General features: G+C 71.5%; 49 protein-coding genes, 1 tRNA gene and 1 pseudogene. 24 read left to right on the plus strand and 27 right to left on the minus strand.

What is annotated here, in order from left to right; all coding sequences use genetic code 11:
• Nucleotides 1-231 precede the first annotated feature (231 nt).
• Nucleotides 232-1,215 (plus strand): aldo/keto reductase, encoded by a 984-nt coding sequence (locus AB0H86_RS39620; RefSeq protein ID WP_362450228.1) that lies wholly within the window; start codon nt 232-234, stop codon nt 1,213-1,215.
• A complete protein-coding gene (locus AB0H86_RS39625) occupies nt 1,212-3,425 on the plus strand; it encodes an ATP-dependent RecD-like DNA helicase (protein WP_362450230.1) in 2,214 nt (737 codons plus the stop codon). The genes AB0H86_RS39620 and AB0H86_RS39625 overlap by 4 nt, the downstream gene beginning before the upstream one ends.
• A 62-nt stretch (nt 3,426-3,487) precedes the next feature.
• On the opposite strand, the gene AB0H86_RS39630 is transcribed toward AB0H86_RS39625, so the two are convergent.
• On the minus strand, nt 3,488-4,162 hold the full coding sequence (locus tag AB0H86_RS39630; RefSeq protein WP_362450232.1) for a hypothetical protein: 675 nt from the start codon (nt 4,160-4,162) through the stop codon (nt 3,488-3,490).
• 47 nt (nt 4,163-4,209) lie between these two features.
• Here AB0H86_RS39630 and AB0H86_RS39635 point away from each other — a divergent pair, with 47 nt between their 5' ends.
• Nucleotides 4,210-4,398, plus strand: coding sequence for a DUF5703 family protein (locus AB0H86_RS39635; RefSeq protein WP_007380901.1), 189 nt, complete (start codon nt 4,210-4,212; stop codon nt 4,396-4,398).
• Between the two features lie 110 nt (nt 4,399-4,508).
• Here AB0H86_RS39635 and AB0H86_RS39640 read toward each other — a convergent pair whose 3' ends face one another.
• The 3 genes from AB0H86_RS39640 to AB0H86_RS39650 all read right to left on the minus strand — a co-directional run bounded on the left by AB0H86_RS39640 (nt 4,509) and on the right by AB0H86_RS39650 (nt 7,357).
• Nucleotides 4,509-5,483 (minus strand): chaplin, encoded by a 975-nt coding sequence (locus AB0H86_RS39640; protein ID WP_362450235.1) that lies wholly within the window; start codon nt 5,481-5,483, stop codon nt 4,509-4,511.
• Nucleotides 5,484-5,641: 158 nt separating this feature from the next.
• Nucleotides 5,642-5,875, minus strand: coding sequence for a chaplin ChpH (gene chpH / locus AB0H86_RS39645; RefSeq protein WP_362450435.1), 234 nt, complete (start codon nt 5,873-5,875; stop codon nt 5,642-5,644).
• Nucleotides 5,876-6,031: 156 nt separating this feature from the next.
• The gene (locus AB0H86_RS39650; protein ID WP_362450238.1) at nt 6,032-7,357 is read right to left on the minus strand and encodes a M20/M25/M40 family metallo-hydrolase; all 1,326 of its coding nucleotides are present in this window, start codon (nt 7,355-7,357) and stop codon (nt 6,032-6,034) included.
• A gap of 210 nt (nt 7,358-7,567) precedes the next feature.
• Between AB0H86_RS39650 and AB0H86_RS39655 the strand changes: the two genes are divergently transcribed.
• The 4 genes from AB0H86_RS39655 (at nt 7,568) to AB0H86_RS39670 (ending at nt 14,034) form a co-directional block, all read left to right on the plus strand.
• A tRNA-Leu gene (locus tag AB0H86_RS39655) sits at nt 7,568-7,652 on the plus strand.
• 364 nt (nt 7,653-8,016) lie between these two features.
• Nucleotides 8,017-11,889 (plus strand): Pls/PosA family non-ribosomal peptide synthetase, encoded by a 3,873-nt coding sequence (locus AB0H86_RS39660; RefSeq protein WP_362450240.1) that lies wholly within the window; start codon nt 8,017-8,019, stop codon nt 11,887-11,889.
• Between the two features lie 217 nt (nt 11,890-12,106).
• Nucleotides 12,107-13,486, plus strand: a complete 1,380-nt coding sequence (locus AB0H86_RS39665) for a M1 family metallopeptidase (RefSeq protein WP_362450242.1) — start codon at nt 12,107-12,109, stop codon at nt 13,484-13,486.
• 146 nt (nt 13,487-13,632) lie between these two features.
• Nucleotides 13,633-14,034: a YchJ family metal-binding protein gene (locus tag AB0H86_RS39670; RefSeq protein WP_362450245.1), complete on the plus strand. Its 402-nt coding sequence runs from the start codon at nt 13,633-13,635 to the stop codon at nt 14,032-14,034.
• Nucleotides 14,035-14,068: 34 nt separating this feature from the next.
• Here the strand turns inward: AB0H86_RS39670 and AB0H86_RS39675 are convergent, their stop codons facing one another.
• Entirely contained in the window at nt 14,069-14,770 is a 702-nt protein-coding gene (locus tag AB0H86_RS39675) for a FadR/GntR family transcriptional regulator (RefSeq protein ID WP_362450247.1), read from the minus strand.
• 150 nt (nt 14,771-14,920) lie between these two features.
• Between AB0H86_RS39675 and AB0H86_RS39680 the strand changes: the two genes are divergently transcribed.
• The 3 genes and pseudogenes from AB0H86_RS39680 to AB0H86_RS39690 form a co-directional block, all read left to right on the plus strand.
• Nucleotides 14,921-15,502 carry a gluconokinase gene (locus AB0H86_RS39680; protein WP_362450249.1) on the plus strand — a complete coding sequence of 194 codons (582 nt, stop codon included), beginning with the start codon at nt 14,921-14,923 and terminating at the stop codon, nt 15,500-15,502.
• Nucleotides 15,503-15,555: 53 nt separating this feature from the next.
• The gene (locus tag AB0H86_RS39685) at nt 15,556-16,953 is read left to right on the plus strand and encodes a gluconate:H+ symporter (protein ID WP_362450251.1); all 1,398 of its coding nucleotides are present in this window, start codon (nt 15,556-15,558) and stop codon (nt 16,951-16,953) included.
• 37 nt (nt 16,954-16,990) lie between these two features.
• Nucleotides 16,991-17,161: pseudogene (locus AB0H86_RS39690) on the plus strand (gluconate 5-dehydrogenase); the annotation flags it as partial.
• 35 nt (nt 17,162-17,196) lie between these two features.
• Here the strand turns inward: AB0H86_RS39690 and AB0H86_RS39695 are convergent.
• From AB0H86_RS39695 to AB0H86_RS39720, 6 genes are all read right to left on the minus strand, one after another.
• Nucleotides 17,197-19,236: a nitrate- and nitrite sensing domain-containing protein gene (locus tag AB0H86_RS39695; protein ID WP_362450253.1), complete on the minus strand. Its 2,040-nt coding sequence runs from the start codon at nt 19,234-19,236 to the stop codon at nt 17,197-17,199.
• Nucleotides 19,237-19,283: 47 nt separating this feature from the next.
• Complete coding sequence (locus tag AB0H86_RS39700) at nt 19,284-20,093, minus strand: MHYT domain-containing protein (RefSeq protein WP_362450255.1); 810 nt, start codon at nt 20,091-20,093, stop codon at nt 19,284-19,286.
• Between the two features lie 411 nt (nt 20,094-20,504).
• Nucleotides 20,505-21,131: a cytochrome b/b6 domain-containing protein gene (locus AB0H86_RS39705; RefSeq protein ID WP_362450257.1), complete on the minus strand. Its 627-nt coding sequence runs from the start codon at nt 21,129-21,131 to the stop codon at nt 20,505-20,507.
• A 2-nt stretch (nt 21,132-21,133) separates the two neighbouring features.
• The gene (locus AB0H86_RS39710) at nt 21,134-21,877 is read right to left on the minus strand and encodes a molybdopterin-dependent oxidoreductase (RefSeq protein ID WP_362450437.1); all 744 of its coding nucleotides are present in this window, start codon (nt 21,875-21,877) and stop codon (nt 21,134-21,136) included.
• A 229-nt stretch (nt 21,878-22,106) separates the two neighbouring features.
• Nucleotides 22,107-23,648 carry an APC family permease gene (locus AB0H86_RS39715; RefSeq protein WP_362450259.1) on the minus strand — a complete coding sequence of 514 codons (1,542 nt, stop codon included), beginning with the start codon at nt 23,646-23,648 and terminating at the stop codon, nt 22,107-22,109.
• Between the two features lie 31 nt (nt 23,649-23,679).
• On the minus strand, nt 23,680-24,624 hold the full coding sequence (locus AB0H86_RS39720) for a hypothetical protein (RefSeq protein ID WP_362450262.1): 945 nt from the start codon (nt 24,622-24,624) through the stop codon (nt 23,680-23,682).
• Between the two features lie 649 nt (nt 24,625-25,273).
• Here AB0H86_RS39720 and AB0H86_RS39725 point away from each other — a divergent pair.
• The 7 genes from AB0H86_RS39725 (at nt 25,274) to AB0H86_RS39755 (ending at nt 30,540) form a co-directional block, all read left to right on the plus strand.
• On the plus strand, nt 25,274-26,167 hold the full coding sequence (locus tag AB0H86_RS39725; RefSeq protein WP_362450263.1) for a DMT family transporter: 894 nt from the start codon (nt 25,274-25,276) through the stop codon (nt 26,165-26,167).
• Nucleotides 26,168-26,181: 14 nt separating this feature from the next.
• On the plus strand, nt 26,182-26,697 hold the full coding sequence (locus AB0H86_RS39730) for an NUDIX domain-containing protein (RefSeq protein WP_362450265.1): 516 nt from the start codon (nt 26,182-26,184) through the stop codon (nt 26,695-26,697).
• 193 nt (nt 26,698-26,890) lie between these two features.
• Nucleotides 26,891-27,283 (plus strand): DUF202 domain-containing protein, encoded by a 393-nt coding sequence (locus AB0H86_RS39735; protein WP_362450267.1) that lies wholly within the window; start codon nt 26,891-26,893, stop codon nt 27,281-27,283.
• Nucleotides 27,280-27,612 carry a DUF202 domain-containing protein gene (locus AB0H86_RS39740; protein ID WP_362450270.1) on the plus strand — a complete coding sequence of 111 codons (333 nt, stop codon included), beginning with the start codon at nt 27,280-27,282 and terminating at the stop codon, nt 27,610-27,612. Before AB0H86_RS39735 ends, AB0H86_RS39740 begins: the two co-directional genes overlap by 4 nt.
• Nucleotides 27,613-27,776: 164 nt before the next feature.
• Nucleotides 27,777-28,073, plus strand: a complete 297-nt coding sequence (locus tag AB0H86_RS39745) for a hypothetical protein (protein WP_362450273.1) — start codon at nt 27,777-27,779, stop codon at nt 28,071-28,073.
• Nucleotides 28,074-28,260: 187 nt separating this feature from the next.
• Entirely contained in the window at nt 28,261-29,283 is a 1,023-nt protein-coding gene (locus AB0H86_RS39750) for a phosphotransferase family protein (protein ID WP_362450275.1), read from the plus strand.
• Between the two features lie 6 nt (nt 29,284-29,289).
• Entirely contained in the window at nt 29,290-30,540 is a 1,251-nt protein-coding gene (locus AB0H86_RS39755; RefSeq protein WP_362450277.1) for an acyl-CoA dehydrogenase family protein, read from the plus strand.
• A gap of 59 nt (nt 30,541-30,599) precedes the next feature.
• Here the strand turns inward: AB0H86_RS39755 and AB0H86_RS39760 are convergent, their stop codons facing one another.
• The 3 genes from AB0H86_RS39760 to AB0H86_RS39770 are packed head-to-tail and all read right to left on the minus strand — an operon-like array spanning nt 30,600 to nt 33,664.
• Nucleotides 30,600-31,193, minus strand: coding sequence for a TetR/AcrR family transcriptional regulator (locus tag AB0H86_RS39760; RefSeq protein WP_362450279.1), 594 nt, complete (start codon nt 31,191-31,193; stop codon nt 30,600-30,602).
• Nucleotides 31,194-31,238: 45 nt separating this feature from the next.
• A complete protein-coding gene (locus tag AB0H86_RS39765; protein ID WP_362450281.1) occupies nt 31,239-32,894 on the minus strand; it encodes an AMP-binding protein in 1,656 nt (551 codons plus the stop codon).
• The gene (locus AB0H86_RS39770) at nt 32,891-33,664 is read right to left on the minus strand and encodes an SDR family oxidoreductase (RefSeq protein WP_362450284.1); all 774 of its coding nucleotides are present in this window, start codon (nt 33,662-33,664) and stop codon (nt 32,891-32,893) included. Before AB0H86_RS39770 ends, AB0H86_RS39765 begins: the two co-directional genes overlap by 4 nt.
• 176 nt (nt 33,665-33,840) lie before the next feature.
• On the opposite strand from AB0H86_RS39770, the gene AB0H86_RS39775 reads away from it, so the two are divergent.
• Together AB0H86_RS39775 and AB0H86_RS39780 are read left to right on the plus strand one after the other, a co-directional pair.
• Entirely contained in the window at nt 33,841-35,070 is a 1,230-nt protein-coding gene (locus AB0H86_RS39775) for a DUF1343 domain-containing protein (RefSeq protein WP_362450287.1), read from the plus strand.
• Nucleotides 35,071-35,172: 102 nt separating this feature from the next.
• The gene (locus AB0H86_RS39780; RefSeq protein ID WP_362450290.1) at nt 35,173-36,513 is read left to right on the plus strand and encodes a serine-threonine protein kinase; all 1,341 of its coding nucleotides are present in this window, start codon (nt 35,173-35,175) and stop codon (nt 36,511-36,513) included.
• Nucleotides 36,514-36,550: 37 nt separating this feature from the next.
• Here the strand turns inward: AB0H86_RS39780 and AB0H86_RS39785 are convergent, their stop codons facing one another.
• A complete protein-coding gene (locus tag AB0H86_RS39785; protein ID WP_362450293.1) occupies nt 36,551-39,346 on the minus strand; it encodes a penicillin acylase family protein in 2,796 nt (931 codons plus the stop codon).
• Nucleotides 39,347-39,567: 221 nt separating this feature from the next.
• Between AB0H86_RS39785 and AB0H86_RS39790 the strand changes: the two genes are divergently transcribed.
• A complete protein-coding gene (locus tag AB0H86_RS39790) occupies nt 39,568-40,170 on the plus strand; it encodes a hypothetical protein (protein WP_362450295.1) in 603 nt (200 codons plus the stop codon).
• Between the two features lie 202 nt (nt 40,171-40,372).
• Here AB0H86_RS39790 and soxR read toward each other — a convergent pair whose 3' ends face one another.
• On the minus strand, nt 40,373-40,888 hold the full coding sequence (gene soxR, locus AB0H86_RS39795; protein WP_362450297.1) for a redox-sensitive transcriptional activator SoxR: 516 nt from the start codon (nt 40,886-40,888) through the stop codon (nt 40,373-40,375).
• A gap of 100 nt (nt 40,889-40,988) precedes the next feature.
• On the opposite strand from soxR, the gene AB0H86_RS39800 reads away from it, so the two are divergent.
• On the plus strand, nt 40,989-41,450 hold the full coding sequence (locus AB0H86_RS39800; protein ID WP_362450299.1) for a MaoC family dehydratase: 462 nt from the start codon (nt 40,989-40,991) through the stop codon (nt 41,448-41,450).
• 13 nt (nt 41,451-41,463) lie between these two features.
• Here the strand turns inward: AB0H86_RS39800 and AB0H86_RS39805 are convergent, their stop codons facing one another.
• From AB0H86_RS39805 to AB0H86_RS39815, 3 genes are all read right to left on the minus strand, one after another.
• Entirely contained in the window at nt 41,464-42,087 is a 624-nt protein-coding gene (locus AB0H86_RS39805) for a TetR/AcrR family transcriptional regulator (protein ID WP_362450301.1), read from the minus strand.
• Between the two features lie 71 nt (nt 42,088-42,158).
• Nucleotides 42,159-42,404 (minus strand): YiaA/YiaB family inner membrane protein, encoded by a 246-nt coding sequence (locus AB0H86_RS39810; protein ID WP_362450302.1) that lies wholly within the window; start codon nt 42,402-42,404, stop codon nt 42,159-42,161.
• Between the two features lie 130 nt (nt 42,405-42,534).
• Nucleotides 42,535-43,686, minus strand: a complete 1,152-nt coding sequence (locus AB0H86_RS39815; RefSeq protein ID WP_362450304.1) for an acyl-CoA dehydrogenase family protein — start codon at nt 43,684-43,686, stop codon at nt 42,535-42,537.
• 77 nt (nt 43,687-43,763) lie between these two features.
• Between AB0H86_RS39815 and AB0H86_RS39820 the strand changes: the two genes are divergently transcribed.
• From AB0H86_RS39820 to AB0H86_RS39830, 3 genes are all read left to right on the plus strand, one after another.
• Complete coding sequence (locus AB0H86_RS39820) at nt 43,764-44,405, plus strand: TetR/AcrR family transcriptional regulator (RefSeq protein WP_362450306.1); 642 nt, start codon at nt 43,764-43,766, stop codon at nt 44,403-44,405.
• A 46-nt stretch (nt 44,406-44,451) separates the two neighbouring features.
• Nucleotides 44,452-45,180 carry a winged helix-turn-helix domain-containing protein gene (locus tag AB0H86_RS39825; protein ID WP_362450309.1) on the plus strand — a complete coding sequence of 243 codons (729 nt, stop codon included), beginning with the start codon at nt 44,452-44,454 and terminating at the stop codon, nt 45,178-45,180.
• An 89-nt stretch (nt 45,181-45,269) separates the two neighbouring features.
• The gene (locus AB0H86_RS39830) at nt 45,270-46,226 is read left to right on the plus strand and encodes a DMT family transporter (RefSeq protein ID WP_362450312.1); all 957 of its coding nucleotides are present in this window, start codon (nt 45,270-45,272) and stop codon (nt 46,224-46,226) included.
• Here AB0H86_RS39830 and AB0H86_RS39835 read toward each other — a convergent pair.
• From AB0H86_RS39835 to AB0H86_RS39870, 8 genes are all read right to left on the minus strand, one after another.
• Nucleotides 46,218-47,540 carry an MFS transporter gene (locus tag AB0H86_RS39835; RefSeq protein ID WP_362450314.1) on the minus strand — a complete coding sequence of 441 codons (1,323 nt, stop codon included), beginning with the start codon at nt 47,538-47,540 and terminating at the stop codon, nt 46,218-46,220. The genes AB0H86_RS39830 and AB0H86_RS39835 overlap by 9 nt on opposite strands.
• Nucleotides 47,541-47,664: 124 nt before the next feature.
• Nucleotides 47,665-48,747, minus strand: coding sequence for a Zn-dependent alcohol dehydrogenase (locus AB0H86_RS39840; RefSeq protein WP_362450316.1), 1,083 nt, complete (start codon nt 48,745-48,747; stop codon nt 47,665-47,667).
• Nucleotides 48,748-48,758: 11 nt separating this feature from the next.
• Nucleotides 48,759-50,147, minus strand: coding sequence for an aldehyde dehydrogenase family protein (locus AB0H86_RS39845; protein WP_362450318.1), 1,389 nt, complete (start codon nt 50,145-50,147; stop codon nt 48,759-48,761).
• 444 nt (nt 50,148-50,591) lie between these two features.
• Nucleotides 50,592-51,932, minus strand: a complete 1,341-nt coding sequence (locus tag AB0H86_RS39850; protein WP_362450320.1) for an ABC transporter ATP-binding protein — start codon at nt 51,930-51,932, stop codon at nt 50,592-50,594.
• Nucleotides 51,933-52,149: 217 nt separating this feature from the next.
• A complete protein-coding gene (locus AB0H86_RS39855) occupies nt 52,150-52,770 on the minus strand; it encodes a class F sortase (protein WP_362450322.1) in 621 nt (206 codons plus the stop codon).
• On the minus strand, nt 52,757-53,467 hold the full coding sequence (locus tag AB0H86_RS39860; protein WP_362450324.1) for a hypothetical protein: 711 nt from the start codon (nt 53,465-53,467) through the stop codon (nt 52,757-52,759). Before AB0H86_RS39860 ends, AB0H86_RS39855 begins: the two co-directional genes overlap by 14 nt.
• A 102-nt stretch (nt 53,468-53,569) precedes the next feature.
• Complete coding sequence (locus AB0H86_RS39865) at nt 53,570-54,814, minus strand: MFS transporter (RefSeq protein ID WP_362450326.1); 1,245 nt, start codon at nt 54,812-54,814, stop codon at nt 53,570-53,572.
• A 33-nt stretch (nt 54,815-54,847) separates the two neighbouring features.
• Nucleotides 54,848-56,290, minus strand: coding sequence for a citrate:proton symporter (locus AB0H86_RS39870; protein WP_362450327.1), 1,443 nt, complete (start codon nt 56,288-56,290; stop codon nt 54,848-54,850).
• Nucleotides 56,291-56,355: the final 65 nt, after the last annotated feature.

Consider the following 56,355-nt stretch of genomic DNA (forward strand, 5'->3'; position numbering starts at 1 on the left):
GGGGTGGGGGCCGGGACGGGGGTGTCCGTCCTCGGTCTGGCGCGGAATCGGTTTCTTGGTGAGTGGGCGGTGTTGACGCGCCAGACGCTGCGGGCGAACACCCCCGTCCCGTCCCCTTGGCGCCGTGGACCGGCGCGGGCTGTGGGTCTGTCTCAACGGGGGTGCTGGTGACGGAAACTGGTTATCCACAGGCATCCCGGTGGCAGGTTCTGGCCAGTAATCTCGGCGTTCATGGAGCAGAGGCATCTCGGCCGCACCGGCCTGCGTGTGTCCCGGATCGGGCTCGGCACCCTGACCTGGGGGCGGGGCACCGATGAGCATGACGCCGCGGACCTCTTGAAGACGTTCTGGGAAGCGGGCGGGAGCCTAGTCGACACGGCGGATGTGTACGGCGACGGGGAGGCCGAGTATCTGCTCGGACGTCTCATAGAAGGCCTGGTGCCGCGTCGGGACCTGGTCATCTCCACGAAGGCCGGCAGCGTGCCGGATCCCGACCGTCGGTTCGACGGGTCACGCGGGCATCTGCTCTCCGCGCTGGACGCCTCGCTGGCCCGGCTCGGCACCGACTACGTCGATGTGTGGCACATCCACGCCTTCGATCCTGACACCCCGTTGGAGGAGAGCCTCCAGGCGCTGGACCTGGCGGTCAGCAGTGGGCGGGCCCGGTATGCCGGGGTGTCGAACTTCTGTGGCTGGCAGCTCGCCAAGGCGGCGACGTGGCAGATGTCGGCGCCGGGCACCCGGACCCGGCTGGCGAGCACGCAGCTGGAGTACTCACTGCTCCAGCGCGGTGTCGAGCGTGAGGTGTTGCCGGCCGCGCTGGACCTGGGGATCGGCATGCTTCCCTCGTCGCCGCTCGGGCGCGGGGTGCTCACCGCCAAGTACCGGCACTCGACGCCGGCCGACTCACGGGGCGCCTCGGAGCATCTGGCGCCGTTCGTCGCGCCGTATCTCGACGACACGGCGACACGGATCGTGGACGCCGTGACGACGGCTGCGGACGGGCTCGCTGTGACGCCGCTCCAGGTGGCCCTCGCCTGGGTCCGGGACCGGCCCGGGGTGGCCGCGCCGATCGTGGGCGCGCGCAACGCGCAGCAGCTCACGGCGGCGTTGTCAGTGGAGGCCCTTAGTCTTCCTGACGAGATCTGCCGGGCGCTCGACGATGTGTCGGCGCCGGTGCACCGCTATCCCGATCACGACTGGAGCACGCTGTGAGCACGGAGCCCGAGCCCGAGCCCGAGCCCGCTGAGGACCTGGGGGACCTGGGGGACCTGGAGGAGACCGAGCCTGGTGCCACCGCCACCGCGCAGGAGGGCCAGGAGGGCGTCGAGGGCCAGGAGGGCGTCGAGGGCCAGGAGGGCGTCGAGGCGGAGACGCCCGACGCCGCGGACGGGGGTGCGGACGCCGGGAAGGTGTCCGAGGCCGCTGCCGAGCTTGCCGCGCAGCGGTTGGAGCGGGAGCGGATCGCGAAGCGGAAGGCCGAGAAGGCGCCGATCGCCGCCGGGATCAAGCTCAGCGGCACGGCCGCTGATCTGCTCGCGGCCGTCCGAGCCGTGGAGAGCGGCGAGAAGCCCGCGGCGGCCGTCTTCGAGGAGCCCGCGCCTCGTCGGTCCGCGCCGGAGCCTAAGCCGCAGCCTGTCTCGGTCGAGGTGGCTGCCGTCCCGGCGCCGGACGTCGTCGAGGCCGTACGGGGTGTCCTCGTCGAGGGGGGCGCGCCGGACGGGCTCGCGGGGCAGGTTGCCATGGTGCTCGGCGAGGGTGCCGGTGAGCTGCTGCGGGCGGACCCCTGGCAGTTGTTGCGGGTCGGCGGTGTGCGGCCCGAGCAGGCCGACGGGTTCGCGCGGGCGCTGCTGGGCGCCGAGTGCGGACCGGACGACGAGCGGCGTGGGCGAGCGGTCACGTTGTGGCTGCTGGAGCAGGCCGCCTTGGCGGGGCACACCGCCCTGGAGCTGCCCGCCCTTGTCGCGGCGCTCTCCCAGCGGGGCGTACCGGATCCGGACGCGGCCGTCCAGGAGACCCTCGCCGAGGGGGAGGCCCTGGCCTTCCATGACGCCCTTGAGGAGCCCGGAGCTCCCGCCCGGGGGGACGACGACGAGGACGAGGAAGAGGAGCGGCCGGTCCGTGTCCTCGTGGGGCTGGAGCGGTACGCCCTCGCGGAGGAGAGCCTCGCCGACGGTCTGGCCCGGCTGATCAACTCCGCGCCGAAGGCGGACGGTTCGGATGCGGAGTGGGAGCGGATCGCGGGCTCGGCCGGCGGGTCCGCCGGAGAGCTGATCCGCGCGGTCGCCCGCCATGGTCTCGTACTGCACACCGGCGGCGAGGCCTCGCTGGCCGAGCCCGCGGCCCTGTTGCGCGCTGCCGGGGAGCTCGGGCTGCGGGCCTGGGCCGCCGCCCACGGTCCGCTCGGGCGTGACCGTTTCGCAGCCCTGGCGGAGAGGCGGACGGAGTCGTCCGTCGACGACGGCTCCCCCGGAGTCGTCACCGTCACCGGGCTGCTGTCCGGTGCCGAGGGGCCGGGGCGGGACGCCGAGGGCACGTTCGATCTCGACCTGCTCGTCGTCCTGGACGCGCCTCAGCTGGACGTCGAGACGGCGGCCCTGCTGTCGGAGTCGCTGCCGGACGGTGCCCGGCTGGTGCTGGCCGGGGACCCCGCGGTGCTGTGGTCCGTCGGTCCCGGGCGGGTGTTCGCGGATCTGCTGGCCGCGCGGGTCTGCCCGCAGGTCGCCTCGCGGCGGCCGGATCCCGGGCCGCTGGGCGAGTTGGTGTCCGGTGTCGGGATCGGCGAGCTGAACCAGGTCGAGGCTCCGGGCAAGGAGGTCGTGATCGTGCCGGTGCGGGACGCCGGCGAGGCTGTGCACCGGACCGCGCAGCTCGTCGCCGACTCGGTGCCGCGGGCGATCGGTGTGTCCGCCGAGGACACCCAGGTGATCACGCCGGGCCACGGCGGTGCGGCCGGCACCCGCGCGCTGAACGCGGTTCTCAAGGAGCGGCTCAACCCGGGCCCCGGCCGCTTCGGCGGTTTCGACCCGGGCGACCGGATCGCCTACTCCCCCACGCCGGGGCGTACGTTGCCGGGCCACGTGGTCAAGGCCGACGCCGAAGGCCTGCATCTCTCGTGCGCCGGCGAGACAGTCGTCGTGTCGAAGGAGCGTGTGGAGCGGGATCTGCGGCACGGGTGGGCGCTGACCGCGCACCAGGCCGTGGGCGGCCGGTGGCCCGCGGTGGTCGTGGTGCTGCCCGGTGACGCGGCGCAGGCGCTCAGCCGGCCGTGGGTCTACACGGCGTTCGGGCGGGCGGAGCGGCATCTGTCCGTGGTGCACGGCGTGGAGCAGGCTCTGCCCAGGGCGGTGGCCGAGGTCCTCGCCAAACCTCGTACGACGCGGCTGCCCGTTCTCCTGGCGCCGCAGGTGCCTGTGGCCGGCTGATCGCATCATGAAGGCGGCGGCGGTTCCGGAGGTTCAGTCTCCGGGGCCGCCGCCGCCTTCGTTCAGCGTTCCGCGTCCAGGGGTTCCAGGTCCTCGTCCTCGTCCTCGTCCAGGTCCACGACGCCGTCGGGCTCGTCGTCGAAGACCGCGCTGACGTCGAAGCGGCAGACCACTCGCTGGGCGTCGGCTTGTTCGAACGGCGCCTCCAGCCACTCGCCGGGCTCGGGCGCCTCGTCGGCGGCCGTCACCCAGAGCGTGGAGTCGCCCTCCTCCAGGCCGAACTCCTTGTGCCGGGAGGCGATCTCGTCCGGTTCGAACTCGCCGAACAGCAGCCCCAGAGCGCCGTGGACCGTGCCGGATGCCCCCGCGCCGCCCGCGACCTCCCCGTCCGCCGCCTCGATCCGCTGGGCGTGCGCCAACAGCCGCTGCGGTTCCACCACGGCGTAGTCGCGGCGGATCAGCACGCTGAGGGCGTTCGGTTCCTCGGGGCCCGTGTACGGCGGGAGCGAGTCCTCCGCTCCGGGGATCTCGAAGGGTGTGACCTCGTCGTATCGGTCGTAGAGCAGTTCGTCGTACGTCTCGGCGGCCGCGGCCAGCTCGTTGAACGCTTCGTAGACGGCGGGGTCGTCCTCCCCCGACCTGCGTTCGACCGCGGCCAGGTGGCGGTCGAGCGCGGTCTTGACCGCCTCGGCGGCGGCTCGTACCTCGGCAGCGGTGGGCTGCGCAGCATCAGACATAGTGCAGACGCTATCCGTACCTGGCCCCAGCCCGCACAATAGATGCGATGCCGGAATACGAATTTGTCGACGTCTACGTACCGCGCGGGGTCTCCCGCAAGGACGCCACACGTCTGCTGACGGACCATGCCGAGTACGGCCACTGGGAGTTGGACCGCCTGAGCTTGATGCGCGACGGCAGCCGCAGGGTGCGGCTGCGGCGGAGGATCATCCGTCAGGTTCGCGCCACCTGGTGAGCTGAGGCGACGGAACGAGCGGGCCCCGCCGAGGCAGGGCCCGCTCCGTCGTACGCACCGCCGCGGAGAGATCGCGGTGCTGCCGGCCGCCGTGTGCGGCCTGTGTGCCTCTACGCGGCGGCGCGGGCCTTCCGGTAGAGCATGGCGCCCGCCAGCAGCGCCCCCGCGCCCATCGGCAGGGCAAGGCCCATCGGCAGGTCGCTGCCGGTGTGCGCGAGCTGCGCGGAGCCCGTCGGCTGGACCACGGACTGGGCTCCCGGCTGGTTGGCGTGCGCGGCGCCGACCTGCGTCAGGTCGTCCGGGGTGTTCGGGACACCGGGGCGGCTGGGCTCCACCGGGTCGCCCGGGTGACCGGGGTGTTCCGGGGTGCCGGGGCCGCCCGGGTGACCGGGGTGTTCCGGGGTGCCGGGGTGGCCCGGCTGCTCGGGACCGCCGGGAGGGGTCGTCCTGTCGCCGCCGACACCCGGAGGCGTGCTCGGGTGTCCGCCGCCGACACCCGGAGGCGTGCTCGGGTGTCCGCCGCCGACACCGCGGCCACCGTTCTCACAGTCGTTGGCCGTGGTGGCGTTGCCGATGCCGATGATGTCGACGCTGTTGCCGCAGACGTTGACCGGCGCGTCGATCGGCACCTCGACATGGTTGCCGGATCCGACGCCCGGCGAGCCGCCGGTGTGACCGCCGGCGTGCGAGCCCCCTGAGCCGCCGTGACCGCCATGACCGCCATGGCCGCCATGGCCGCCATGGCCGCCATGGCCATCGTGGCCGGAGTGACCGCCCTGGTTTCCGTACCCGCCCGAGTCGCCGTACCCGCCGGACTCGCCGTATCCGCCGCCGGTCCTGACGTCGTGGTTGACGCACTTGTTGCCCATCGCCGGGTTGAGGAGCCCGATGACGTTGACCGTGTTGCCGCAGACGTTCACCGGTGCGTGCACCGGCGCCTGCACCGAGTTGCCTGAGAGCACGCCGGGCGAGTCGGCGCTCGATCCGCTGGCGCCCGAGCCGGCGTGCGCGGCGCCGCCGGTGGCGGCGAGCACGCCGGTCGCGGCGGCCACGGTCATCAGGCCCTTGCGGGTGACCTGTCGCATTGCTGAAATCCCTGCCTTCGAACTTGTCCCGAATTTCGACGTTCAGAAAGAACCGTAAGAACGTGAAATGCTGTTCCGAAAAGGCCTGTCGACCCCGGAGCGCATGGCGTGCGCTCCGGGGCCGACGGGCTCAGACCCTCACAGGGCGAGGCACAACGTCACTTGTTGACGCAGGTGTTACCGAAGGCAGGGTTCAGCAGCCCGATCACGGAGACCGTGTTGCCGCAGGCGTTCACCGGGACGTGAACCGGAACCTGAACCACGTTGCCCGACAGGACACCCGGGGAGTGCACGGCGGCACCCTGGGCACCAGAATCGGCGACGGCCATGCCCGCACCCGCGAGAACCAGACCGCCAGTGGCAGCCGCAGCAGCGACGACCTTCTTGATCATCATTCCTCCTTGTTGGCAATGCGATCCCAAGTAGTTGATCGCATCACCTGTAACGAGGAGGGAGTAATGGAGCTACGAGCTTATCGTCGCATTCACTCTTCTCAGTCGATTCCGTACGAGCGCGCGAATACTGAAGTTTCGTTTCAGTGGACGAATTCAGGACGCGTCGAGGAACCGGTCGAGCACCCGCACGCCGAACTTGAGCCCCTCCACCGGGACGCGCTCGTCGACTCCGTGGAACATGCCCGCGAAGTCCAGCTCCGGCGGCAGCTTGAGCGGTGCGAAGCCGAAGCCCCGGATGCCCAGGTCGTCGAAGGACTTGGCGTCCGTCCCGCCGGAGAGCATGTAGGGAATGGCCTGCGCGGTCGGGTCCTCGGCGAGCAGTGAGGACTGCATCGCCTCCACCAGCGCCCCGTCGAAGGTGGTCTCCAGGGCCTTGTCGGAGTGCACGTCCTCGCGTCGCACCTTCGGACCGAGGATGCGGTCGAGGTCGGCGAGGAACTCCTCCTCGTGCCCCGGCAGGAAGCGCCCGTCGACGTGCGCGGTGGCTTCGCCCGGGATGACGTTGACCTTGTAGCCGGCGCCCAGCTGGGTGGGGTTGGCCGTGTTCCTGAGGGTCGCGCCGATGAGCTTGGCGATGCCGCCGAGCCGGGCGAGGGTCGACTCCATGTCCTCCGGGTCGAGCGGGGTGCCGAGCGCGTCACCGAGTTCGTCGAGGAAGGCCCGGGTGGTCTTGGTGACCCGCACCGGGAACGTGTGCCGGCCGAGCCGGGCGACCGCCTCCGACAGTTCGGTGATGGCGTTGTCCCGGTGGATCATCGACCCGTGCCCGGCGGTGCCGGCCACGGTCAGCTTCATCCAGTGCATGCCCTTCTCGGCCGTCTGGATCAGATAGAGCCGCCGCTGCTCGCTCACGGTGAACGAGAACCCGCCGACCTCGCTGATCGCCTCGGTGACGCCCTCGAAGAGAGCGGGGTGGTTCTTGACGAGGTGCTTGGCGCCGTACGTGCCGCCCGCCTCCTCGTCGGCGAGGAACGCGAGGACGATGTCGCGCGGGGGCCTGCGCCCGCTGCGCAGCCGGTCGCGGACGACCGCCAGGGTCATCGCGTCCATGTCCTTCATGTCGACCGCGCCGCGCCCCCACACGCACCCGTCCGCGATCTCGCCGGAGAAGGGGTGGTGGGTCCAGTCGGCGGCGTTGGCCGGTACGACGTCGGTGTGGCCGTGGATGAGCAGCGCGGGCCGGGACGGGTCCTCGCCCTCGATCCGGGCCACCGTGGAGGCGCGCCCCGGGTGTGACTCGAAGATCTGCGGTTCGAGCCCCACCTCGGCGAGCTTCTCGGCGACGTACTCGGCCGCCTTGCGCTCGCCCGGTCCCGAGTGGTCGCCGTAGTTGCTGGTGTCGATCTGGATCAGCTCGCGGCAGAGGTCCACGACCTCGTCCTCGCCGGTGACGCTCCTGGCCGTGTCCGTCTCGCTCACGCTGCTTCCTCCCGCACTGTCGCCGCTGGTGGTCCCTGTCATCCTGCCCCTCCCCCGGCCACACCCCAAGACCGGACCCGGTCCGTCACACCCCGTTCACGCACGGAGAGGCGCGGTCCGGAGGGCTGGGGGGTGATCAGGGGCCTGTCGAAAGCCTGGTAATGTTTCCTGTGTCGCCGCGGGGTCGCTCCCGCACGCGACAGGCACCTTGTCCGGGTGGCGGAATGGCAGACGCGCTAGCTTGAGGTGCTAGTGCCCTTTATCGGGCGTGGGGGTTCAAGTCCCCCCTCGGACACTGACGAGTGAAACTGACGAAGACCCCTGTTGACCAGGGGTCTTCTGCTTTTCCGGGGTTCCGGCCCTGGTCCACGGCACGCCTGGAAGTCCGGCTGACCGGCCCGGCGGTGGCGGCCCCGCTGTGCCGACGGGCCGCAGTGGTGTGTGGGATCTCTCGTTCCGTGTACGAACGTGCTGGTCAACGCCCGTTTACCGGGTTGTCGGTCCCCTCGAACGGCCGTCCCGAGTGGCCGTTCGAGGGGGGCGAACCTAGCTTCGTACTAAAATTTCCGGCTTGTTACGTGAGCTGGACCGGACAACCCCAGGCAGACCTGCGGACCCGCCGGCACCCCGGGCTTCCGGGAACGAGACGCGAGGACCCGATGGCAGCCACACACGAGAGCAGCGCTCTCGGTCTGCTCGACGAAGAGATCCGCGAACGGTTCGGCGATACGGCACGTTTCTCCGGGGGTCCGGCAACCTCTCCGCGCACGCTTGTGGACGTCTTCGACGCCTCCGTACGGTCGTATCCGAACGAACTCGCCCTGGACGACGGCACGACGCAGCTCACCTACCGCGCGCTGGCCGTGGAGGTGGAGAGACTGCGGCGGCGGCTCGCGCACGCCGGGGTGGGCCTCGGTGACCGCGTGGGGGTGCGGGTGCCGTCCGGGACCAATGACCTGTACGTGGCGATCCTCGCGGTGCTGGCCGCGGGCGCCGCCTATGTGCCCGTGGATGCCGAGGACCCGGACGAGCGGGCCGAGTTGGTGTTCGGGGAGGCGGCGGTGCGGGCCGTCGTCGGAGGTGGGCACGAGCTGACCGTCCATGGTCGGTCCGAGACGCCCGCCGCGCGTCCCGGCGTCGAGCAGGACGCCTGGATCATCTTCACCTCCGGGTCCACCGGGAAGCCCAAGGGTGTCGCCGTCAGCCACCGCAGCGCCGCCGCCTTTGTGGACGCCGAGGCCGCGCTGTTCCTCACCGAGGACCCGATCGGGCCCGGGGACCGGGTCATGGCGGGGCTGTCGGTCGCGTTCGACGCGTCCTGCGAGGAGATGTGGCTGGCGTGGCGGTACGGGGCCTGTCTGGTGCCGGTGCCGCGTGCCCAGGTCAGGAGCGGTGCCGATCTCGGGCCCTGGCTGGTCGAGCAGGAGATCACCGTCGTGTCGACGGTGCCGACGCTGGCCGCGCTGTGGGAGCCCGAGACCCTCAACGACGTACGGCTGCTGATCTTCGGTGGTGAGGCGTGCCCGCCCGAGCTGACGCAGCGGCTGGTGACGGAGGGGCGCGAGGTGTGGAACACCTACGGGCCCACCGAGGCGACCGTCGTGGCCTGTGCCTCGCTGCTGAGCGGCGAGGAGCCGATCCGGATCGGGCTGCCGCTGGACGGCTGGGAGCTGGCGGTCGTCGACGACGCCGGGGAGCCGGTGCCGATGGGCTCCAGCGGTCAGCTGGTGATCGGCGGGGTCGGTCTCGCCCGATACCTCGACGCCGAGAAGGACGCGGAGAAGTACGCGCCGCTGGAGTCCCTGGGCTGGGAGCGGGCGTACCGCAGCGGTGACCTCGTCAAGGCGGAGCCGGAGGGGCTGGTGTTCCTCGGGCGGGCCGACGAGCAGATCAAGCTCGGCGGGCGGCGCATCGAGCTCGGTGAGGTGGACGCGGCGCTGCAGGCGCTGCCCGGTGTCGCCGGGGCCGCCGCCGCCGTACGGACCGCTCGCAGCGGCAACCAGCTCCTCGTCGGGTATGTCGTCACCCAGGACGGCTGGGACCACACGGCGGCCGTCGAGAAGCTGCGCGCCGAACTGCCCGCGGCCCTCGTGCCGCTGCTCGCGCCGGTCGACGAGCTGCCGACCCGCACCAGCGGCAAGGTCGACCGGGGCGCCCTGCCCTGGCCGCTCGAGGAGTTGGAGGGCAACGGCCCCGTCGAGCAGCTCTACGGCACCGAGGCCTGGCTGGCCGAGCAGTGGAGCGAGGCGCTCGGCGTCACCGTGACAAGCGCGCGGGACGACTTCTTCGCCATCGGCGGCGGCAGTCTCGCCGCCGCCCAGCTGACGACCCGGCTGCGCACCCGCTACCCGAGCGCCGCCGTCCTCGACATCTACCAGCAGCCGGTGCTGCGGAAGCTGGCCCGGCACCTGGAGGAGTCGGCGCAGGACGACGGTGCCGTGCGGGTGGTCGCTCCGGTTCCGGTGCGTGCCCAGGTGGTCCAACTCCTCCTGCTGCTCCCCCTGTTCACCGTGCTCGGGCTGCGCTGGACCGTCGTGCTGACCGCACTGGGGAACCTGCTGCCCGGGTACTCCTGGCTGCCGACCGCCCCTTGGTGGCTCGTCGGCGGCGGGGCGCTGCTCTTCTTCAGCCCGCCGGGGCGGCTCGCGATCGCCGCGGGCGGGGCACGGCTGCTCCTCAAGGGGGTCCGGCCGGGGCGGTACGCGCGCGGTGGCAGCGTGCACCTGCGGTTGTGGGCCGCCGAACGGCTGGCCGAGTTCAGCGGGGCGACCTCGCTGACCGGGTCGTGGCTGGAGCGGTACGCGCGGGCGCTGGGCGCCAAGGTCGGACCGGACGTGGACCTGCACTCGCTGCCGCCGGTCACCGGCATGCTCAAGCTGGGCCGGGGCGCGGCCGTGGAGTCCGAGGTGGACCTGTCCGGCTGGTGGCTGGACGGCGACCGGCTGGAGATCGGCCCGGTCAAGGTGGGCGCGCATGCCGTCGTCGGCACCCGCGGCATCCTCTTCCCGGGGGCCCGGGTCGGCAAGCGGGCCGAGGTGGCGCCGGGTTCCGCGGTCACCGGTCAGGTTCCGACCGGGCAGCGGTGGGCGGGCGCCCCCGCGGTCAAGCTCGGCAAGGCCAAGCGGAACTGGCCCAAGGAGCGGCCGGCGCGGGGCACGTACTGGCGCGTGATGTACGGCCTGTCGGGCCTCGCGCTGAGTGCGCTGCCGGTGCTGGCGGGCGCCGCCGCGCTCCTGGTGGGCCACTGGTTCGTCACGCCGGAGCTGACGGCCTCGGGTGTCGCGCTCGGTCTCGTACCGGCGACCCTCGCCTTCGGGCTGACGTACGCGCTGCTGCTCCTGGTCGGCGTACGGCTGCTCAGCCTGGGCCTGCGCGAGGGCACGCACCCCACGCACAGCAGGATCGGCTGGCAGGCGTGGACGGTCACGCAGCTGATGGACCGCTCCCGCGAGACGCTGTTCCCGCTGTACGCCGGGCTGGCCACGCCGGTGTGGCTGCGGCTGCTGGGGATGCGGATCGGGCGGGGCGCCGAGGTGTCGACCGTGTTGGCGCTGCCCAGCCTGACGACGGTCGGTGAGGGCGCGTTCCTGGCCGACGACACGCTGACCGCGCCGTACGAGCTCGGTGGCGGCTGGATGCGGATCGGGCGGGCGGAGATCGGACGGCGGGCCTTCCTCGGGAACTCGGGGATGACCGCGCCGGGACGGTCCGTGCCGGACGGCGGTCTGGTCGGGGTGCTGTCGGCCACGCCGAAGAAGGCGAAGAAGGGCAGCTCGTATCTGGGGCTGCCGCCGATGAAGCTGCCGCGTGCGGCGACCGGTGGTGACCAGAGCCGGACGTACGACCCGCCGGCCCGGCTGCTGTGGGCGCGTGGGCTGGTGGAGCTGTGCCGGCTCGTGCCGGTGTTCTGCTCGGCGGCGCTGGCCGTGCTGACGGTGGCCGCGCTGTGCGCGCTCGGGTCCGCCGGTGCGCTGGGCGCGTGGGCGCCGCCGCTGTCGGGGCTGGTGCTGCTCGGGGCGGGGTTCGTGGCGGGCCTGGTGTCCGTCATCGCCAAGTGGGTGCTCGTGGGGCGCCACCGCAGCGGGGAGCATCCGCTGTGGAGCGGGTTCGTGTGGCGCAACGAGTTGGCGGACACCTTCGTGGAGGTGCTGGCGGTGCCGTGGCTGGCGGGTTCCGTGACCGGTACGCCGGTGCTGACGGCGTGGCTGCGCGGGCTCGGGGCGCGGATCGGCCGGGGTGTGTGGGTGGAGAGCTACTGGCTGCCCGAGACCGACCTGGTGACGCTGGAGGACGCGGTGACCGTGAACCGGGGCTGTGTGCTGCAGACACACCTCTTCCACGACCGGATCTTGCGGACGGATACTGTGGTCCTCCGTGAGGGCGCGACGTTGGGTCCTGGCGGAATCGTCCTGCCCGGCAGCACGATCGGCGCCCGTACGACACTGGGGCCGGCGTCACTGGTGATGGCGGCGGAGTCCGTGCCCGACGACACCCGCTGGCTGGGCAACCCGATCGAGTCATGGCGCTCCTGAGCGCGGCTCGGCCGGGGCCGGGACCTGTCCGGCGGATCAGGTCACAGGAAGGTCGACGGCGCCCGATGGACGCCGGTGAGCGGGGGCAGACGCACGTGCCGGCCCCCGCGCCTGCGGCATGATCTGCCGGACAGGCCCTCAGTACGGCACACCGGCACGACGTCAGTACGGCACACCGGCACGACGTCCGAGCACAGCGCAGGGAGCAGACGCAGCAGTGACCGTTCAGCAGGCAGTGGGTCCGGACCCGTACTTCCCGGCCAACGGTGATCCCCGCTATCGGGTGCACCGCTACGAACTCGCGCTGGACTACCGCCCGGCTCCCAACCGGCTGGCGGGGACGGCCCGGATCAACGCCATAGCGGGACGGTCGCCGCTGGCCGAGTTCCAGCTCAACCTGTCCGACTTCAAGATCGGCCGGGTCCGGGTGGACGGCCGGCAGTCGCACTACACGCACCGGGGCGGCAGGCTGCGGGTGCGTCCGGCCAAGCCCGTCCGGCCCGGCGCCGCCTTCACCGTCGAGGTGCACTGGTCGGGAAACCCCAAGCCGGTGGACAGCCCCTGGGGCGGGCTCGGCTGGGAGGAGTTGGAGGACGGGGCGCTGGTCGCGAGCCAGCCGATCGGGGCGCCGTCCTGGTATCCGTGCAACGACCGGCCCGCCGACAAGGCGTCGTACCAGATCTCGATCACCACGCCGTCCGCGTACGCGGTGGTGGCGGGCGGGCGGCTGCTGACCCGGACGACGAAGGCCTCGACGACCACCTGGGTGTACGAGCAGGCGGCGCCCACGTCCAGCTATCTGGTCGGGCTGTCGATCGGCAAGTACCAGACGGTGCTGCTGGGCGATCCGGGGCCGGGCGGAGTGCCGCAGCACGGGCACATTCCGGCCCACCTGCTGCCGGAGTTCTCGCGGGACTTCGCGCGCCAGCCCCAGATGATGGACCTCTTCCAGGAGCTGTTCGGTCCCTACCCGTTCGACGAGTACGCGGTGGTGGTGACCGAGGAGGAGCTCGATGTCCCCGTCGAGGCACAGGGGTTGTCGCTGTTCGGCGCCAACCATGTGGACGGGGCGCGGGGTTCGGAACGGCTGGTGGCGCACGAGCTGGCGCACCAGTGGTTCGGCAACAGTGTGTCCATCGCCGACTGGCGGCACATCTGGCTGAACGAGGGGTTCGCGAAGTACGCCGAGTGGCTGTGGTCGGAGCGGTCGGGGGGCCGTACGGCCCATCAACTCGCCGCGGCGGCACACCGGTTGCTGTCCTCCCTGCCACAGGATCTGCGGCTGGCCGATCCGGGGCGCAAGTCGATGTTCGACGACCGGCTCTACCAGCGCGGCGGGCTGGCCCTGCACGCGGTGCGCTGCGCGGCGGGCGACGAGGCGTTCTTCCGGATACTGCGCGGGTGGGCGACGCTGCACCGGGGCGGAGCGGTGAGTACGACGACGTTCACGGCGCACGCGGCTCGTTTTGCCCCGGAGCCGCTGGACGAGGTGTTCGAGGCGTGGGTGTACGCGACGGCGCTGCCGCCGCTGCCGGTGCCGGACGCCCGGATACCGGCCCGTCCCACGCATCCGCCGACCAACGCCGGGCCTGTGTAGGGGTGTTGGCGGTCAGGGCCGGGTCGGCGCGGGCCCGCCGGTTCGGGTCGGTCGGCCGCTCGGTGCGGAACCGGTGGTGCCGTCGTACGGGGGTCCGGTGACGGACCGGTGGCCTGGCGTCGGGGGGCCGGCGGCACAATGGGCGCATGTCCCGACGCAGCACCCGCTCCGCCCGACCCGCCAGTAACTGCCCCTGTGGGCGTGCCGAGCCGTACGACGCGTGCTGCGGCCGGTTCCACGCGGGCGCCGCCGCTCCCACCGCCGAGGCGCTGATGCGGTCCCGCTACTGCGCCTTCGTGAAGGGGGACGCGGCGTATCTGCTGCGGACCTGGCATCCCCGGGCCCGGCCCGCGCGGGTCGACCTCGATCCGGGGACGCGGTGGACGGGGCTGGAGATCCTGGAGGCGACGGAGGGGTCCGCGTTCCACACCACGGGGACCGTGACCTTCCGGGCCTCGTTCCGGGGCGGGTCGCTGCACGAGCGCAGCCGGTTCGAGCGGGTACAGGGGGCCTGGGTGTACGTGGACGGGGAGTTCCTCGACCAGTAGCGGGCCGACCGGGGCGGGTCGGGGGCCGGTCGGGCTACGGCGCCAGGATGTCCAGTTCGTGGAGCGCGCCCACCGTGATCTGGCGGGTCAGCTCCTCCGCGCGCGCCGCGTCGCCCTCCCGGACCGCCTCGGCGACCTGGACGTGGAGGGTGACGGCGGGCGGGTCGGGGTCCTCGAACATGACCTCGTGCTGGGTTCGGCCCGCGAGGACCTCGGCGACGACGTCGCCGATGCGGGCGAACATCTCGTTGCCGGAGGCGTTGAGGATCACCCGGTGGAAGGCGATGTCGTGGAGGAGGTAGCCCTGTAGCTGGTGGCCGCGCGAGTGGGCCACCATGCCCAGGGCGCACTCGGTGAGTTCGGCGCACTGCTCCGCCGTGGCGTGTCGGGCGGCGAGGCCCGCGGCGACCGGTTCGATCGCCGAGCGCAGCATCGTGAGCGAGCGCAGCTGGCGCGGGCGGTCGGTGCCGGCCAGGCGCCAGCGGATGACCTGGGGGTCGTAGACGTTCCACTCGTTCGTGGGCAGCACGGTGACGCCCACCCGGCGGCGGGACTCGACCAGGTGCATGGACTCCAGGACCCGCACCGCCTCGCGCATCACGGAACGTGAGACGTCGAAACGCTGGGCGAGTTCGTCCGTGCGCAGGACACTGCCCGGCTGGTACTCACCCGCGGTGATCGCCGGGCCGAGGGTGTCCAGGACCTGGCCATGCAGCCCCCGGCCTGATGTGCTCATGCACTCAGCGTACGGGGCACGCCGCACGCCGTAGGAACAAAAGGTCAGACTTATTTGTCACAGAGACTTGAATTCGTCGTACCTAATAGGTTTCAGTGTGGCCGACGTCAGATGTCGACGTCGGATGTCGAAGAAGACAGCGAGGCACTCATGCGTACCCCTCACGTCGTCGTGGTGATGGGCGTCGCCGGCACGGGCAAGACCACGATCGGTCCCCTGCTCGCGGCCCGGCTGGGCGTCCCGTACGCCGAGGGCGACGACTTCCATCCGCAGGCCAACATCGACAAGATGTCGGCCGGCACCCCGCTCGAGGACGCGGACCGGTGGCCGTGGCTGGACGCCATCGGGGACTGGGCACACGGGCGGGCCGGGCTCGGCGGGGTGGTGAGCTGTTCGGCGCTGAAGCGGTCGTACCGTGACCGGCTCAGGGCCTCGGCCCCGGGTGCCGTGTTCGTGCACCTCGCGGGCGACCGGGCGCTGATCGAGGACCGTATGACGCATCGGCAGGGTCACTTCATGCCGACCGCGCTGCTGGACTCCCAGTTCGCCACGCTCCAGCCGCTCGGCGCGGACGAGGCCGGGGTCGTCGTGGACGTCATCGGCAGTCCGGAGGAGATCACCGAACGGGCGGCCGACGCGCTGGACACCGTCCCGGACACGTCCTCCGCGCCCGCGGGCGCCCTCCCCGAAACGTCCCTTTCCGAAGCGTCCCTTCCCGACGCACCTCAGTAACACCCCCTGGTAGCACCCCTCCCCCATCCCCGTACTTGCAAGGGAACTCCCCCGTGACCAGACTCAGGGTCGAGATACTGGCAGCGGACGCACCCGAGCCGATCACCTCGGCCGGCCATGCTCAGCTGGGTATCGCCGTTCTGGCGGGCATCGCCGTCATCGTCCTGCTCATCACCAAGTTCAAGCTCCACGCCTTCCTGTCGCTGACCCTCGGGACGCTGGCGCTCGGCGCGTTCGCCGGGGCCCCGCTCGACAAGACGATCCTCAGCTTCACCACCGGACTCGGGTCGACGGTGGCCGGCGTCGGCGTGCTCATAGCCCTGGGCGCGATCCTCGGCAAGATGCTCGCCGACTCCGGGGGCGCCGACCAGATCGTCGACACGATCCTGGCTCGGGCCAGCGGCCGCACCATGCCGTGGGCGATGGTGCTGATCGCCTCGGTGATCGGTCTGCCGCTGTTCTTCGAGGTCGGCGTGGTGCTGATGATCCCGGTCGTCCTCATGGTCGCCAAGCGGGGCAACTACTCGCTGATGCGGATCGGCATCCCGGCGCTCGCGGGCCTGTCCGTGATGCACGGCCTGGTCCCGCCGCACCCCGGCCCGCTGGTCGCGATCGACGCGGTCCAGGCCAACCTCGGCGTCACCCTGGCGCTCGGCGTCCTGGTCGCCATTCCGACCGTGATCATCGCCGGTCCGCTGTTCTCGAAGGTCGCCGCCCGCTGGGTGGACGTCCCGGCTCCGGACCGGATGGTCCCGCAGCGCGCCTCCGAGGAACTTGAGCGGCGTCCCAGCTTCGGCGCGACCCTGGCCACGATCCTGCTGCCGGTCGTCCTGATGCTGGCCAAGGCGCTGGTCGACATCGTCATCGATGACCCCGAGAACACCGTTCAGCGTGTCTTCGACGTCGCCGGCTCCCCGCTGATCGCGCTGCTCGCCGCTGTGCTGGTGGGCATCTTCACGCTGCTGCGGCCCGCCGGGTTCGCCAAGGAGCGGGTTTCGCAGCTGGTCGAGAAGGGGCTCGCGCCCATCGCGGGCATCCTGCTGATCGTCGGCGCGGGCGGCGGCTTCAAGCAGACGCTGATCGACTCCGGCGTCGGCCAGATGGTCCTGGACATCTCCAAGGACTGGTCGATCCCGGCGCTGCTGCTGGCCTGGCTGATCGCGGTGGCGATACGGCTGGCGACCGGTTCGGCGACCGTGGCGACCATCTCGGCGGCCGGCCTGGTCGCCCCACTCGCGGCCGACATGTCGACGACCCACACCGCCCTGCTCGTCCTCGCCATCGGCGCCGGCTCGCTGTTCTTCAGCCATGTCAACGACGCCGGGTTCTGGCTGGTGAAGGAGTACTTCGGCCTCAGCGTCGGCCAGACCGTCAAGACCTGGTCGGTCATGGAGACGATCATCTCCGTGGTCGGGGGCGGCCTGGTCCTGCTCCTTTCCCTGATTATCTAGGAGTACGGCGACGAGTCACCCCCTGTTCGGCATCAGCGGCCTCGCGGAGGCGGGCTGCCGGGTCGTCCTCGACGGACGGGACGGCGAACGCCTCACCGAGGCCGCCGCGCTGCTGCCCGGCGACGTCCACATGGTCGTGTTCGACGTGACCGTCGGCCCGTCGGTCGCCGCCGGGATCGCTGATGTCGAACAGCGGGTGGGCACACCCTGAGACCTCACAGCGGGTACCGACCGGCGCGCCCGCTATCCCTGCTGCTGCGGGATCAACGCCGCCGCGGGGGCCAGCGCCCGGCCGCCGTCCCCGCCGCCGTTCTGGCCGCCGTCCTGGCCATCAGCGACCTGGCCGTCGGCGAGCGTCGCATCGTGCACCGGCATGTCGTCGCGAATCAGGTTCTCGCGGATGAGGACGGCCGCCGTGGCGCCGCCGCTCGGCGAGGAGCGCAGTTCGACTCTCAGGCCCTGCCGGGCGGCGATGCGGTTGACCACGAAGAGTCCGATCTGCTTGGCGTCCAGCAGGTCGACGTCCTCGGACTGGATCTTGCGGTTGGCCTCGGCCAGCGCCTCCTCGTTCATGCCGAAGCCGCTGTCCTCGATCTCGATGAGGAGGCCGTCGCGCAACCTGGCGGCCCGCAACCGGACATGCGCGCTGGGCGGTGAGAACGAGGCCGCGTTCTCGACGAGTTCGGAGAGCAGGTGGATGACGTCGGCCACGGCGCCGCCGTTGAGGGAGACCCGCGGTAGGGGCCAGATCTGGACCCGGCCCGGCTGCTCGATCTCCGCGACGGCGGCCCGCAACACGTCCGCCAGCGGGATGGGGTCGCGCCAGCCGCGTCCGGGCGCGATGCCGGACAGGATGAGCAGGCTCTCGGAGTGGCGGCGCATCCGGGTGGCGAGGTAGTCGATCTGGTACAGCTCCTGCACCTCGGCCGGGTCGCGCGGGCGCTGCTCCAGTTGGTGGAGCAGGTCGAGTTGGCGGTGCAGCAGCACCTGGCTGCGGCGGGCGAGGCTGACGTACACCCCGGAGATGCCGCTGAGCAGTTCGGCGCGCTCGGAGGCGGCCTTCAGCGCGGCCCGCTGCACCGCGGTCAGTGCCGTGCCCACCTGGGCGAGTTCATCGCCGACGAGGCGGCGCATCGGGGCCTCGGCGTCGATGTCCACGCCCTGTCCGGCGTGCAGTCTGCGCATCGCCCGCGGCAGTCGGCGCCCGGCGACTTCGAGGGCGTCGTTGCGCAGGTCGAGCAGTTCGACGATGAGCCCCCGGCCGACGCCCACGGACACGAGCAGCGACAGCAGCAGGCCCACAAGACCGAGGATGACGGCGATGCCGGAGGCGCCCAGCGTGCCCCAGCCGAACGGGTTCGCCTTGGCGGTGGCCCCCGTGCCGGCGCCCGACTCGGCCTCGGCGAGCCCCTTCAGCACGAGGTCGGCACCCTGGTCCCAGTCCCTCAGGAAGCCCGTGGAGAGGAAGGTGTTGGGCCCGGCACCTCGCACCCGGTCCTCACCGGCCGCGAGCCCGGCGTAACTCGCGCTCCGCAGCACCGTGTCGTACGCCGCCCGGTGGGCCGACTTCAGGTCGGCTACCGCGGGCTTCAGCAGCTCCCGTTGGGTGGCGACGGCGCCGACGAACAGCGAGTACTGGTCCGTGGTGAGCTTCCCGGCCCCGCTCCCCGCGGCGAGGAGGGCCTGTTCCTGGGCCACGGCCTCGCGGGCGCGGGCGAGTTCGAGGACGACCCGTGCCTCGGACGCGGCGTTGGTGCCGTTCTCGCCGGTGAGCGCGCCGGTGACGGCGAAGGCGTGCTCGATGACCGTCGAGTACGCGGTGAACGCCGTCTGGGGGGCGTCCTTCACGTCGGTCCGCGCGCGCAGCGCGGTGAGTCCCCGCGCGTCGGCCTCCAGGCGGTCGATGCGGGCGGGCAGCCCGGAGTCGAGGAGTTCGGCGTCCGCGGTGGCGGCGTCGGCGCCGTCACGGAAGGCGGTGGCGGCCGTGTCGCTGGTCCTGACCGCCGCCTTGAGCGCGTCGAGGCCGTCCGTGTCCCGGGTGGCCGCGTGGCGTGTGGCGGCGGTCCGTTCGGTCTGCAGTGCGGTGATGAACTCGTCGACCGGGGCGAGGAGTTCGGCGTTGACGTCCTTGACCCGCTCGGTGCCACCGATGTTGGAGGCCGTGGTCACCGCGGCGAAGCCCCACAGCGCCATGAGGGACACGATGGGCAGCATGAGCAGGGCGACGATCTTGGCACGGACCGATTTGGGGCGCAGCCGTTCCGTTGCATCGGTGACACGCATGGGATACCTCTCCGAGGGTGTGTGCGTTCGGCGCTGCGGGCTGCGGCTCAGGCGGTGGGGGCGGGAGCGGGCTCGGTGGTGGTCGCGGTGGAGAGCTCGACCTCGCGCAACAGTTCGGCGGTGACGGACTCGGCGCGCTTGCCGGTCGGAGAGAGCGCGACGTACGCGGAGGTGAGGAAGAGGAACGAACCGAGCACCACGGCGAGCGGGAAGAGGAACTCGGTGGCCGTGGCCCCGGACAGCTCCGCGCTGCTGGGAGCGAGACTGACGTCGACGGCGTACATGGCGGTGTAGTGCATGCTGCTGACCGCGAGCCCCATGACGAGCGCGGCGACGACGGTGAGGACGGGGCCGCGCACGATGAGGGTGAGGGTGAGCGCGGCGGTCGCGGCGACGACGGCGATCGCGACGGAGACGGCGACCAGGAGCGGGTCGTAGTCGACGGTGCCGTGCAGGTTGAGCGCGGCCATGCCGGTGTAGTGCATCGCGGCGACACCCAGTCCGGTACCGAGCCCGCCGAGCACCACCGACATCACGCGCGAGCGCCCGTACCCGGAGGTGAAGACACCGGCGCTGACCACGGCGATGGCGATGACGAGGCTGAGCACGGTGAGCGGGACGTCGTAGCGGATGGGGGTGCCCTTCACGCCGAAGCCCATCATCGCGACGAAGTGCATCGTCCAGATGCCGGAGCCGATCGCGAACGAGGCCAGCAGCAGCCAGTTCCGTTTCGAGGCCCCGTCGGCATCAAGGGCCCTGACGGTGCATCGCAGGCCGAGCGCCGAGCCGACGCAGGCCATGACGTAGGACAGGAGCGGCGTGACCCATCCGGCGCTGAAGTGGTCCATGTGTCCCACGGAAGACTCCTCTCGCCCGCCGGGCGGACAGCACAGCGCGCACAGTGGTACCGACGGAACCAAGGGATCCGGAGGAACCAGATCAAGCCACTGCTCGCCGGAGGTCGGTGAGGATTAACGTACTGCGGTGAGGGTTACAGCCCCGTTTGCGCGCAAGTGCTTCACATTCCCCTTACCCTGCCCACATCTTGACTGCCGAGGGGGTTCGCGCGCCCGCCCGCGGTCGTCGGCTCGGGCAGCGGACGGTCAGGAACGGCGGAGTTCCGTGCACCGCGAGCATGGCCGAAAAGTCTCCCCGGAAGGCGGTGTTGGAGGCCTCGTCGGCCGCGACGACGGCAGTTTCACGATCCGTCAGAAAACGACAGGCACGACAGGCACGACAGGCACGACAGGGAAGACAGGCACAACCGGCTAGGGGCGCCACAGCGGATGTTCCCGATCCGCCCAGTCCCGGCTGACCTTTCCCGTCCGCAGGCCCCGGCGGGCCTCCGGGTCGCCGAGTGCCATGCCGATGTGGCCGCCCAGAACGATGCCGATGGTGAGCGCGAGCCAGTCGTGGACGAAGGTCGCGCTGGTGCGCCACTGGATCGGGGTGAGGTGGGTGAACCACATCAGCAGTCCCGTGCCCAGCATCACCAGGGTGGCGCCGGCGATCCAGGCCGCGTAGACCTTCTGGCCCGCGTTGAACTTGCCGGCCGGGCGGGACGCGGACCGTTTGTCGCGGCGCAGGGCGGCACGCAGCCAGACGCGGTCGTGCGGGCCGAAGCGGTTCAGGAAGCGCAGGTCGGCGCGGAACGCGCGGGAGGCGAGGCCCGCCAGGACCGGCACCGGCAGGGCGAGTCCGGCCCACTCGTGGACGCGGACCACCAACTCGCGGCGGCCGACGAGTTCGGCGATCTGGGGGACGTACAGACAGGCGGCCGTCACCACGCACACGCCCATCAGCGCGGCCGTGGCGCGGTGCACCCACCGCTGGGCGCGGCCGAAGCGGCGGATACGGGACGCGTGCGGAGTCGGGGTGTCGGTTTCCAGGCTCATGGTCAACTCGTGGGCTTGTCGTCGCGGCCGTTCGAACGGCCGACCCAGGCGTCGACGTCGTAGCCGCGCTCCTCCCAGTAGCCGGGCTTCACGTCCTCGGTGACGGTGATGCCGGACAGCCACTTGGCGGACTTGTAGAAGTACATCGGCGCCACGTAGAGGCGGACCGGGCCGCCGTGGGAGTGGCCGATGTCCTTGTCCTGCATGCGCAGGGCGACCAGGACGTCCGCGCGGCGGGCCTGGTCGAGGGTGAGGCTCTCGGAGTACGCCCCGTCGAAGCAGGTGAAGCGCACCGCCCCGGCCGAGGGGCGCACTCCCGCGGCGTCCAGGAGCCGGGACAGGCGTACCCCCTCGAAGGGGGTGTCCGGGACCCGCCAGCCGGTGACGCACTGGACGTCCTTGATCATGCGGGTCTGCGGCAGCGCCCGCAGGTCGTCCAGCGTGTACGACCGCGGGTGGTCGACGAGGCCGCCGACGGTGAGGCGGTAGGTGGCCGCGGTCTTCTTCGGCACGGACGACGTGACGGAGTAGTAGCGGAAGCCGCCGCCGTTCGGGAGCAGGCCGGTCAGGCCGGTCGGGTCCTTGTCGGCTGCGCTGCCGAGGAAGGCCTCAAGGCCGCGTTGCAGGGTGGGTGCGGCGACCACGCCGAGCGCGCCCAGGCCGAGGGTGCCGAGGAGGACACGCCGGCCGATCGGCGCACCTCGCTCCTCGGGGCGTTCCGGGCTCGGCTCCTCGGGGCGGCGCATGCCGGGCTCCTCGGGGCGTTCCGGGCTCGGCTCCTCGGGGCGGCGCATGCCGGGCTCCTCGGCGCGGCTCGTGCCGGGTACCTCGGGGCGGCGCCTGCCGGGTTCCTCGGGCTGTTCGGAGTTCACCTCCTTATTCGAGCACTCGCGACCCCCGCCCGACCAGGGATCGCGGGTGCTCGTCAGAGTTCCGTAACCACTTCTCACCCTGCTCTCAGGGTCTACGACGGGTCTACGGCGTCCGCTCCGCCGCCTTCTCCAGCTGGAACGCCTCGTTGCCGAGCCCGATGCGGGCGTGCGCCTCGGGACGGCGGGCCCGCAGGACCACGCCCTGCACCAGGCCGATGATCAGGGCGAGAGCGATGATGCCGGGCAGGACCCAGCTGAGCGAGGAGTCCGGACCCGCCCCGACCAGGACGTCGAAGTCCTTGACCGTGTAGCCGGCGATCACCAGCAGGGCGACGCCCGCGACGGCGGAGGTGAGCAGCCGCCCGGCCTGGGCGCCCGCGGCCCCGCGCCGGGCGAAGAACACCACGACCGAGAACGAGGCCGCCGCCATCAGCACGATCACGCCGAGCGCCCCGATGTTGCCGAACCAGGTGAACAGGTGCAGGACGGGTCCGGTCGGATCGCCGGCCGGCTTGTCGTCGGCGACCGCGAAGGCGATCACGATCACCACGGAGACGGCCGTCTGGAGCAGCGACCCGGTGCCGGGGGCGCCGCTGGCGCCGGTCGTACGGCCGAACGCGGCCGGCAGCAGGCCTTCGCGGCCCATGGCGAAGGCGTACCGGGCGACGACGTTGTGGAAGCTGAGCAGGGCGGCGAACATGCCGGTCACGAACAGGATGTGCAGGACGTCGGTGAAGGTACCGCCGAGGCGGGACTCGGTGAGGGAGAACAGCAGTCCGGCGCTCTGCTTCTGCGACTCGCCGACGATGGCGGAGGGGCCGGCGGCGACGGTGAGGGCCCAGCTGCTGAGCGCGAAGAAGACGGCGACCCCGCCGACCGCGAGGAACATCACGCGCGGCACCAGGATGTGCGGCCTGCTGGTCTCCTCGGCGTACACGGGCGCCTGCTCGAAGCCGAGGAAGGCGGCGATGCAGAAGCACAGCGCGGTGCCGACCCCGGCGCCGCTGAGAGTGTCCGGGTTGAAGGCGTGCAGGGACAGGCCCTCCTTGCCGGGGTCGGCGACCGCCGCGATGTCGAAGATCACGACCAGGGCGACCTCGATGACCAGCAGAACGCCGAGCACGCGAGCGTTGACGTCGATCTTCAGCCAGCCGAGCGCGCCGACGGCCAGCGCGGCCAGCAGGGCCGGTATCCACCAGGCCACCTGGAGATCGGCATAGGTGGAGAACAGGCCGGAGACCTCGAAGCCGAAGATCCCGTAGATGCCGACCTGGAGGGCGTTGTAGGCGACGAGGGCGACGAGCGCCGCGCTCGCTCCCGCCGTGGCGCCGAGGCCGCGGGAGATGTACGCGTAGAAGGCGCCCGCGTTGTGGACGTGCCGGCTCATCTCCGCGTAGCCGACGCCGAACAGGACGAGGACCACGCCGAGGAGGACGAAGAGGAGCGGCTGTCCGACGATGCCCATCACCGCGAATGTGGTGGGCATGACACCCGCGACGACCATGAGGGGGGCGGTCGCGGCGAGGACGGAGAGCAGCAGGCCCCCGGTCCCGAGGCGGTCGGCGCGCAGGGCCCGCTCCTGGCCCTTGAACGTACTGATGCCGTCTCCGGTGGTTCTTGTGGTGTTGGAGCTGTCCGTTGTCACGGGGAAGACCGTCCTGTTCGGGGAAGGGGCGTTACGCCGTGCCGAGCGCGTGGTCGCGTGCGGCGCGGAAGGCGGTGTACGGCTCACGGTCCGGGTACGACCAGGGAGCCGGGGTGGGGTGCTCGCCGATGCGGTGGAACAGGGCGGCGGCCTCGGCGCCCCGGCCCTCGTGGACCTTGGCGTGGGCGAGGAAGTTGAGGTCGACCAGTCGGCGGGGGTGGCCCTCCTGCTCCCACTCCAGCCACCAGTCGAAGGCGGCCTTCATCACCTGCCGGGCCCGGCGGCCGGTCCAGTGGAGGGAGGCCGCCGGGTCGGGGGGCTCGTGGCCGGCGGCGGCTAGGGCGCGGTAGCGCTCGGCGTGCGCCACGACCGGCAGGATCGCGAGCGGGGAGTCGGCGGGTGCCTGTTCGGCGGCCCAGGCGGCGAACTCGTAGACCTCGTGCAACGGGTCCGGGCCGGCGTCGGCGCGGTGTTCGGCGAGGCGGGCGACCATCAGATGGTGGGCGTGGTGGTGGTCGGGGTGCCGGGCGCGGACCTCGCCGAACAGCCCGCCGACCTCGTCGGCGGAGCCCAGGGCGTGCTCCAGCAGGAGCAGCCCGAGCCAGGGGGTGGGGTCGGCGGGCGCGAGTGCGGCGGCGGACCGGCAGGCCTCGCGGGCCCGGGCGGGTCTCTCCTTGCCCCGCAGGGCGCCCCGGACCTGCGCGAGGGCGAGCAGGACGGCGGCGTCGGCGGAGTCGGGCTCGGCGAGCAGCCAGTCGCCCGCCCAGGCGGCGCAGTAGGGCTCCAGGGCGAGAACCGTCACCCGGTGCCCCCGGCGGTCCCAGTCGTCGCCCGTGGCGGCCAGCAGCGCGCGGGCCGCCTGCCATCGCCCCTGCGCCAAGGCGGCACGCGCGGACACGAGTTCGGTGTCGTCCAGGGCGGCGTCGAGCGCGTGGGCGGCGGCACGCTTGCGGCTGAGTCCTGACTTTCGGATCACGTCGGCTCCGCGGGACGGCGCCTGGAAGCGCGGATGAGAGGGGTCATGGGGATTCCCCCGGCCCGAGCGAGGCCGGGGGCCGGGGGGAGCGTGCGACTGCGGGGCGGCGAGGGGGGGGCCGACGCGATACCGGTCACCTTTCCTGGTGGGTGCGCGCCGGCCTCCTCGGCCAAGGTGTGATCCGAACGGCAGGCCTCGGGGCCGTGGGGCGGGGGTGGGGACACCGCGGGGACTTCCTCACGCGACGCGGCTCATGGTCGGTTGTGCCGACGTACCGGCCGGTCGCCTGGTCCGGACGTCGCGGCTCGTCGTCAGCTGATCACGCACAGCCAATCCCCAGCCAATGGTTTCCGTCAAGGCCCACAGGGACGTTACACGCGTCAACTCCTGTCATTCACAGGGGACTTGTGAATCACAGGACGGGGGCGGCCCCGAGTCAGGGGCGGTGTCTGTGGCGTACGCCATGGCGTCGATCGGCCCGGCATCGCACCATGGCAGGACGGACGCGGTCCCGCCTTCGATCGACCGGGCGGCGTGACCGAGTCGAACGCCCGAATCCGGGTACTCCCAGGGGCAAGCCGGGCCCTGGGCCGCTAAAGTCAGCCCCCTACGCACCCCGTGGCCCGGCCGGATGATCGAGGTACGCAGCGTGTCGGTACTGGTTCTTGTTCTCGCCGTGAGCGCGGCCTGCTGTCTGGGCTTCGGGTTCGTGCTCCAGCAGAACGCTGCCCGCCAGGCACCGCTGAGCGACTTCCTGTCGCCCCGACTCCTCCTGGACCTGATGAAGGTGCCGCGCTGGCTCGGCGGCATCGGTCTGATGGCGGCCGGCATGATCCTCGGCGCGATCGCGCTGGGCAAGGGCGAGATCTCCCTGGTGGAACCCCTCCTGGCGACGAACCTGCTGTTCGCCCTCGCCCTCTCCCGCAGGCAGAGCAAGCAGCCGGTGGGCCGCCAGGGCTGGGCCGGCCTTCTGCTGCTGGCCGGCGGGGTGACCGCGTTCATCGTGGCGGGCGAGCCACGCGGCGGCACCGCGGTCACCGACCCGCTGCGCCACTGGCTGATCATCGGCGTGATGATCGGCCTCGCGTTGCTGCTCACGACGCACGCGAAACACTCCCGGCTCAGCTCCGCCCCGGTACTGCTGGGGCTGGCGGCCGGTCTGCTGTACGGCGTGCAGGACGCCCTGACCCGGGTGACCGGGCAGCGGTTCTCGGAGGGCGGCCTCGTCGAGGTACTGACCGACTGGCAGCCGTACGCCGTACTCGTGCTCGGCGTCACCGGCCTGGTCCTGGTGCAGAGCGCGTTCGAGACGGCGCCCCTGCGCATGTCGCTGCCCGCCCTGACGGCGGCCCAGCCGCTGGCCGGGATCGTCTGCGGCGTCGGCTTCCTCGGCGACCGGCTGCGCACCGACACCGGCGCGCTGGCCTGGGAGGCGGCGGGGCTCGCGGCGATCGTGGCCGGCATCGTGCTGCTGGGCCTGCACCCGGCGATGCCGCGCGGCGCGACGCCGCCCGAGCGGACCCGGGACCTGCAGCCGCGCTGAGGTTGTATGGAGCCATGAGCGCTGCTGACGAGATCCTCGACATCGTCGACGAGAACGACCAGGTCATCGGGCAGTCCCCGCGCGGCGAGGCCTACGCGCAGGGCCTGCGCCACCGCTGCGTCTTCATCCAGGCCCGGGACGCGACGGGCCGGCTCTTCGTCCACCGCCGCACACCGACCAAGCTGGTCTTCCCCTCCCTGTACGACATGTTCGTCGGCGGAGTGGTCGGCGCGGGCGAGTCCTACGACGACGCGGCCCTGCGCGAGGCCGAGGAGGAACTGGGCGTGACGGGCCTGCCCCGCCCCGAACACCTCTTCAGGTTCCTCTACGACGACGGCGCCGGACGGACCTGGTGGTCGGCCGTGTACGAGGTCCGCTGCGACCTCCCGGTCAGCCCCCAGGTCGAGGAGGTGGCCTGGCACGCCTTCCTGCCCGAGGACGAGGTCGAGCGCCGCCTGCGGGAGTGGCAGTGGGTACCGGACGGGTTGGCGGCGTACGAGCGGCTGAAAGCGCACCGCTCGGCGGGGTGAGCGAGCCGATCGAGGGCCCGGGACAACCGACTGCCCGCGGCCGTTCGACGGCCCGAGCCACCATCAGCCCGTCCGGCGTTTGAGGACGAGGCCGTTCAGGCCGAAGCGGGGGCCCGGGGGCGGCAGCCCCCGTGGACGGCCACCCCAAGAGCCCGGCCCAAGCCCAGCGCAGCGGCCGGGTAGGGTCCACAACGTGATCGGTTTCGCACAGAACGTTCGGTTGTGGTTCGCCCCCCGGGATCTCCGGCAGGAGGGCGGCACCCCCGACTACCGCTTCTCCCTGGCGAACGAGCGCACCTTCCTCGCATGGCTGCGCACCGCGCTCGCTCTGATCGGCGGCGGCTTCGCCGTGGACCAGTTCCTGCCGGACCTGCGCTGGGGCTGGCGGGTCGGGCTCGCGCTGGCGCTGCTCGCGGCGGGCGTGCTGTGCTCGCTGCGGGCGGTCAACCACTGGGTGCGCTGCGAACGGGCCATGCGCCGGGGCGAGGACCTGCCGGTGTCCCGGTTCCCGGCGTTGCTGAGCCTGGCGGTCGCGGTCGTGGCCGTCGCGATGGTCTTCGTGGTGCTCGTCGGGTGGGAGGGGTGAGCGGGACGGCCCCCCAGGAGTGCGCGGACCGGGATCCCGGGCTCCAGCCGGAGCGGACCCGGCTCGCCTGGCGGCGTACGACCCTGTCCAGCACGGTGGCCGCCCTGCTGGCCATGAAGACCGCGCTGCACGGCGGGGCCTCGGTGGCCTCTGTCACCGTCTGCGCGCTGTGCGGCGCCCTGTGGCTGGGCTTCCTGCTCGTCGCCCACCGCCGAATCCAAGTCCTGTCGGCGACGAGCCACCCCACGGCGATGACCCCGCGGCACGCGACGACGGGGGCGCTCCTGACGGTGGCGCTGGCCGTCTGCGCGGTGGCGCTCGTCTTCTAGCCACTCCCCAGCCGCCATTCCAGCCGCTCCCGAGGGGTTCCGGGGCGACCGGTCCGGGCCCACCCGCCCGCCCCGGACGCCACGAGGGACGAATCGCCGGATATGCGCCGCGCCCATGGCAGCCTGTCCGAGGTCATCACCCCCCACCTTCGAAGGTGAGCACCATGACCACCCCCCACCAGGAACACCTTTCCCACCCGCACACCCACGGCCCGGGTTGCGGGCACACCGAGGTGCCGCACGACGATCACCTCGACTACGCGCACGACGGGCATCTGCACCGCGAGCACGGCGGCCACTGGGACGAGTGCGAGCCCGCCGAACATGTCTCGCACCAGGGCCACGATCACCGGCACGGGCAGGATTGCGGGCACGACAGCGTGCTGCACGGCGACCACGTCGACTACCTCCACGACGGCCACCGGCACGCCGAGCACGAAGGCCACTGGGACGACCACTGAGCCGGCCCGCCTGACCGAAACGGCCTGCCGACAGCTCCCCGCCGCGCCCGGTGGGGAGCTGTCGGCCTATCGTGGCTCCGATCACGTTCCGCGCCCGCCCTGGACGACATACCGACCGGTCGGCATCATGGAGCAGTCCCGTTCACGCGCCCGCGGACCCGTGCACACGCACACGTAAGGAGCATCGATGAGCCCCGACCACCCGCCAGGACTCGATCTGGACCGGCTGCACGCCCTGCTCGACCGTGAGCGGCCCGGCCTGGTGCAGGGCCCGCTGACCGGCCGGCTGATCGAGGGCGGACGGTCGAACCTCACGTACGCGGTCTCCGACGGCGGCGCGAAGTGGGTCGTACGACGGCCCCCGCTCGGCCATGTCCTGGCGACCGCGCACGACATGAGGCGCGAGCACCGGGTCATCAGCGCGCTGCACCCGACCGATGTACCGGTGCCGCGCCCGGTGCTGCTGTGCGAGGACGAGGAGGTGCTGGGCTCGCCCTTCTACGTCATGGAGTTCGTGGAGGGCACCCCGTACCGCACCGCCGACCAGCTGGCCCCGCTCGGCCCCGCGCGTACCCGGGACGCCGTCCTCGCGCTGGTCGACACGCTCGTAGAGCTGCACGCGGTGGATCCCGGCGCGGTGGGTCTCGCCGACTTCGGCCGGCCCGAGGGTTTCCTGGACCGTCAACTGCGGCGCTGGGGCAAGCAGTTGGACGCCTCCCGCAACCGCGAGCTGGCCGGGATCGACGAGCTGCACGCGGCGCTCGGTCGCGCCCTGCCGCCCTCTCCCGCCCCGGCGGTCGTGCATGGCGACTACCGGCTCGACAACGTGCTGATCGGCGAGGGCGACCGGATCAAGGCCATCCTCGACTGGGAGATGTCGACGCTCGGCGATCCGCTGACCGACCTGGGTCTGCTGGTGATGTACAGCATGCCGCTCGGTATGCCCGACTCGCCGGTGTCGACGACCGCCGAGGCCCCCGGGCACCCGGATCCGGCCGAACTGATCGAGCGGTACGCGGCGCGCTCGGGCCGCGACGTCTCCGCGGTCTCCTGGTACACGGCGTTCGCCTGGTTCAAACTCGCCGTGATCCTGGAGGGCATCCACTACCGCTACACCCTGGGCCAGACCGTCGGCCGCGGCTTCGACCGCATCGGCGACCTGGTCCCCGTCTTCATCGAGCACGGCCTGACCACCCTTCAGGAAGGCTGACCAGACATGGACTTCGCGTTCGACGCGCGCACCGAGGAACTGCGCGCCAAGCTGCTCGCCTTCATGGACGAGTACGTCTACCCGGCAGAGGCCGTCGCGCACGAGCAGCGTGAGCGGCTCGCCTCGCCGTGGGACACCCCGGCCGTGGTCGAGGAGTTGAAGGCCGAGGCCCGCAGGCAGGGCCTGTGGAATCTCTTCCTCCCGGACTCAGCGTACGGCGCCGGCCTCACCAACCTCCAGTACGCGCCCCTCGCCGAAATCACCGGCCGTTCCCCGCAGTTGGCGCCCACGGTGACGAACTGCGCGGCGCCCGACACCGGCAACATGGAGGTGCTGACACAGTTCGGCGACGAGCAGCAGCGAAAGCAGTGGCTGGAGCCGCTGCTGGCGGGCGAGATCCGCTCGGCGTTCGCGATGACCGAGCCGGATGTGGCCTCCTCCGACGCCACGAACATCACCACGCTCATCGAGCGGGACGAGGGGGGCACCTCCCGCTCGAGCGGAGCCGAGAGTGGGGGAGAGTACGTCATCTCCGGCCGCAAGTGGTACATCTCCGGGGCGATGAACCCGGACTGCAAGATCTTCATCGTGATGGGCAAGACGGACCCGGACGGCGAGGACATCCGCCGCCAGCAGTCCATGGTGCTGGTCCCCCGCGACACCCCGGGCGTCACGGTGAAGCGCGCCATGCAGGTCTTCGGGTACGAGGACCACTACCACGGCGGCCACGCCGAGGTGGTCTTCGACCGGGCGCGGGTGCCGGTGTCGAACCTGATCGGCGAGGAGGGCGGCGGCTTCGCCATCGCCCAGGCCCGTCTCGGCCCCGGCCGCATCCACCACTGCATGCGGCTGATCGGCATGGCCGAGCGGGCGATCGAGCTGATGTGCAGGCGGGCCGTCTCGCGCGACGCCTTCGGCAAGGCGCTGGCCCAGCAGGGCGTGGTGCACAACTGGATCGCGGACGCGCGGGTCGCCGTGGAGCAACTGCGGCTGCTGGTCCTCAAGACGGCCTGGATGATGGACACGGTCGGCAACCGGGGCGCCCACGCCGAGATCCAGGCCATCAAGATCGCCACGCCCCGCACGGTCGTCGACATCATCGACCGCGCGATCCAACTGCATGGCGCGGGCGGCGTCAGCCAGGACTTCCCGCTGGCCGAGCTCTACGCCGGGGCCCGCACCCTGATGATCGCCGACGGCCCGGACGAGGTGCACCAGCGGTCGCTGGCGCGACGGGAGCTGAAGAAGTACCTGTGAGGTGACGAGGTAAGGGGCGGTCGCAATGGCGGCCGCCCCTTACTCATGTCCGTCGGCTGTCAGGGCCGCAGCGCCCGCAGCAGCAGGTCCGCGAGATGGTCGGCGACGTCCTGCGGGCTCATCGGACCGTCGGGGCGGTACCAGGTGGAGAGGTGGTGGACGGAGCCGAAGTGGTAGTCGACCACCAGGTCGGCCGGGGTCGCCCTGGAGAAGACGCCCGCCTGCTGGCCCTCCTCGACGAGCGCGCGGAAGCGTTCGTGGTAGCGCCGGCGCTCGGCCCGTACCTGCTTGTTCTTCTCCGGGCTCAGGTGGTGCATCGAACGGAAGAAGATCATCGCGTCGTCGAGGTTGTCGATGGTCGTGACGACGACGTCGGCCGCCGCGCCCCGCAGTCGCTTCTCGATCGGCTCGTCGGCGCCCGCGAAGGCGTCGAGTCTCTCCTGCTGGACGCGCAGCACGCGCGCGTACACCTCGTGCAGCAGGTCGTCCTTGGAGCCGAAGTAGTGGTACAGCGCCCCCTTGGTGACGCCTGCCGCCTCGACGATCTCCTGCACCGAGGTGCGGTCGTAGCCCTGCTCGGCGAAGAGCCGGGTGGCGGCGGCAAGTAGCCGCTGCGGCACGGGGGCCCCTTCACCGTCCGTCGTCCTGGGCACTGCGCCACCTGCCTTCCGAGTGATCTTCCGCTGCTGTTTCCAGCCCTAAGGGCGAGAACGCAGTTCCCGCCGGAGGATCTTCCCACTGGCCGTCTTCGGCAAGTCGGGCAGGATCTCCACCTGTCGCGGGTATTTGTAGGCGGCCAGTCTCTCCTTGCAGTAGGCGGCGAGCGCATCGGGGTCCGTCTCGGCCCCCGGACGGAGACTGATGTACGCCTTGACGGTCTCCCCGCGGTACCCGTCGGCCACTCCGACGACGGCCGCCTCGCGCACCGCCGGGTGCGTGTAGAGGACGTCCTCTACCTCGCGCGGCCACACCTTGAAGCCGGAGGCGTTGATCATGTCCTTCTTGCGGTCGACGACATACAGCCAGCCCTGCGGGTCCATGAAGCCGATGTCACCGGTGCGCAGCTCGCCGTCCGGGAAGGTCTCGGCGGTGGCGTCCGGGCGCCGCCAGTATCCGGGCACGACCTGCGGCCCTCGTACGACGATCTCGCCCTGTTCCCCGAAGGGCACCTCCGCGCCCTGCTCGTCGACGATCCGGACGACCGTGTCGGGCCCGGGCACGCCCACCGCCAGCGTCCCGGAGGCCGGGTCGACCGGGGCCTCCAGGGTGGGCGGCACGGAGGCGCAGGGCGCGCTGCACTCGGTGAGCCCGTAGCCGTTGCGGATGTACGGCCCGAAGCCGGCCCGGAACTTCTCCACCAGGGCGGGCGGCAGCGGGGCACCGCCGGAGGAGATGTTGACGAAGGACGAGAAGTGGTCCGGGGTGACGTCGGGGTGGGCGGCCAGGGCCATGAAGGCGGTGGACGGACCGACCGTGTAGTGCGGCCGGTGCTCGGCGAACGCGTCGAGGACGACCCCCGACTCGAAGCGGTAGGCCAGGACCAGCGTGCCCGCGCTGTCGAGGCACGCCCCGAACTGGCAGACCATCCCGGTGATGTGGAACAGGGGCGCCATCGCGAAGTAGACGGGCGCCTCGGGCAACGCCAGGCCCGTCCGCTGCCGCTCGGCGTTGTACATGATGTTGGCGTGCGTGTTGGTGGCGCCCTTGGGGGTGCCGCTGGTGCCCGAGGTGTAGCTGATCAGGGCGATGTCGGACGGAGCCGGGTCGCGGCCCTCGGGTGCCTTGTGGCCGGCCCGGGCCACCTCCGTGAGGTCGTCGGCGTCCCCGGCCTGCGGGAGGCGCTCGAAGGTCAGCACGCGCGTGTCCCCGCGGCTCTGGAAATCCAGCTCGCAGGCGGTGAGCGCGATCCGCACCGGCGAGTCGGCGGCGGCGTCGCGCAGATACGCCTCCCAGGCGCGGTCGGAGCAGATCAGCGCGGCCACCTCACCGTCGTGCAGGACATGGCCGACCTCCCCCGACTTGTACATCGGGTTGACGGGCACGACGGTGGCGCCCGCCTTCCAGGCGCCGAGCACCGCGAGCACGAAGTGCGGGGAGTTCTGCAGCAGGACCGCCACCCGGTCGCCGGGCTCCAGGCCCCGGGCGGCGAGGTGACCGGCGACCGAGTCGCTCAGTTCGTCGACCTCGCGGTAGGTCAGACGGCCGTCGAAGTAGGCGAGGAAGGCGCGGTCCGGGGTCTCGGCGACGGCCCGGCGCAGGGCGTGCACGAAGGAGTCGGCGGGGTCGACGGGGGCGCGCTGGGCGTCGTTGAGCAGGCCCAGCCAGGGCTTGGCGGCGTACGGGGAGTCGGTCACCGGGTGGTCTCCCACTTCTGCTGGATGTGGTTCATGTTCGTCAGCCAGCGGTCCGGATCGGCGGCCCTGGCCTGCTGGTACCCGGCGACCTCGGGGTGCGGCAGGATCAGGAAACGGTCCTCCTCGATGCCCTTGAACAGGGCCTCCGCCACCTCCTCGGGGGTGATCGCGGTCGGCTGGAGGACCAGGTCGCCCGCGCTGCCGGTGGCGGCCAGCATGTCGGTTCGCACGCCCTGCGGACAGATCGCGTGAACCTTCAGACCGCGGTGCCGGTACGTCAGCGACAGCCACTCCGCGAAGGCGTAGGCGCCGTGTTTGGTGACGGCGTAGGGCGCGGCTCCGATCATGGTGAGCAGTCCGGCCGCGGAGACGGTGGAGACGAAACGGCCACTGCCGCGCTCCAGCCAGTCCGGGAGCAGCTCGTGGGCCGCGCGGACATGGGCCATGACGTTGACGTCCCAGGACAGTGCCCAGGGCTGCTCGTCGAGCGGCCGGCCGGGCTCCCCCGCCTCGAAGGCGACACCCGCGTTGGCGCAGTACACATCGACCGTGCCGCCCAGCGCCGCACGGGCCTCGGCGACGATCCCGGAGGCGTCACCCGGGACCGCGATGCCACCGATCTCCTCGGCCACCGCCTCGGCCCGGTCGGCGTCCAGGTCATTGACGACGACCCGAGCGCCCTCGGCGGCGAACCGCCGGGCAAGCGCGGCCCCGATCCCACCCCCGGCCCCCGTGACAACCACACCAGCACCCTGAACGGCTTCCACCATCGGTCTCCTTCGACGCGACGCGACACGGCTCTGCCCCCGTGGCGGCCAGACTAACCGGTCGGTATGTTGTAAGGAAGGGGCGCTGTGCCCAACCAAGGGGCGCGGGGAACTGCGCGACAAGCCACAGTTGACCCGCGGCTTCCACACAGCCGGCGGGAGCGCATAGCGTGCGCAGCATGCGCCTCTCCAGACGAGCTCTGCTAGCAGCAGCAACGGCAACGGCGTCACTACCCACAGCTTCCCCCGCCTCCGCGGCCCGCCGCAGGCGAACCGGCTTCGAGAACCTGGCCGCGAGCCACTACGCCCAGCTCAGCGACCAGAGAACCGGAATCGTCACCAACCCCACCGGCATCACCCGGGACGTCCGCCACATCGTGGACGTCATGCACGCGGACCCCCGCGTCAAGCTGACGGCAGTCTTCGGCCCCGAGCACGGCTTCCGCGGCACCGCCCAGGCGGGCGGCTCCGAGGGCCGCTACGACGATCCGGCGACCGGCCTGCCCGTCTACGACACGTATCTCAAGAGCGGCCAGGCCCTCGCCGACATCTTCACCGCGTCGGGCGTGGACACCGTCGTCTTCGACATCCAGGACGTGGGCGCGCGCTTCTACACGTACATCTGGACGCTGTACGACTGCATGGAGGCGGCGCGGCTCGCGGGCAAACGGTTCGTGGTCCTGGACCGGCCCAATCCCGTGACCGGGCGGGCCGCTCTCGGGCCGGTGCTGCACCGGGAGTTCGCGACCTTCGTCGGACGGCAGCCGATCTCCCAGGCGCACGGGATGACCGTCGCGGAGCTGGCGCGGCTGTTCAACGGGGAGTTCCTGCGCGCGCCGGTGGAGCTGGACACCGTACTGATGACCGGGTGGAGACGGTCGGAGTGGTACGACGCCTCCGGGCTGCCCTGGGTGCCGCCGAGCCCGAACATGCCGACGCCCGACACCGCCCTCGTCTACTCGGGGACGTGTCTCTTCGAGGGGACGAACCTGTCGGAGGGGCGCGGCACGACCAGGCCGTTCGAACTGCTGGGCGCGGAGGGCGTGGACGGGCGGTGGGCCGCCGCGGTGGGTGAACTCGGGCTGCCCGGCGCGCACTTCAGGGAGGCGTACTTCGCGCCCACCTTCTCCAAGTTCCAGGGGAAGACGATCGGGGGCGTGCAGATCCATGTGCACGACCGGGACGCCTACGACCCGGTACGCGCCGGGATCGCGCTCCTGGTGACCGCGCGGAAGGTGTGGAGCGGTTTCGCCTGGCGCCCGGACAACTGGATCGACAAGCTCACGGGCTCCACGCTGGTGCGCACGATGATCGACGCGGGCGCGGACACCGACGAGGTGGCGGCGGGCTGGGAACGGGAACTGGCGGCGTTCCGGCGGGTGCGCGGGGAGTACCTCGTCTACCGGTGAGCCTGTGAAACACCCGGATGAGTCATGACGTATGGCCAACTCCGCCCGGTAGCAGGACGATGCGCGCACATCGCACCACACCGGCGGACCAGGGGGCCAGTCATGGCGGATCCGGCAATGAGCGTGGCACCGTACTGGGAGCTCACCTTCGACGCGGACGGCGACCCGGACGGCCGCGGGCGGGACCGGCTGCTCACCGGCGTCGGGCAGCACGACGTCCGTGACCTCGTCGTCTTCGCGCACGGCTGGAACAGCGACCGCTCGGGCGCGACCCGGCTCTACCGCCGCTTCTTCGCGCCGGTCCCGGAGCTCGCCCCGAAGGCCAGACTCGGGTACGTCGGTGTGGTGTGGCCGTCGATGCGGTTCTCGGACGAGCCGATCCCGGACTTCCCGCGGGCCGTGGCCGCCGAACTGCCGCCCCGTCCGGTCCTCGACAAGGACACCCGGCACGCGCTCCTCGAGACCTTCCCCGGGCGGGCGACCGTGATCGACCAGATCGCGCGGCTGCTGGACCAGCAGCCGCGCGAGGAGGCGGAGTTGGAGGAGTACGGACGGCTGGTCCGGCTGCTGGTGGAGGTGGTTCCGGCGGGACCGCAGGCACTGTTCGCGGCGGACACCCTGTCCGAGGGGGTACCGCGGAGCGAGCCCGTGATGTTCTCGTGCACCACGGCGGAGACCTGCGAGGAGTTCGGGCGGGCGCTGGCGGAGCTCGAATCCCCGGGCGGGCCTGCTGCGGCGTTCTCGGTCCCGAACCCCTGGGACGGTGCGCACGAACTCCTGCGGCAGGCGACGTACTACGCGATGAAGCGGCGCGCGGGGACCGTCGGCGAGCGCGGACTGGGACGGGTGATCGGACAGTTGGCCACGGCCGCACCGGAGCTACGGGTGCATCTGGTCGGGCACAGCTTCGGCGCGCGGCTGGTGTCGTTCGCGCTGCGGGGACTGCCGCGGGGCGTGCGCACGGTGAAGTCGGTGACCCTGCTCCAAGGGGCCTTCTCCCACTACGCGTTCGCCGCCCGGCTGCCGCACGACGCCCGCACGGGCGGCATGCTGCGGGGCCAGACCGACCGGGTGGACGGGCCCGTGGTGTGCTGCTACTCCCGCCACGACGCCGCGCTCTCCACGATGTACCCGCTGGCCTCGCGGATGGCGGACGACGACCGGACGGTCGGGACCGACGCGCACGACAGCCCGGGCTTCGACGTGCGGCGGGCCCTGGGCGCCAAGTGGGGTGCGATGGGGCACGACGGCGTGCAGGCGGTGCCGGGCACGAAGTCCCTCGGTCTGGCCGAGGCGCTGCGGGCGGGGCTGCCCGCCTCGGGCTGTGTGAACGTCGACGCGGCCGGCGTGGTCAATCGCGGCGGGCCGCCGGCCGGCGCGCACAACGACATCGTGCACCGGGAACTGGCCCAGCTGGTGGTGACGGCGGGCCGCATCCGCTGACCCGCCGTCACTCATGCCTCACCGGTGTCCGGCGTGTTCACCGGTGTGACGTGAACTCCACGACCTGTTGGAAGGTGGGCCGGTTCTGCCAGCTGATGTTGCCGTGCTTGATGCCGCCGAGGGTGCGCTGGACGATCGAGTCGGCGCACCACTGGTCGCCGGCCGAGCACAGGTCGTCGCCGGGGTAGACCTGGGCCGCCGTCTTGCCGGCCGCCTCCTTCAGGGTGCTGATCAGGACGTCCCGGCAGGCGCCGAGGATGCCGTCGCCGCAGTACGTGCGCGCGAGCGGCCCCTGGACCGACTCGCCGAGCACCGCCCGGATGTCCTTGTCGACATAGCTCCACCAGCCGTACTGGAAGGAGCTGCCCGCGTGCGCGCCGGTCGGGCCGTGCGCGGCCGAGGGAGCCTCGTCGACGGGCAGGTTGGCGGTGAAGGCGGTGTACAGGTCGGTGCCGAGGCCCGGGGCGAACTCGGCCTTCACCAGCAGCGGCCACCAGGCGTCCAGGAGGCGGATCGCGTCGGCATTGGCGTACGCCTTGGAACCCGCCGACGTCTCGGTGCGCTTGGCGCCCGCCGTCAGCCACGTCTGCAGTTTGCTCACCGCCGCCGCGGCCGTCGAGTCGGTCACCGTGGAGCTGTTGACCACCTTGAGGAGGTCCGGCAGCACGTCCTCGGCCCGCAGGTCGGCCAGGGCCGCGTCCGCCATCGCCTTGGTCAGCGCGGCCCGGGTGACCCCGCCCGCGGCGACCAGCTTCTTCACCCGGTCGTCGAGGAGGTTGCCGCGATGGACGGAGCCGTCGCCCCAGGACGCGGTCGTGTAGTCCTTGGCCTGCTTGTTGTTCCAGGAGATGTAGTAGTCCTGGTCGGTCGAGTGGGGGTGGGCCGAGGCGGGTGTGTAGTCCGAGGTGTTCGTGGTCGGGTTCCAGTTCCGCCACTCGTACGCCGACCGCGCCCACACCGGGAACTCGGCGTCGACGCCGCTCGCCCGCACCGGGTTGTCGCCGCTGTTGTAGTACGCGGTGTGCTCGGAGTCGGCGTAGAACCAGTTGAAGGTGTAGTTGATGTGCTGCACCGCGGACTGGAAGTCCGCCGGCCCCTTCACGTAGTCGGGGTCGTTCAGCATCTGGAAGCCGATGATCGAATCGGCCTCGTGCAGGAAGGAGGAGCGCAGCGTGGTGTAGGCGACCTTCTTGCCGCCGACCGTCGCGCGGTACGCGACGGGGCCGTACTCGGTGCGCCACGCCCGCATCGTGTAGGAGCCGGCCGCGGTGCCGTCGGCGGTGGTCGGCTTCCAGGCGTTCTTCTGCTCGATCTTCTCCATGGCCGTGCAGGTGCCGCGGTAGAGGTAGTGATAGTCGTCCTGGCACAGCTCCACGGCGTACGTGTCGATGATGTCCTGGCCGGAGGTGGTGGCGCTCCACGCGTAGTCCTGGCCGCGGCCGAGTTCGACGTACATGCTCAGGCCCGCGAAGGAGGCGCCGCGGGCGCTGAGGCCGGGGCCCTGGATCTCCTGGAGCATCAGCAGCTGGGGCGCGAAGTAGCCGGTCTGCGGACCGAAGACGGCGATCGGGTCGCCGCTCGCGGTGTGGTCGCCGCTCACCACAAGGGCGTTGGACATGCCCCGCCTGGCCGAGGTGAGGGCCGTCGTCGCCGCCGTCGTGGAGGCGCCGGTGGCGTCAGCGGTGGCCGCGCTGCCGGTACGGTCGTAGACCAGTTCCTCCCTGGTCACCGAGCCGGTGTCGGGCAGTGCCTGGCCCTGGGCGTCGGCGGGCTTGGTGGCGTACGGGAAGCTGCCGTCCTTGACGGTGAGGACCGCCTCGGGATCGTTGCGCTCGCGGAACGACTCCCAGACCTGGGTGCCCTGTTCCACGCCGTACTTCTGCTGTGCCGCGAGCAGCGATATCGCGTTGTTGACCTCGCCGCCGCCGCCGGAGCCGAAGAGCGAGCCGATGACGGAGGCCAGCGCGACCAGGTCGGTGGTCTTGAAGTGGTCGATCGTGCCGGCGTTGGTGATCGAGTCCTTGTGGCCGGTCAGGACGTACTCGCCGGGGAAGTAGCGGCCGCTGTCGGAGGCGTCGATGTAGGCGTTGATGCCGGCGACATAGGCGTTGACGTCCCCGAGAGCCTGCTGGCCCCGGTCACCGGCGGAGGCGACGGCGTTGTCGATCTGGGCCTGGAGATCGGCCTCGGTGTAGGGGGCGTTGCGCCAGAACTCCTGCTCCAGGCCCTGGTTGGACGGGGCGCCGCCCGCGAAGGCGGTCAGCTGGCCGCGTCCCACATGGCGGAAGACGTCCATGAGCCACAGCCGGTCCTGAGCCGCCGCATAGCCGGCGCCGAACTCCGTGCCGTATCTGGTGGTACCGGTGATGTGCGGTACGCCCGTCTTCTTGTCGCGGACGATCGTCACGTCGCTGCGACCGGCGGGCTTGAGCGTGGAGGCGACTTGATCGGCAGAGACCCCGAAAGACGCGTCGTTGAAGAAGTTGTTGATCGTGGTGTTGGTGAGCGACGGGTACCCCTTGGCCAGGTTGGCGTACGGGGCGAGTTGGTCCTCGGCGTGCTCGGGCTGGGTGCCGAAGGCCTGGTTGAGCAGGATCTGCGCGAGGGTGGCGTTGCCGTTCTGGCCCGGCGGCAGGACGTCCGAACACTGGCCGCCGCAGTAGTCGTTCGCCGCCGTCACCTCGACCGCCGCTGTCTGAGCCGCCGTCGCCGGGGCAATCGGGGACAAGAGACCGGCAATCACTACGCATACGGAAGCGGACTTCAGGAACCCGGGGAATCTGCGGGGAGTTCTCAGTCTGTCGAGGACGGTGCGTGGGGTGCGCCGTGGCATGGCAGCTCCTACCGACGGGGGTGGGCCGGACGTTACCGCCGGTATCCCCGGGATTGAAGATGAACATGCGTCAAGTTTTGGAGTGGCCTCGATCGGCTTATGGAGGCCATCGGAAAACAGATGGAGCCAAATCGCTTGTCGATACGTCTATTCGGCGACGTCCGTTGGACGACGCCGAAGTGACCGAAGTACAGGTGCAGGTGTGACGGAGGTGCAGGGCGATGGCCGGTTTCCGGAGTCTGGCGAGACAGGTGCGCGACCCCCGATGCGATCTGGCGCTACGGCGTTACTCGCTCCGCAAGTGCCTTGAGCGGTTCGCCCCTTACGGACACAGGGCGACCTGGGACCATTTGTGCTCCCGGGCCGGGTTCGGTCCGGAGGACCGCTCCCCCGACCCAGCGCGGCTCGTGGCCGCACTGGAGGAACTCGAGGAGGCGCGTTCGGTCTGGCTGGCCTACGAGGTCGAGTTCGCCGAGCGGCGCAAGAAGGAAAAGCACGACGGGCTGCGCAGGCCGGGCACCGTGGACGACTGGCACCGGCTGACCTGGGGCGGCTTCGGAGTCGCCTGGTGCGACGACCCTCGGGTCCATCCCGACGAGCCGTTGGCGGAGGTACTGCGCCGGCTGATCTCCGCACTGGAGCGGGAACCGGGCGCGGAGTGCCCGGCGTGCGGCGGGGAACGCCTCGTCTGGAAGTACGAACTGGACCACGAACCCTCGACCGGTCCGGTCTGCACGGCCTGCGGGATTCTCGTACCGCGGCCCGTACTCACGCCCGAGGCCCTGGCGGACGCCAGGCGCGGACGGCTGCTGGTGTCGGCCTGACCGAACTGACGGAAGCGATCCAAGCGCGACCGAAGTGACCCAAGCCACCGAAGCCACCTAGGAACCGAGCGTCGCGGGGGTGCGCCGGGGATGCCGCACCCCCCGTTTTGTTCCCCTACGGCTGTTCAGCAACGCCACACGGTTCGCCGTGTCACCACTCTGCCCGGAGGTGCCGCGCACGGTCCCACCTCGGCCGACGGCTTCAGCAGCAGCTCTCCGGATCTCGTTCCCCTTGGCGCTGTCCGGACTTGGGGCGGTCTTTGCCCCGCTCCACCAACAGCCTCGATCCCGCCTGCCGTTCACCGAACACGTCGTCCGGGTTGGAGAGGACGCAGCCCTCCAGGGAGAGACAGCCGCAGCCGATGCAGTCGGTGAGGTGGTCGCGGAGGCGGTTGAGTTGTTTGATGCGTTCGTCGAGTTCGGAGCGCCAGGCCTCGGAGAGATGGGCCCAGTCCTCGCGGGTGGGGGTGCGTTCCTCGGGGAGTTCGGCGAGCGCCTCGCGGATCGTCGCCAGCGGGATGCCGACGCGTTGCGCGGCGCGGACGAAGGCGACCCGGCGCAGCGCGTCACGCGAGTAGCGGCGCTGGTTGCCCGTGGTCCGGCGGCTGCTGATCAGCCCCTTGGACTCGTAGAAGTGCAGGGCGGAGACGGCGGCGCCGCTGCGTGCGGCGAGTTGGCCGACCGTGAGCTCATGGATCTTCTCGGAAATCTGGGGCACCCAGCGACCCTACCCACCCTCACCGCCCGGGTCCGTTGACATGGGGTGCGCGGACGACCATGCTAAGCAGTCGCTTAGACATCACACGAGAGGCCGGGACATGGCAGAGCCGAGGATCTTCACGTCCGCCGACGATCTGAAGGCGGCGGTGGGCGAGCAGCTTGGGTACACCGACTGGCTGGAGGTCGACCAGAAGCGGATCGACCTGTTCGCGGAGGCGACCGGTGACCACCAGTGGATCCACGTCGACCCGGAGCGGGCCGCCTCGGGACCCTTCGGGACCACCATCGCGCACGGCTATCTGACGCTGTCCCTGCTGCCCCTCTTCGGACCGCAGCTGATCAAGGTCGAGGGCGTGAAGATGGGCGTCAACTACGGGACGAACAAGGTCCGTTTCCCCGCCCCGGTCCCGGTCGGCTCCCGGCTGCGCGCCACCGCCACGATCAGCGACGTCGCCGATGTGACGGGCGGCATCCAGGTGACCGTCGCGTTCACCGTGGAGCGCGAGGGCGGGGACAAGCCGGTGTGCGTCGCGGAGTCGGTCGCCCGCTACTACCTCTGACGCCGGCGTGGGCCTACTTCACGCCCACCATCCGCAGCACGAGGTCGGCGTACAGCGCGCCGACCTCCTCGGGCGTCCGCGGGCCCGCGACGTTGAACCAGCGGGCCACGTCGATGCAGAGGGAGAGCACGGCGAGGGTGGTGCCGTGCACGTCGAGCACGTCGAACTCGCCCGTGGCCATGCCGTCCTCGATGATCCCGCGCACCTCGGCGTCGCACTGGCGGCGCAGCGCGAGGATCTCGGCGCGGGCGTCCGGGCCGAGGGAGTCGAGTTCGTACTGCACGACTCGCGCGGTGGTACGACCGCCCGCGTGCCAGCGGACGAAGGAGCTGACCGCGTCGGCGAGCCGCTCGGTGGCGCTGCCCTCTCTCCGGGCTGCCACGCGGAGGATGTCCACGGCCCTCTCGTGGCCGATCCTGCTGATGCGGTGGAGGAGTTCCTCCTTGGTCTTGTAGTGGATGTAGAGCGCGGCCGGGCTCATGCCGGCGCGGCCCGCGATGTCACGGGTCGTCGTGGCGTGGTAGCCCCGCTCGGCGAAGGCCTCCACCGCCGCGACGAGCAGCCGCCGAGCCGCGTCGGGCGTGACCTCGCCCCACGCCGACGTCTCGCCGTCGGCCGTCTCCTCCGCCGTACTCATCGCACGCTCCCTCTCCACTGACACGGCCCCCACCATACCGCCGAAGGTGAGCGAGCGCTTAGTGAGGCCGCTCAGAGCTTCTCGAAGGGGTGGTAGGCCGGTGTCGCCGCTTCCTGGCGGTCCCGGATCACCTTGGAGAGCGTGAAGGCGGAGGTGACCAGGTACAGGACGGCGATCGCCAGGAACGCCCGCACCCAGGCGTCGGCGTTCAGCTTGAAGATGCCGACGGCGGTGGCCGCCATGGCCACGGAGAAGGACGCGACGGCCTGGCCGTAGAAGGCTGCCGTGTTCTGCTGCTTGCCCGGTGTGTCACTCATGGGACAAGAATCGGCGGACGTGGCCCGTGCCACATCCGCCGAACTACTCAGAGCCGTACTCAGATGGCCCGCCGCTCAGATGACTCGCCACCCGGATCACTCGCCGCCCGGAAGGTCGCCCCGGTAGGGCTCAGAACGCCGAAACCCCCGTCAGCGCCCGCCCGATGACCAGCTTCTGGATCTGGCTGGTGCCCTCGTAGAGGGTCATCACCCGGGCGTCACGCAGCAGTTTGCCCGCCGGGTACTCGTCGATGTAGCCGTAGCCACCGAAGACCTGGAGGGCGTTGTTTGCGGCGCGGACGGCCGCCTCCGAGGCGAACAGCTTGGCCTTGGAGGACTCGACGGCGAAGGGCAGGCCGCGGTCGATCAGGTCGGCGACCCGCCAGGTGAGCAGGCGGGCCGCGTCCACGTCCAGGGCGATGTCGCTGATCAACTCCTGGACGAGCTGGTGATGGGCGATGGTCTTCCCGAACTGCTCGCGCTCGCCCGCGTACCGGACGGCCACGTCGAGGGCGGCCTGGGCGATCCCCACACAGCCCGCCGCGACCGACATCCGGCCCTTGGCCAGCGCCGACATGGCGACCGAGAAGCCCTTGCCCTCGGGGCCGAGCATCGCGGAGGCCGGGACGCGTACGCCCTGAAGGACCAGTTCCGCGGTCGCCTGGCCCCGCAGGCCGAGCTTGCCGTGGATGGTACGGCGGGTCAGGCCGGGGGTGTCGGTCGGCACCAGGAAGGCGGAGACGCCCTGGTGGCCGGGGGCGTCGGTGGAGCGGGCGAACAGCAGCACGATGTCGGCCCAGGTGCCGTTCGTGATGAACATCTTGGTGCCGTCGAGGACGTACTCCGCGCCGTCCCGGACCGCACGCGTGGTGAGGTTGCCGGCGTCGGATCCGGTGCCCGGTTCGGTGAGGCCGAAGCAGCCGACGTACGCGCCGGAGGTGAGTCCGGGCAGCCACTGCCGCTTCTGCTCCTCGTCCCCCCAGGCGGCGATCGTCTTGGCGACCAGGCCGAGCGAGACGGACACGATCCCGCGCACGGACGAGTCCCCTCGGCCGAGCTCCTCCGTCACCAGGCAGTACGCGAGATGGTCGCCGCCCGAGCCGCCGTACTCCTCGTCGACGGTCAGGCCGAGGAAGCCGACCTCGCCGAGCTTCTTCACGATCGAGCGGTCGACTTCCTCGGCGCGGTCCCAGGCGATGACGTGCGGGGCGATCTCCCGCTCCACGAAGTCCTTCGCGAGCCGCCGTACGGCAGTCTGCTCCTCGCTGAGCTCCAGGTTCACGCCGAGTCACCCCACTTGAAGACCGTACACTTAAATTAGCACTGCTAGTTTCTGCTCGCAGCCCTACTATGTGCGCCATGGCCCGACCGCGCAAGCCTCTTCTCAGCACCGACCGGATCGTCGGGACGGCCCGGGTTCTCGTGGACGCGGAGGGTCTCGCGGCCGTGTCCACGCGTCGGCTCGCCGCCGAACTGGGGGTCAGCGGGCCCTCGCTCTACAACCACTTCCGCACCAAGGACGAGATCCTGGAGGCGGTCGCCGACTCGGTGAGCGCTCAGGTCGACCTGTCGATGTTCGAGGACGGCCGGGACTGGCGGACCGCGCTGCACGACTGGGCCGTCTCCTACCGGGCCGCCCTGCGCGACCACCCGAACATCGTGCCGGTCCTCGCGCGCGGACCGGGCCGCCGGCCGGCGGGGCTGCGGCTCGCCGACGCCGTCTTCGGCGGGATGGTGGCGGCGGGCTGGCCTCCGGCGCAGGCCACGTCCATCGGCGCGCTGATGCGGTACTTCGTCATGGGCTCCGCGCTCGGCTCCTTCGCCGCCGGCTTCGTGGACGACGCCGGCGCGTACGACCCCGCCGACTATCCGCACCTCGGGCAGGCCCACCTCCTCGCCGAGCAGCAGGAGAAGATCGACGAGCGGGCCTTCGAGACCGGGCTGACCGCGCTCCTTGACGGGCTGGCCCAGCAGTACGAGCAGGTCAGGCGGACGGTGTAGGACACTTCGGCGGGCACCGAAGTGTCCCTGCCCCATCCTGGGACGCATGACCACCAAGGATCCACGGGCCGCGGACCCACGGGCGGCGCGGCTGGCCCGGCTCGCCACTCTCGTCGCCGACGAGACCCGCGCCGCGTGTCTGCTCGCGCTGCTCGACGGCCGGGCCTGGACCGCCGGTGAGCTGGCGCGGCACGCGGGCGTCGCCGCGTCGACCCTGAGCGAGCACCTGGGAAAGCTCGTCGCGGGCGGACTGCTCGCCGAGGAACGCCAGGGCCGGCACCGGTACGTCCGGCTGGCCGACGCCCAGGTCGCGCAGCTGGTGGAGGATCTGGCCGCGCAGGTGCGCCCGGGCGGCGCCGAGGTACGGCCACGAAGTCTTCGGGAATCGAGCGCCGGGTCGGCGATGGCGCGGGGCCGCACCTGCTACGACCATCTCGCCGGACGGCTCGGCATCGCGGTCACCGACGCGCTGACCGGCCGCGGACTGCTGTGCCAGGACACCGGGTTCGCGCTCACCGACGCGGGCCTCGACTGGTTCGACTCCGCCGGGATCGCCCTCGACCGCACGACCCGCCGCCCACTGGCCCGGGCCTGCCTCGACTGGACCGAACGCCGTCCCCATCTCGCGGGCGTGGCCGGCGCCGCGCTGTGCCGACACGCCCTGGCCACGGGCTGGTGCGTACGCATCGGCTCCGAGCGGGCGGTGAAGGTGACGGCGGCCGGTGAACGCGCCCTGTCGGAGCTGTTGGCCATCGAGCCGACGGCGCTGCGCTGAGCCCGGCCGGCACCGGTGCGGGCGCGCGCTCGGCGTCCGGTCCGAAATCCGCGAGCTTCCCCACCCGCCGCCCTCCTAGTCTCTGGAGCATGATGAACGTCTCCCCGTCCCGTCCGGCACGTCGTACGGAGCTGCTCGCCGCCGGTGCGGCCACGGTCACCGTCGTGTTGTGGGCCTCCGCCTTCGTCTCGATCCGCAGCGCGGGCGCCGCCTACTCCCCCGGCGCGCTGGCGCTCGGACGCCTGCTGGCCGGGGCGCTGGCACTGACGGTGATCTGTCTCGTACGGCGGGAGGGGGTGCCCCCGCGGTCGGCGTGGCGCGGGATCGCGATATCCGGGGTGCTGTGGTTCGGCGTCTACATGGTGGTCCTGAACTGGGGCGAGCAGCAGGTGGACGCGGGGACGGCGGCCCTGGTGGTGAACATCGGGCCGATCCTCATCGCGCTGCTGGGCGCCCGGCTGCTCGGGGACGCGATGCCGCCACGGCTGCTGGCGGGGATGGCGGTGTCGTTCGCGGGCGCGGTGACGGTCGGGCTGTCGATGTCGGGCGAAGGCGGGTCGTCGGTGCTCGGCGTGGCGCTGTGTCTGCTCGCCGCGGTCGGCTACGCGGCCGGTGTGGTCGCGCAGAAGCCCGCCCTCGGCGCTGCGAGCGCCCTGCAGGTGACGACGTTCGGCTGTCTGGTCGGCGCCGTGCTGTGTCTGCCGTTCGCCGGTCAGCTGGTCCACGAGGCCGCCGACGCGCCGGTCTCGGCCACCCTCAACATGGTCTACCTGGGCGTCTTCCCGACCGCGCTCGCCTTCACGACCTGGGCGTACGCCCTGGCCCGTACGACCGCCAGCCGGATGGGAGCGACCACGTACGCGGTGCCCGCGCTGGTCGTGCTGATGTCATGGCTGGCGCTCGGCGAGGTGCCGGGGCCGCTCACCCTGGCGGGCGGCCTGCTCTGCCTGGCCGGGGTGGCGGTGTCGCGCTCGCGCACGGCGAAGGCCGCGGCTCCACAAACGGTTGCGGAGCCGCGGCCCGAGACTGCGTCCGACTCAGCGTGAACGCGCCCGGCCCGCGAGGACCTTGATGGAGAGCAGGGCGATCACCGCGAGTCCGATGATGTAGCCGGAGACCGCCATCGAGGTACCGGTGGATTCCAGCAGCAGCACCATCATGAAGGGCGCGAGCCCACCGCCGAACACCGCCGCGATCTGGTAGCCGAGCGAGGCACCCGTGTAGCGCATCTCGGGCGTGAACAACTCGGCGAACAGGGCGGCCTGGGGGCCGTACATGATGCTGAGGAAACAGCTGGCCACGAAGGTGCTCACGGCCAGCCACAGCAGCGAGCCGGTGTCGATCAGCAGGAACATCGGTACGGCCCACAGCGCGATGCCCACCGCGCCGAACGCGTAGATCCGGATGCGGCCGACGCGGTCGGAGAGCGCGGCGGAGGCCGGGATCAGTACGAGTTGGGTGAGGCTGACGCAGAGCGAGACGGTGAGCACCGCGCCGCGTTTCATGTCGAGTTCGCGGGTCGTGTAGTCGAGGACGCCGGTGATCAGGATGTAGAAGGTCGCGGTGTTCACAGCGAAGGAGCCGCCGGCCAGCAGCACCGTGCCGAGATGGTCGCGCATGATCGTGCGCAGCGGGGAGCTCTGCTCGGACCTCTCCTTCTCCGTCAACGCCTTCTCGGCCTCCCGGAATTCAGGGGTCTCCTCGACCTTGGTGTGGATGTACCAGGCGAGCACGAGCACGAACAGGCCGATGAGGAAGGGGACTCGCCAGGCCCACGCGGCGAACTCGCTGTCCGTGGTGAAGGCGCCGGCCAGCAGGAAGACCGAGTTGGCCGTCACCACGCCGATGGGGACGCCGAGTTGGACGAAGCTGCCGTAGACACCGCGCTTGCCCTCGGGGGCGTACTCGGTGGCCAGCAGCATGGCGCCGCCCCACTGCGCGCCGACCGCGACACCCTGCACGACGCGCAGGGCGACCAGCAGGATCGGGGCGGCGACGCCGATGGTGTCGTACGTCGGGAGCAGGCCGATGCCGGTGGTGGCCAGGCCCATCAGAGTGAGCGCGAGGACCAGCATCGGCTTGCGGCCGCGCCTGTCGCCGAGGTGACCGGCGACGATGCCGCCGAGCGGACGGGCGAGGAAACCGACGGCGAAGGTGGCGAACGCGGCGAGGACGCCGGCGGTGGAGCTGCCCGAGGGGAAGTACAGGTCGCCGAGGACCAGGGCGGCGGCTATGCCGAAGACGAAGTAGTCGTACCACTCGACGGCGGAGGCGAGCGCCGCGGCGGTGGCCACACGGCGGCGGTTGGCCTTGGGGAGGGCCGTGGTGGGGATGGGGCGAGCGGGTGGGGCAGTGTCCATGCGTGCACACTCCGGTGGGTGCGTGGGGACGGTCCCCGGAACATACTGACCGGACGGTATGGGGTCAACGGTCGTGCGGGAAGGTTGCCCGGGGCACCCGAGGGCTCCGGGCACCCCGCAGGGCTCAGAAGACGACGAGCGCCCGACCGCCCTTGCCCGCCAGCATGTTCTCGAACGCCGCCGGAATGCCCTCCAGGCCGATCCGTTCGGTCACCAGCGCGCCCAGGTCCAGGCGGCCCGCCCGGACGTGTTCGGCGATGACCGGCAGGTCCCGCTCCGGGACGCAGTCGCCGTAGACGCAGCCCGCCAGGGTCCGGCCCCAGTGGAAGATCTCCAGGGCGTTGAAGGTGACCTGCTGGTCCTTGCCGCCGATGCCGACGACCGTCGTACGGCCGCCGCGGCGCGTGGACTCCCAGGCGGTGCGGATCGTGACCGCGCGGCCCACGCACTCGACGGCCACGTCGACGCCCTGCTTGTCGGTGAGGGCGCGGATCTCCCGGGCCGTGTTGTCGGAGGCGACGACATAGTCGGTGGCTCCGGCTCCCCGCGCGAGCTCCTCCTTCGCCGGGGAGACATCGACCGCGACGATCCTGGACGCGCCCGCGATCCGGGCGGCCTGGAGGGCGGCGAGGCCCACTCCCCCGACGCCGTACACCGCGACCGTCTCCCCCGGGCGGACCTTCGCCGAGTGGTGGACGGCGCCGTAGCCGGTGAGCACGGCGCACCCGAGGAGGGCGGCGTCGGTCAGGGGGACGCCCTCGGGGGCCGGGAGGACGCAGTTCGCCGGGACGACCGTCTCCTCGGCGAACGCGGCGACGTTCAGGCCGGGGTGGAGGTCGGTGCCGTCGGACGTACGACGCGCGTACACGTCGGCGGCCCCGTTGAGGGCGTTGGCGCACAGCCAGACCTCGCCGAGTGTGCAGGCGTGGCAACTGCCGCAGGACGGGGCCCAGTTGAGGACGACGTCGGCGCCGGGCCGGGTGTGTTCGACCCCTTCGCCCACGGCGACGACCGTACCGGCGCCCTCGTGGCCGAGGACGGCGGGGACGGGGACACGCATGGTGCCGTTGGACAGGGACAGATCGGAGTGGCAGACCCCGGCGGCGGCGAGCCGGACCCGGACCTGGCCGGGCCCGGGGTCGGGGAGGTCGATCTCGGTGATCTCCAGGGCGGCGCCCACGGCGGGAAGTACGGCGGCACGAACCATGGCAACGCTCCTCAGAACTGCAGGGACTTGGTCTGGAGGTACTCGGCGAGACCGTGCGAGCCGAGTTCGCGACCGACGCCCGACTGCTTGTAACCGCCGAACGGGGCGAGGGGGTTGAAGCGGCCGCCGTTGATGTCGACCTGCCCGGTGTCCATGCGACGGGCGAAGGCGACCGCCTCGGCCTCGTCGCCGGCCCAGACGGCGCCGGCGAGGCCGTAGACGGTGCCGTTGGCGATGCGCAGGGCGTCCTCCTCGTCCTCGTAGCGCAGGATCGACAGGACGGGGCCGAAGATCTCCTCCTGGGCCACGGTCATGTCGGGGGTGACGTCGGCGAGGACCGTGGGACTGACGAAGTAGCCCTGTTCGCGCGGGGCTTCGGGGCCGCCCGCGACCAGCCGGGCGCCCTCGGCCACGCCCTTCTCGATGTAACTCCGCACCCGTGCCCGCTGCTTGGCGTTGACGACCGGGCCGATGCGCTCGCCGTACTTCGCGGCGGCCGTGGCGGCCAGTTCGACGGCCTCCTCGTACCGCTCCCGGTGCACCAGCATCCGCGTCCAGGCGCTGCACGTCTGGCCGGAGTTGGACATGACGTTGGCGACGCCGACGTTGACCGCCTTGGCCAGGTCGGCGCTCGGCAGGATGACGTTGGCGGACTTGCCGCCCAGTTCCAGCGCGACCTTCTTGATCGCCGCCCCCGCCGTCGCACCGATCTGCCGGCCGACGGCCGTGGAGCCGGTGAAGGAGACCAGGTCGACGTCAGGATGCTCGGCGAGGGCCTGCCCGGCGACCGGGCCGAGGCCGGTGACCAGGTTGAAGACGCCCGCCGGAAGGCCGGCCTCGTGGACCGCCTCGGCGAAGAGCTGAGCGACCAGCGGGGTGTCCTCGGCGGGCTTCAGGACGACCGTGCAGCCCGCCGCCAGCGCCGGGGCGACCTTGGCGACGATCTGGTGCAGGGGGTAGTTCCAGGGCGTGATCGCGCCGACCACGCCGACGGGCTCCTGGTGGACGATCGAGTTGCCGACCTTCTCCTCGAAGGCGTACGTCGCCGCCAGCTCGGCGTAGGAACCTGCGACGGCGATCGGCACGGCCGCGTGCACGGCCTGCGAGAACTTCAGGGGGGAGCCGAGCTCCGCGGTGACGGTCTCGGCGATCTCGCCCTCGCGGGCCACGAGGACGTCCCGCAGGGCGGCCAGGCGCGCGGCCCGCTCCGCGGGGGCGGTCCCGGCCCAGGCCGGGAGGGCGGCACGGGCGGCCCGTACGGCGGCGTCGACGTCCTCGGCGGTCCCGGCCGGGACCCGGCCGACGATCCGCTCGTCGACCGGGTTCACGACCTCGATGACGTCCGGGCCGGTGGCGGGGCGCCACTCGCCGTCGATGTACATGCCGTCGTGTGCCTTCATCGTGCGTCCTCCCGGGCGGGGCTGCGTCGTCCGCGTCACAACCTAGCGACCCCCATAAACTAGCGGCGTTAGTTTTCCGGCACCAGGGGTCCCGGGGATGGGCCGGGGCGATCCGCGGGAGGCCAGGGCTGATCCCCAGGGACTGCCTGGGGCGATTCCCGGGACGGCCTGAGCTGATATCCCGGGACGGCCTGGGCTGATACCCGGGGACGGCCTGAAGGCATCCCCGGGACGGCCTGAGCCGATACCCCGGGGGACGGCCTGAAGCGCACCCCCGGTACAGCCCGAGCCGATCCCCCGGGACCGTCTGAAGCGACCCCCGGGACAGGCTGGAGCGTTTTCCAGGGCAGCCTGCGGATATCTCCTGGCCGTTCAACGGTGGTCTCCGAGCCGGTCAGCGGCGGTCTCCGGCTGGTCAGCGGTCGCGGTGGAGCCGGGTGGACCTCACTCCTCCAGGTCCGGCAGCCGCGCCGGGGCCGGGCAGATGCGTTCGCCGTGCTGGTCGAAGACGAACAGGTGGGCGATGTCGACGAGCAGGGGGACCTGCATCCCGCGGCGGAGGTCGATGTCGGGGGTGGTGCGGACGACCAGGTCCCCGGGGAAACGGCTGTCCGGCCGTGCGGACTCGGGGGCCCGCTCCGCCGGGTCGGCCAGGACCACCACCGGTCCGGCGCGCAGGGCGCCCGCCCGCTCTCGGAAGCGGCCGAGGACGGACCCGCCCTCGCGGTGTCGGCGCCTGGCCTGGGCGGCGGCGGGGCGCGGGGCCTCCAGTTCCGGTACGAGGGCGGGGCTGGAGCCGGTGTTGAAGTGGACGAGGACCTCGTGTCCCTGGAACTCCACATGCTCCACGAGGCCGCTGATCGCCACCTCGCCGGGACGGGCGGCGGCCGGCTTGGCGAGCCGGACGGCCTCCGAGCGCAGTCCCACGATGACCTCGCGGCCCTGCTGGACGCGGAGCAGCTGGTGGTCCAGGGACAGGGGCTCGGGCAGCCGCAGGTACTGCTTGCCGAGGCTGATGGTCATCGCGCCGTCGAGCGGGGCGCGGACCAGGCCGCGCAGGAGGTTGATGCGCGGGGTGCCGATGAAGGCGGCGACGAAGACGTTGCGCGGCAGGGCGTACACCGAGCGCGGGGCGCCCACCTGCTGGAGCACCCCGCCGCGCAGCACGGCGACCCGGTCGCCGAGCGACATGGCCTCGGCCTGGTCGTGGGTGACGTAGACCGTGGTGACGCCCAGCTCCCGGGTGAGGGAGGTGATCTCGGCGCGCAGGTGGTTGCGGAGCTTGGCGTCGAGATTGGAGAGCGGTTCGTCCATCAGGAAGGCGGACGGGTGGCGGGCGATCGCCCGGCCCATGGCGACCCGCTGGCGTTCTCCGCCGGAGAGCTGGGCGGGGAAGCGGTCCAGGATGTCCTCGATGCCCAGCATGCGGGCGGTGGCGTCCACGCGGGCGCTGGGGTCCTGGCTGGGTGCCTCGATGCGCAGCGGGAATCCGATGTTGCCGCGGCTCGTCATGTTCGGGTAGAGCGCGAAGTTCTGGAACACCATCGCGATGTCCCGTTCGGACGGGAGCCGGTCGTTGGCGTACTCGCCGTCGAGCAGCAGGTCTCCCTCGGTGATGTCCTCCAGGCCGGCGATCATTCTCAGCACGGTGGACTTGCCGCAGCCGGAGGGGCCGAGCAGCACGAGGAACTCGCCGGGGGTGATGTCCAGCGACAGCCGGTCCACCACGCGGACGCCTCGCGTATAGGTCTTGCTCACGTCGTGCAGAGAGATGGCGCGTGTCATGACGGTGCCCCCGGGGGCTCACTGCGCGAGCGCTGGCGCTCCGCGGCCGAACGGCCCGTGCGAGTCGTACGGGCTGTAAGTCACGGAAGTTAACGGAATGTACGCGGTCGGGGGAAGACGCACGACGGAATCCGCCCCGCCTTCCGCCGGGCGATAGCGGCCGCGGCGATGCAGCGGGGCAGCGACCCCCCGCGACCGGCGAGCGCCCGGCTCCGGGTCAGCGGGTCGCGGTCAGATGGGCGAAGACGACGACGTTGCTGGTGTAACCCGTGCTGCGGTTGAAAAGGCCACCGCAGGTGAGTACCCGCAGCTCCGGGCGTCGGCTCGGCCCGTACACCTCCTTGTCGGGAAAGCCGGCCTTGTCGAAGACCTTCACCCGGTCCACGGTGTAGACGGCGGTACGGCCGTCGACTCGCCGGGCCTCGATGTGGCTTCCGCGGTCCACCTGCGCGAGGGCGGCGAAGACCGCGGGGCCGGTCTTGGTGTCCCGGTGGCCGACGGCGATGGCGGTGCCCTTCTCGCCCGGCGTGGGACCGTCCTTGTACCAGCCGACGAGTTTTGGCTTGTCGAGCGGTGGTGTCCCGAGGTGCCGGTCGGGGCCGAGCCGCAGCCCGACGATCGGCGCGTCGATCTTCAGGGAGGGGACGCGCAGGGTGGTCGCCGGCGACCGGGGCAGCGGCCGGGGTGGGGGCGCGGCCGGGGCGGCTCGCCCGGCGGGCTCCCCGTGCTTCCCGCATTGGACGACCGTCACCAGGACGGCCACGATCATGGCCGTCCTGATGAGGCGATAGGCGCGGGTCCGGTACCAGGGCCTGCGTCTGTGCCTACGCGGCACCATGCGAGCGACGGCGCAGCATGCGGAAGTACACGGCTCCGCTGACCGCGACCAGGCCCACGGCGGCGGCCGCGCTCAGCGGGGTGTACGCCCGTGAGGTGTCGACGAGACCGCCGCCACCGGCGTGGACGCCGCCCTGCGGGCCGCCGCTCTCGTGCTCACCCCAGGCGGCCTCCTCCTTGGGCTCCTCGCTCTCGTAGCTGCCCGGCTCGCCCTTTTCGCGGCTCGGGTCCTCGTACGAGTGGCCCCCGGGGCCCTCCGCCTTGCCGTGCTTGGCCTTGCCGTGGCAGTCGACCTGGAAGACCTTCTGCTTGGGGGTGGCGGTCCCTGCGGGGTCGGGCCACGTGAGCAGGTACTGCCCGTCGGCCAGCCCGATCGGGTCGCTGTGGCCGGCGCCGTTGGTGAGGGGGATGTTGCCCGTCACGGTGGTGCTGCTGGGGGGGACCTGCGCGGTGATCTTGTAGCCGACAGTCGTGAGGGTGGCGTCGAAGCCGACGGCGTCGAGGTAGAACTTGCAGACCTCGGGGTCGTCCTTCGCCCAACCGTACGGCGTGCGCACGTCATGGATCCGGATGTCGTCTGGGGTGGCCGCCACGGCGGTCGGTGTCGCGAGCCAGGTGGCTCCGGCCGCGGTGAGTACGGTCAGGGCCGTCACGCCGAGGCGGTTGCCTGCGACGGACGGGGGCAACAAGGTGCGCATGGATGTTCCTCCGAGTCAGACGATTTTCATACAAATCGCTCTTTCACGTGACTCTCTTTCACATCCAGCGCCCGCCTTACGGAAGCGACGCCCGACGCGCCGTCAGATATCACTCGACCGGCGCAACCGGGCCCCGGATCCGCTCCCCTGCGGGGCGGGTCCGGCCGTCTGACCGCTTCCTGCGGGCGTCGGCGCGCGCAGTGCCGTGCCCGCCGAGACCAACAGCAGCGCCCCCAGCATCACGAACGGCGCGGCCACGCCCGCGACCCCAGCGATCAGGCCGGCCGCGGCGGGCGCGGCGACCTGGCCGAGGCGGTTGCCGGTCAGGCGCAGGGCGAGGGCGGTGGAGCGGGCCCCGTCGGGGGCTGCCTGGACGACCGTCGTCATGGACAGCGGCTGTCCGACGCCGAGGCAGAAGCCGAGGGCGGCGAGTATCAGGGCCAGCGCCCAGACCGGCACCGGCAGCGCGATGCCGGCGCACAGCACGGCCGCCAGCAGACAGGTGACGGTGAGCAGCAGCGCCCGGCCCAGCATCCGCAGCAGCGGCGTCAGCACCAGTCGGCAGGCGATCGTGGCCGCGGCACGCAGGCTGAGCAGGAGGCCGATCACGGACGGGGCGATGCCCCGGTGCTGGCCGACCACCGGGAGGTAGGCGGTGAGGATGTCCGTCGCGGACAGCACGGAGAGGCTGACGAAGATGCCCGCGGGTACGCCCCGGGCGCGAAGGATGCGCTGGACGGGGACACGATCGCCTTGTGCGGTACGGGACTTGACCGTCGTACGGTCCTCGATGCGCCACAACGAGGTGAACGCGACCGCCGCTCCCGCGCCCGCCACGACGAGGGCCAACGCGCTGGTGCCCGCCATGTCCTGGCCGCCGATCAGCGCGCCCGCGGCGACCGGGCCGACCAGTTGGCCGAGGGAGGCGCCGATGGTGAAGTGGCCGAAGTTGCGGTCCTGTTCGTGCGGCGCCGACTGGCGGGCGACGAGCGACTGGGCGCCGATCACGAAGCAGAGATGGCCGAGGCCCATCACTCCGCTCCAGATCGCCATCGCCCACAGGGAGTTGGCGAGACCGCTCATCGCGCAGCCGCCGGATATCAGGACCACGCCGACCGGCAGCAGGGGCGCACAGCGGCCGTGGTCGGTACGGCGGCCGAGCGGCACCGCGGCGAAGAGCGGCAGCAGTGCGTACACGCCCGCGATGACGCCGATCGCCCGCTCGTCCGCGCCCAACGCGAGGGCCCGGTAGGAGACGGCGGGCCGGGCCATCGACACCGCCCCCTGCGCGAAGCTGAAGGCGATGACGAGGCGAAGCAGCCAGCCGCGATGCCCACCGGGCCTCATATGCGGATCCCCCATCGAAAGATCAGGTGCCGGTTAGATGATCCCGAAGAGGATGCCTGCCCCGAGGATGATGAGGCATGTGAGGGCCGCCCACTTGACCACGAACTTGGTGTGGTCGCCGAACTCCACCTTGGCCATGCCGACCAGGACGTACACGGCCGGGACGAGCGGGCTCGACATGTGCAGCGGCTGACCGACCAGCGAGGCGCGGGCCATCTCCAGCGGCGTGACGCCGTGCGCCGCGCCGGCCTCGGCGAGGACCGGGAGGACGCCGAAGTAGAACCCGTCGTTCGACATGAAGTAGGTGAGCGGGAGGCTCAGGAAACCGGTGACGAGGGCCATGTGCGGGCCCATGCCGTCGGGGATGACGTCCACCATCCACCGGGCCATGTGGTCGACCATGCCGGTGCCCTGGAGGACGCCGGTGAAGACGGCGGCGGCGAAGACCATGCCGGAGACGTTGAGGACGTTGTCGGCGTGTGCGGCGAGCCGGGCCTTCTGGTCCGGGATGTGCGGGAAGTTCACGGTGAGCACGAGCGCGGCACCCAGCAGGAACAGCACCGGGATCGGCAGCCACTCCATGATCATGGAGGTGAGCAGGACGACCGTGAGCAGCGCGTTGAACCAGTAGAGCTTGGGGCGCAGGGTGGCCCGGTTCGGGTCGAGGACCTGGAAGCGCTTCTCGTCGCCCTCGGCGTCGTCATCGGCGTCGTCGTCGGCGGCCTCGGTGCCGGCTCCGCCGGTGGCCGTGGCGCCCTTGCCCGTGCCCGTGCCGGAAGCACCGGAACCGGCGCCGACCAGAACCGTCTCGCTCTCCTTCTCCTCGGCCTTCTCCTCCACCAGGACGTCGCCCAGGGTGAGCACGCCGAGGCGCTTGCGCTCGCGCTTGCCGAGCACGTACGAGAGGACGAAGACACCCAGCAGGCCGACGGCGAGGGCCGGGATCATCGGGACGAAGATGTCGCTGGCGTCCACCTTCAGCGCGGTGGCGGCGCGGGCCGTGGGGCCGCCCCACGGCAGGGTGTTCATCACGCCGTTGGCCATCGCGGCGACACCGGTCATCACGACGAGGCTCATCTTCAGGCGCTTGTACAGCGGGTACATCGCCGAGACCGTGATCATGAAGGTGGTCGAGCCGTCGCCGTCCAGCGAGACGATCGCGGCGAGGACCGCGGTGCCGACGACGATCCGCATCGGGTCGGCCTTGCAGAACTTCAGGATCCCCCTGACGACCGGGTCGAAGAGACCGACATCGATCATCACACCGAAGTAGACGATCGCGAACATGAGCATCGCCGCGGTGGGGGCGAGGTCGGTGACGCCGTCGATGACGTAGTCACCGAGCTTGGCGCCCTTCCCGACAAAGACACAGAACAGTGCCGGGATCAGTACGAGCGCCGCGATCGGCGACATCTTCTTCATCATGATCAGGACCAGGAAGGTCGCAATCATGGCGAAGCCGAGGATGGTCAGCATGTGTGGATACCTAACGTTCGCCCTTGAACATCCCACCAGGGACGGCGGTGGGTTGACGTTAGGTC

The sequence above is a fragment of the Streptomyces sp. NPDC050997 genome, assembly GCF_040660135.1.
Classification (GTDB): domain Bacteria; phylum Actinomycetota; class Actinomycetes; order Streptomycetales; family Streptomycetaceae; genus Streptomyces.

Excerpts from the sequence above, each read along its gene's own strand:
- AB0H86_RS39865 (WP_362450326.1), bottom strand. The coding sequence starts at position 54,814 with ATGAGGCCCGGTGGGCATCGCGGCTGGCTGCTTCGCCTCGTCATCGCC.
- AB0H86_RS39750 (WP_362450275.1), top strand. The coding sequence starts at position 28,261 with ATGAGCCCCGACCACCCGCCAGGACTCGATCTGGACCGGCTGCACGCC.
- AB0H86_RS39840 (WP_362450316.1), bottom strand. The coding sequence starts at position 48,747 with ATGGTTCGTGCCGCCGTACTTCCCGCCGTGGGCGCCGCCCTGGAGATC.
- AB0H86_RS39635 (WP_007380901.1), top strand. The coding sequence starts at position 4,210 with ATGCCGGAATACGAATTTGTCGACGTCTACGTACCGCGCGGGGTCTCC.
- AB0H86_RS39810 (WP_362450302.1), bottom strand. The coding sequence starts at position 42,404 with ATGAGTGACACACCGGGCAAGCAGCAGAACACGGCAGCCTTCTACGGC.
- AB0H86_RS39630 (WP_362450232.1), bottom strand. The coding sequence starts at position 4,162 with ATGTCTGATGCTGCGCAGCCCACCGCTGCCGAGGTACGAGCCGCCGCC.
- AB0H86_RS39845 (WP_362450318.1), bottom strand. The coding sequence starts at position 50,147 with ATGAAGGCACACGACGGCATGTACATCGACGGCGAGTGGCGCCCCGCC.
- AB0H86_RS39705 (WP_362450257.1), bottom strand. The coding sequence starts at position 21,131 with ATGAGCCTGGAAACCGACACCCCGACTCCGCACGCGTCCCGTATCCGC.
- AB0H86_RS39675 (WP_362450247.1), bottom strand. The coding sequence starts at position 14,770 with ATGAGCACATCAGGCCGGGGGCTGCATGGCCAGGTCCTGGACACCCTC.
- AB0H86_RS39730 (WP_362450265.1), top strand. The coding sequence starts at position 26,182 with ATGAGCGCTGCTGACGAGATCCTCGACATCGTCGACGAGAACGACCAG.
- AB0H86_RS39830 (WP_362450312.1), top strand. The coding sequence starts at position 45,270 with ATGATGAACGTCTCCCCGTCCCGTCCGGCACGTCGTACGGAGCTGCTC.
- AB0H86_RS39745 (WP_362450273.1), top strand. The coding sequence starts at position 27,777 with ATGACCACCCCCCACCAGGAACACCTTTCCCACCCGCACACCCACGGC.
- AB0H86_RS39820 (WP_362450306.1), top strand. The coding sequence starts at position 43,764 with ATGGCCCGACCGCGCAAGCCTCTTCTCAGCACCGACCGGATCGTCGGG.
- AB0H86_RS39805 (WP_362450301.1), bottom strand. The coding sequence starts at position 42,087 with ATGAGTACGGCGGAGGAGACGGCCGACGGCGAGACGTCGGCGTGGGGC.
- AB0H86_RS39835 (WP_362450314.1), bottom strand. The coding sequence starts at position 47,540 with ATGGACACTGCCCCACCCGCTCGCCCCATCCCCACCACGGCCCTCCCC.
- AB0H86_RS39855 (WP_362450322.1), bottom strand. The coding sequence starts at position 52,770 with ATGGTGCCGCGTAGGCACAGACGCAGGCCCTGGTACCGGACCCGCGCC.
- AB0H86_RS39770 (WP_362450284.1), bottom strand. The coding sequence starts at position 33,664 with ATGGTGGAAGCCGTTCAGGGTGCTGGTGTGGTTGTCACGGGGGCCGGG.
- AB0H86_RS39775 (WP_362450287.1), top strand. The coding sequence starts at position 33,841 with ATGCGCCTCTCCAGACGAGCTCTGCTAGCAGCAGCAACGGCAACGGCG.
- AB0H86_RS39710 (WP_362450437.1), bottom strand. The coding sequence starts at position 21,877 with ATGCGCCGCCCCGAGGAGCCGAGCCCGGAACGCCCCGAGGAGCGAGGT.
- AB0H86_RS39825 (WP_362450309.1), top strand. The coding sequence starts at position 44,452 with ATGACCACCAAGGATCCACGGGCCGCGGACCCACGGGCGGCGCGGCTG.
- AB0H86_RS39785 (WP_362450293.1), bottom strand. The coding sequence starts at position 39,346 with ATGCCACGGCGCACCCCACGCACCGTCCTCGACAGACTGAGAACTCCC.
- AB0H86_RS39790 (WP_362450295.1), top strand. The coding sequence starts at position 39,568 with ATGGCCGGTTTCCGGAGTCTGGCGAGACAGGTGCGCGACCCCCGATGC.
- AB0H86_RS39860 (WP_362450324.1), bottom strand. The coding sequence starts at position 53,467 with ATGCGCACCTTGTTGCCCCCGTCCGTCGCAGGCAACCGCCTCGGCGTG.
- AB0H86_RS39850 (WP_362450320.1), bottom strand. The coding sequence starts at position 51,932 with ATGACACGCGCCATCTCTCTGCACGACGTGAGCAAGACCTATACGCGA.
- AB0H86_RS39680 (WP_362450249.1), top strand. The coding sequence starts at position 14,921 with ATGCGTACCCCTCACGTCGTCGTGGTGATGGGCGTCGCCGGCACGGGC.
- AB0H86_RS39620 (WP_362450228.1), top strand. The coding sequence starts at position 232 with ATGGAGCAGAGGCATCTCGGCCGCACCGGCCTGCGTGTGTCCCGGATC.
- AB0H86_RS39695 (WP_362450253.1), bottom strand. The coding sequence starts at position 19,236 with ATGCGTGTCACCGATGCAACGGAACGGCTGCGCCCCAAATCGGTCCGT.
- chpH (WP_362450435.1), bottom strand. The coding sequence starts at position 5,875 with ATGATCAAGAAGGTCGTCGCTGCTGCGGCTGCCACTGGCGGTCTGGTT.
- AB0H86_RS39870 (WP_362450327.1), bottom strand. The coding sequence starts at position 56,290 with ATGCTGACCATCCTCGGCTTCGCCATGATTGCGACCTTCCTGGTCCTG.
- AB0H86_RS39755 (WP_362450277.1), top strand. The coding sequence starts at position 29,290 with ATGGACTTCGCGTTCGACGCGCGCACCGAGGAACTGCGCGCCAAGCTG.
- AB0H86_RS39670 (WP_362450245.1), top strand. The coding sequence starts at position 13,633 with ATGTCCCGACGCAGCACCCGCTCCGCCCGACCCGCCAGTAACTGCCCC.
- AB0H86_RS39800 (WP_362450299.1), top strand. The coding sequence starts at position 40,989 with ATGGCAGAGCCGAGGATCTTCACGTCCGCCGACGATCTGAAGGCGGCG.
- AB0H86_RS39780 (WP_362450290.1), top strand. The coding sequence starts at position 35,173 with ATGGCGGATCCGGCAATGAGCGTGGCACCGTACTGGGAGCTCACCTTC.
- AB0H86_RS39660 (WP_362450240.1), top strand. The coding sequence starts at position 8,017 with ATGGCAGCCACACACGAGAGCAGCGCTCTCGGTCTGCTCGACGAAGAG.
- AB0H86_RS39640 (WP_362450235.1), bottom strand. The coding sequence starts at position 5,483 with ATGCGACAGGTCACCCGCAAGGGCCTGATGACCGTGGCCGCCGCGACC.